Source organism: Streptomyces sp. NPDC051940 (assembly GCF_040680895.1).
Taxonomy (GTDB): domain Bacteria; phylum Actinomycetota; class Actinomycetes; order Streptomycetales; family Streptomycetaceae; genus Streptomyces.
Map to the genome: position 1 here is coordinate 1 of NZ_JBFAXR010000034.1, position 57,017 is coordinate 57,017.

Consider the following 57,017-nt stretch of genomic DNA (forward strand, 5'->3'; position numbering starts at 1 on the left):
CCTCAAACGCCGGACGGGCTGCGAGGCGTGCGCTCACGCCGCAATGCTCCGGCCCCGCCGGCGCCTGCGGCGCGGTTCGGCGCTGCGCGCCTCAGTCCTCAAACGCCGGACGGGCTGAAGGTCGCCTCGCGCCGGCTGACGCGGTCGGCGCTGCGCGCCTCGTCCTCAGACGCCGGACGGGCTGGGATTGGTGCCAGTCACGCTGCATGCGTCCGGTCCCGCTGGCGCCTGCGGCGCGTTTCGGCGCTTCGCGCCTCAGTCCTCAGACGCCGGACGGGCTGGGATTGCGTTCCGCACCGCCCACACAGCCCGCCGAAGGCGACCAGGCGCAGTCCGGGAAGGCGGCGTCCCCTCGGGCAGGTCCCCTGTGATGCGGTGGTGGGCATTTCAGCCCGGCCGGCGTTTGAGGCCGGATGGCGCGTAGCGCCGACATGGGGGTTCGGGGGCGGAGCCCCCGCAGCGGAACCGGACCACGATCCGAGCCCGTCCGGCGTTTGAGGACGAGCGCCGCAGGCGCGATGCGGCCGCAGGCCGCGGTGGGGGTTCGGGGGCGAAGCCCCCGCAGCGGTACTGGACCACCATCGAGCCCCGCCAGGCGCGGCGGGGCCAGGCCACTGAGCGCGCCGTTTCGGGCAGGTGCACCTCGTGCACCTGTGCGGCGCATTACCGTTAGGGCGATGCCTCCCAAGGAACGCTTCTCCACCACCACCCGACTCCGCCTGCTCGGCGAGCAGGCAGTCGTACGGGTGTCCGAGCGCGTCTACCGGGCCCGCCCGGTGAGGCGGAGCAAGCTCACCGGCAGAGCCGCCCTGCTCGCCCTCGTCGTCTGCTCGCTGATCGTCGCCCTGGCGTACCCGATGCGCCAGTACGTGTCGCAGCGCGCCGAGATCGCCGAGCAGCGCGCGGAGAAGGAGCGGGCCGCGGAGCGCGTGGAGAAGCTGAAGGACGAGAAGGTCCGCTGGCAGGACGAGGCGTATCTGCGGCGGCAGGCCCGCGAGCGCCTGCACTACGTGCTGCCGGGCGAGACCGGCTACACCGTCCGCGACGGCTCCCCGGACGCCGAACCGGACCGCGACGGCGACGGCGCCGCGGACCGCCCCTGGTACGACAACCTCATGGACGGCGTGGACACGGCCGACCGCGGCCGGTGACCGGAGCGCGGACCCGCCCGCGAGCCGGCGCAGCACGGCGTACCGGCACAGCCGCGGCCGCACCCCCGCCCGCCCTCTGAGAGGATCGGACGCATGGAAACACCCCCGCCCGCCACCCCGCACACCCCGCCCACCGAGGCGGACCTCGCCGCCGTACGCGAGCAGCTCGGCCGTACCCCGCGCGGCACCCAGGCCGTCGCGCACCGGTGCCCGTGCGGCAACCCGGACGTGGTGGAGACCGCCCCCCGGCTGCCGGACGGCACCCCGTTCCCGACGCTGTACTACCTGACCTGCCCCCGGGCGAACTCCGCCATCGGCACGCTGGAGGCGAACGGGGTCATGCGGGAGATGACCGCCCGGCTCGCCGAGGACGAGGAGCTGGCGGCGGCCTACCGCAAGGCCCACGAGGACTACATCGCCCGCCGTGACGAGCTGGGGGTGCTGCAGGGCTTCCCGAGCGCCGGCGGCATGCCGGACCGGGTGAAGTGCCTGCACGTGCTGGTGGCGCACTCCCTGGCCGCCGGCCCGGGCGTGAACCCGCTGGGCGACGAGGCCATCGCGATGCTGCCGGAGTGGTGGCGCAAGGGCCCGTGCGTGACCCCGGGGGAGGACGCGAAGTGACCCGTGTCGCCGCCATCGACTGCGGTACGAACTCCATCCGCCTGCTGGTCGCGGACGTGGACCCGGCGACGGGCGGGCTGAAGGACCTCGACCGCCGGATGCGGATCGTCCGTCTGGGCCAGGGCGTGGACCGTACGGGCCGGCTCGCGCCCGAGGCCCTGGAGCGGACCTTCGAGGCGTGCCGCGAGTACGCCGGGGTGATCCGGGACCTGGGCGCCGAGCGCGTCCGCTTCGTGGCGACCTCCGCCTCCCGCGACGCGGAGAACCGCGACGACTTCGTACGCGGGGTCGTGGACATCCTGGGCGTGGAGCCGGAAGTGATCACCGGCGACCAGGAGGCGGAGTTCTCCTTCACCGGCGCCACCAAAGAGCTCACCGGTCAGTTCGAACGCCCCTACCTGGTCGTCGACATCGGCGGCGGATCGACGGAGTTCGTGGTTGGCGACGACCACGTCCGCGCCGCCCGCTCGGTGGACGTCGGCTGTGTCCGCCTCACCGAGCGCCACCACTTCTCGGACCCGCCGACCGACGCCCAGGTCGCCGCCGCGAAGGCCGACATCGAGGCGGCGCTCGACCAGGCCGCCGCGGCCGTCCCGCTGCAGGAGGCGAAGACCCTCGTCGGCCTGGCCGGCTCCGTCACGACCGTCGCCGGCATCGCCCTGGACCTGCCGGAGTACGACTCCGCGGCCATCCACCACAGCCGCGTCTCCCTGGACGAGGTGCGGGCGATCGCGGACCGTCTGCTGGCCTCCACCCACGACGAGCGCGCGGCGATCCCCGTGATGCACCCGGGGCGGGTCGACGTGATCGCGGCCGGCACCCTCGTCCTGCTGGGCATCATGGAGCGCACCGGCGCCCGGGAGGTCGTGGTCAGCGAGCACGACATCCTCGACGGCATCGCCTACGCGGCGGCCGAAGAGGCGTAGCGCGTGCCCCGGTCCCGCGGAGCACCGCGGGACCGGGGACATCCGCGCGGGGACTCAGCCCGCGCGGCCGGCCAGCGCGTGCACCGTGCCGTCGTCCGTGAGGGCGAAGATCCGGTCCCCGCTCACCGCCGGCGCCGACGCGACGCCCGCGCCCAGGTCGTACGACGCCCGCTCGCGGCCGGTCGTACGGTCCAGGACGAGCAGCCGGCCGTCCCAGGTCCCCACGTACAGCAGGGACCGGGTGGCCAGCGGGTGCATCGTCGGCGAGCCCGCGCCCGCCGTACAGCCCGCCGCGACCCGCCACTTGTCGTCCAGCGGGGACTCGCCCGGCAGATGACCCACCCGCGTCTCCCACACCGGCTTCGACGGATCCGCCGCCGCGGTGTCGTACGCGCGGACGACGCCGTCGCGCCCCGCCACGTAGGCGACGGTGCCCCAGCCCGCCGGGCTGGTCAGCGGCGCCCTGCCGGGCTCGCAGGTGCTGCCGCCGCCCACCTTGGACTCCCAGGTCACCGCGCCCGTGCGGGCGTCGTGTCCGCGGACGCCGCTCGCGGTGAAGGTCACGAGGCCGTTCGGGGTGAGCAGCGGCGAGGAGTGGCTGTCGATGTCGCCGCCGGTGTCCTTCACCCAGAGCTGGGCGCAGGTCGCCAGGTCCATCGCGATCACCGTGTTGCCGGACCCCGAGTGCAGGTACGCCGTGTCCGACCCGGGCTCACGCACCGCCACGCTGTGGAACTGGCCCCAGGCCGCCGCCGCCCCGAAGCCGCCGGGCAGCGCCTCGCCGGTCTTCGCGTCCCGGCAGCGCACCCGGCTCCAGTCCTGGTAGACGGCGACGGTACGGTCCGCCCCGGCCACGTCGAAGACGCTGACCGGGCCGCCGGCCCGGCCGTAGCGCCGCACCGTGTCGCCGTGCTGCTCCTCGCGGTCGATCCGCTCCCAGACGACGTGCCCGTCGGCGGGGTCCAGGGCGTACACGCGGCCGACGCCGGTGGTCAGGTACACCCGCCCGCCGTGCAGCGTGGGCGCCGACTCGGCGTCGCCGTCCAGATAGGTCCGCCACAGCTCGCGGCCGGACTTCACGTCGTACGCGAGCATCATGCTGTACGGCGAGTCGAAGGCGCGGGACGAGACGATCAGCCGGCCGTCCGCGATCACCGAGCCGTTGAGGTTGAACTGCTCACCGGTGTTGCGCGCCCACGTCAGCCCCAGCCGCGCGCCCGGCTCGTCACCGCTCGCCGAGCGCCCGCTCTCGTCGCCGCCCTGCCGCAGCCAGTCCTGGCCGGTGCGCGGCGCCGGCAGCTCGGCCACGACGGTGAAGGTGTGCCCGGTCACCGCCCAGGAGCGGCCCCTGGTGTCGTACGTCCTGGTCTCGGCGGTGTACTCGCCGGGCCGCAGCCCGTGCAGCCGGCTGCTCGCCCGGGTCCAGGAGGTGCGGGCCGCGGGGCACGGCTCGGGTGTGCCGCCGGGCGGGGTGTAGCAGTTCTCGACGCCGGGCAGGGTGTCGCTCTCGCCCTCCGAGCCGGGCCGGGCACCGCTCTCCCCGAACCGCAGGGTCTCCCGCCGCACGGTACGGCCGCGGTCCTCCCGTACCGTCAGCTCGGCCCTCGCCGGTGTACGGCCGTCGTCCTCCGCGTACACCTCGACGGGCACGCCGGCGCGTGCGCCGTGCAGGCTGCCCTGGGCGGGGCTGACGAGCGCCGCGTCGTCGTCGACGTCGAACTGGCGGTGGACGCCGGTCACATGGCCGGTGTCCTCGTCGCGGTCCGTGGCCGGGTCGTCGGTGATGGCGGTGAAGTCCAAAACCTTGTAGTCGGGGCGGGCGCCGTCGATGCCGTAGGTGCCCTGGTTGTTGATCTCAACGGAGCGCCGGAAGGCGCCGCGGCGGAACTCCGCCTGCTGGTTGTGCCCGGCGGCGACCATCCGCACGTCGTACTTCGCCAGCTCGTCGACGATCGGCTGCATGCCCGCGCCGGGGCCCCACTGGGTGAACAGCGAGCGGTGCACGAACACGAACACCTGCCTGCCCGCCGCGTGCCGGGCGAGATCGCGCCGCAGCCACTCCAGCTGCGGCGCCAGGCCGCTCGCGTCGTAGTTGTTCTCCAGTACGACGATGTGGCGTCCGCCCCGGTCGAAGCTGTACCACTCGGGTCCGAGGTTGCGGCGCCAGTACTCCAGGCTGCCCGCGTAGCCCTTGGACGTCGCCGTGCCGCCGAAGTCGTGGTTGCCCATCACCGGGTAGAAGGGGTGGCCGAGGCGGCCCTCGCGCAGACCCTTGCGGAAGAGGTCGTAGCCGCCCTGCCGACGCGGCTCACCGGCGTAGTCGGTCACCGTCAGATCGCCCGTGGCGATCTGCATGGTCGCGCCGTCGACCTCGGACATCGCCTCGACCTGGCCGGTCCAGGCGGGCAGCGCCCGCCGGGCCTCGTCGTCGGTGCGGTTGCCGACCTCGGTGTCGGAGTTCATCACCCACGTCTCCGTGGGGTCCGCGGCGTGCTCGTCGGGTACGAGGGCGAAGTCGACGCCCGCGGCGCCGGTCTCGGGCACCGGGTGGAAGTACTCGGGGATGTAGTCGTCGCGCAGGACGGGCGTGTAGCCGTCCGGGGAGACGACGCTGACGAGGTCCGTCTCGCGCCGCTGCGGGTCGACGGCCAGCGTGTACGAACCGTCCGGGCCGGTGGTGGCCCACACCGCGCCGTCCGTGACGTCGACGCCCGGCAGCGGCGCCTCACCGGCGTCCCGCTTCCCGTCGCCGTCCGCGTCCGCGAACACGGTGCCCGCGACGGTGACGGCGGCGGCCGCCTCCGGGGTGTCGGCGAGGGCCGGCTGGGGGGCGAGGCAGGCGAGTGCCACCACACCCGCGGTGGCCAGCTTCGGCCGCCGGCCGCGCAGGGTACGCGTCACGCGGGCGAGGCGGGAGCGGTGCCCGCGCAGCAGCCAGCCGGCGTGGCCGAGGACCGCGGCGAGGACGAGCGCGGCGATCGCACGGTCCCAGGGGAACGACGGCGCGGCGTGCGCCCCCGCGGCGTCGACCAGGGGACGGGCCGCGTCGGCGTCGGCGGTGGCGCCGTCGAACTCGACGACGACCCGGTCCAGCCCGCCCTGCTCCAGCAGCGCCCCCAGATCGAGCGCCTCGACCCGGCAGCTCCAGGTCAGCTCCACCACGACGCCGCCGGGGATGCCGCCGTCGTCGCCGGGGACGCCGGAGCCCGTGGCCGGGCAGCCGCCGCCCAGCAGTCCGGCGGCCCAGTCACCCGCTTGGCCGGGGGCGACCACGTCGCGGTGGACGACGAGGAGTCCGCTGGTGGCCGAGTCGCCGGTGGCGACGACCAGTTCCGCGTGCGGAGCGCCTCCGGCGCGGTTCGGTGCTGAGCCGCACCCGTCCCTCCGACGCAACCACACTGCTCCCACGGGGTCTGGGGCGAAGCCCCAGAATCTCTTCGGTCGCGGAACCCGCCGGTGGCGTTCAGCGCATGTCCCGGCGGAGTCCCGCGTACGCCCGGAATGCCCGGATCGCACCCCCGGGCGGCGTCGCGCGGGCGGGGCGCGCCAGAAAGTTTGTGAAGTCTTTCACATGAGAAACCCTGCAGTTGGCGGCCCTGCGGGCCGACAGCTGAGCCCGTGAGGTCACAGGGGTGCAACATGGCGTTCGTGTCGCCGACACACCCCGTCGCACCCCTGGGGAAATCCCTGGTCAACGAGGCAGGGCGGGCGACCGCCCAGGTACCGAGGTCGGCCGCCGAAAACGCGGCCGCGAAGTGTAGCACCACCCCGGGGCAACCTTGTGAACCCCCTCACGAGCGAGGCCCGGGAGGGTGCTGGATACTCGATTGCATGAGCACCACGGAGCGTCCCAGGATCCTCGTAGTAGGCGGCGGTTACGTCGGCCTGTACGCGGCCCGCCGCATCCTCAAGAAGATGCGCTACGGCGAGGCGACCGTGACGGTCGTCGACCCCCGCTCGTACATGACGTACCAGCCCTTCCTCCCCGAAGCTGCCGCCGGCAGCATCTCCCCCCGCCACGTCGTGGTGCCGCTGCGCCGGGTGCTGCCCGGCGCCGAGGTGCTCACCGGACGGGTCACCTCCATCGACCAGGACCGCAAGGTCGCCCGCGTCGAGCCGCTGGTCGGCGAGGCGTACGAGGTGCCCTTCGACTACCTCGTCGTCGCGCTCGGCGCCGTCTCCCGTACTTTCCCCGTCCCCGGCCTGGCCGAGGTGGGCATCGGTATGAAGGGCGTCGAGGAGGCCATCGGCCTGCGCAACCACGTCCTCGAGCAGCTGGACAAGGCCGAGTCGACCACCGACCCGGACATCCGGCGCAAGGCCCTCACCTTCGTCTTCGTCGGCGGCGGCTTCGCCGGCGCGGAGACCATAGGCGAGGTCGAGGACCTGGCCCGCGACGCGGCCAAGTACTACCCCTCGATCAGCCGCGACGACATGCGCTTCGTCCTCGTCGACGCCGCCGACAAGATCCTCCCCGAGGTCGGCCCGGAGCTCGGCAAGTGGGGCCTGCGCCACCTCCAGCAGCGCGGTATCGAGGTCTACCTCGGCACCTCCCTGGAGTCCTGCGTCGACGGCCACGTCGTGCTGAAGAACGGCCTCGAGGTCGACTCCAACACCCTGGTGTGGACCGCCGGCGTCAAGCCGAACCCGGTCCTGAAGGAGTACGGCCTGCCGCTCGGCCCGCGCGGCCACGTGGACACCACCCCCACCCTGCAGGTGCAGGGCATGGACGGCGTCTGGGCCGCCGGCGACAACGCCCAGGTGCCGGACCTCGCCGTCGGCGAGGGCGCCTGGTGCCCGCCGAACGCCCAGCACGCGCTGCGCCAGGCCAAGGTCCTCGGCGACAACGTGGTGTCCGAGATGCGCGGCTTCCCGCAGCGGGAGTACAAGCACAAGAACAAGGGCGCCGTCGCGGGTCTCGGCCTGCACAAGGGCGTGGCCATGATCAACCTCGGCAAGATGAAGCTGAAGCTGAAGGGCCGCCTCGCCTGGTACATGCACCGCGGCTACCACGGCATGGCGGTGCCGACCTTCAACCGGAAGATCCGGGTGCTGGCCGACTGGACCCTCGCCATGTTCCTCAAGCGCGAGGTCGTCTCGCTGGGCGCCATCGAGTCCCCGCGCGACGAGTTCTACGAGGCCGCGGCGCCGGTGACGGCCGCCGCCCAGGCCAAGTCGGCGGAGCCCGCCCCCGCCGCGCAGGCCAAGGAGCCGGCGAAGGCCTCCTGACCCGCAACGGTCGTACGCCGACGGGCGCCCTCTCATCCGTGGGAGAGGGCGCCCGTCGGCGTTCGCGGTGTTCCCTCACCGCGCCAGGAACTCCCGGACCGCCGCCGCGACCCCGGCCGGCTCCGCCGCGTACACGAAGTGGTCGGTGTCGAACTCGACCAGCCGCGCCCCCGGGCGCCGCGCGATCATCTCCGCGGCCTGCGCCTGCGGTACGACGCCCTTCGTGCCGCGGATCAGCAGCGCCGGGCAGTCCGAGCCCGTCCAGTCCGCCCAGTGGTCACCGTGGACCAGGCCCTCGGAGTCGACCATGTCCCGCGGGTGGAAGGGCAGCCGCCAGGTCCCGTCGGCGTTCTCCCGCAGCACCCCGGCCAGCACCGGCGCGGCCGGCCCGAGACCGGCCAGCAGCTCCTCCCGCGTCGGCGCGGTGACCGGGAAGCCGAGCACGAAGGCCAGCGGCGTCGGTCCGTCGGGTATCTCCGCGCACCCGTCGATGTCGACCAGGGCGCTCACCCGCTCCGGGTGCCGGGCGGCGAACTGGTAGGCGTTGATGCCGCCGAGCGAGTGCCCGAGGAGCACGACCCGCTCCAGGCCCAGGTGGTCGAGCAGCGCGAGGACGTCCGACAGATACCCCTCGCGGCCGTACTCGGCCGCCCGGTCGGAGTCGCCGTGCCCCCGCTGGTCCGGGGCGATGACCCGGTAGCCGTCCCCGAGGGCCCCGGCGACCTGCGCGAAGGACGCGCCCTCCGACATATGGCCGTGGAGGGCGACGAGCGGCGTCCCGTCGCCCCCGAAGTCGACGTAGGAGAGCGCGCGTCCGTCGATACGGAGTTCGTGGCGGGTGTGTGCCATGGTCTTTCCCCTTTGCGGTCCGCTGGGTTTCGGCTGCGTCGGCCGTGTTCCGACGAGACGGACCATACCCCCGATCTATACGCACGTACAAGACGTTTGTCTAAGACGATTGTCTGGATCGGTCGGCGGCCGCGACGCCAGCCCGGTGAACCGCCGCCCGACACCCCCCGCAGGGACTGCGCGAACACCTCCGCGGTGTTAGGGATGGGGGGAACACCCCATCCCTTCCGCGTATCGGAGGTGTGCCATGGCCGACGCCGCGCTGCGGCTGTCCGAGATCGCCGAGCAACTGACCGGGGCCCCGCCGCCCCTGCGAATCAGGGCCTGGGACGGCAGCGAGAGCGGTCCTTCCGGGGGGCCGGTCCTCGTCGTACGGACGCCGCGCGCTCTGCGCCGCTTCCTGTGGCGGCCCGGAGAACTGGGCCTGGCCCGGGCCTGGGTGGCGGGGGAGATCGACGTCGAGGGGGATCTGTACGAGGCGCTCGGACTGATGTCCGGGATGATCTGGGACCAGGGTGAGGACGCCGAGCGGCGCCGGCTCTGGGACCCGGCCATAAGGAGCGCCGCGCGCAGACTCGCCACCCTCGCCGGCCCCTGGCCGCCGCCCCGGCCGCCCCGCGAGGAGGTGCGCAGGCGCCGCGGCGCGCTGCACACCCTGCGCCGGGACCGGGCGGCGATCAGCCACCACTACGACGTGGGCAACGACTTCTACGAGCAGGTCCTGGGCCCGAGCATGGTCTACTCCTGCGCCTACTGGGAGCCGGGCGGCACCCTGGAGGGGGCCCAGCGGGACAAGATCGACCTGATCTGCCGCAAGCTCGGACTCGCGGAGGGTGACCGGCTGCTGGACGTCGGCTGCGGCTGGGGCTCGATGGTGCTCCACGCCGCCCGTGAGTACGGCGTGCAGGCCGTCGGCATCACGCTCTCCGCGGAGCAGGCCGGTTACGCCCGCAAGCGCATCGCCGAGGCCGGGCTCACCGACCGGATCGAGATCCGGGTGCAGGACTACCGGAGCGTGGAGGACGGTCCGTACGACGCGATCTCGTCCATCGGCATGGCCGAGCACGTCGGCTCCGCCGCGTACGCGCGCTATGCCGCGCAGCTGTACGGGCTGCTGCGCCCCGGCGGCCGGCTGCTCAACCACCAGATCTCCCGGCGTCCGCTGCGGCAGGAGGACGCGTACCACGTCGACGAGTTCATCGACGCGTACGTCTTCCCCGACGGCGAGCTGGCGCCGCTCGGCGAGACCCTCGCCGCCCTGGAGCGGGCCGGGTTCGAGGCCCGCGACGTGGAGGTGCTGCGCGAGCACTACGCGCTGACCCTGCGCGCCTGGGTGCGCAATCTGGAGGCGGACTGGGAGGCGGCGGTGGCCGCTTCGTCCCCCGGGCGGGCCCGGGTCTGGCGGCTGTACATGGCCGCCTCGGCGCTGTCGTTCGAACGCAACCGCATCGGCGTGAACCAGATCCTCGCGGTGCGGACCCCGGGCTCCGGTGTCTCCGGGGTGAAGCTCCGGCCGAGAACGTGGGGATAACGCATGAAGCGTTGATGTGTTCGAGGTGACGGAGGTACGTTCGAGACCTTCGGGCTCAACGGGCGGGGTGTCGCGGCGAGTTCGCGGCACCCCGTCTCTTTGTGGCACGGAGTGTCATGAATATGCCAACCCAAGGGGGAGTTTCCCATGCGCAGCCGCAGCAGATGGCTTCTCGGCCTCGCGGCAGCAACGGGCCTCATCGTCTCCGGCACGGGCACGCCCGCCCTCGCCGACGATGCCCAGATCCAGGCGGTCACCACGACGGCCGTGTTCAACGACCCGGGCGGGAGCACCGCCGACCAGGACCGCATCCGCGACCACATCGTCGGACTGGTGAACGGGGCCGCCGCGGGCAGCTCGATCAAGGTGTCGATGTTCTCCTGGACGGACAACGTGATGACCGACGCACTGGTGGCCGCCAAGGGCCGCGGCGTCAGCGTCAAGGTCATCGTCGACTACCAGAGCTCCGTCGGCACCGGCGCCGAGTACACCCGGCTGGTGTCCGGCCTGGGCACCGACCGCGCCCAGTCCTCCTGGGTGCTGCGCTGCCCGTCGTCGCGGGCCTGCATCGGCGCCCGCTATCTGCCGAGCGACAGCGACGGGCCGATCAACCACAACAAGTTCTTCACGTTCTCCAGCACGAACGGGACGAGCAACGTGGTGGTGCAGTCCTCCGCCAACCAGACGGGCATCCAGCGCACGGACCTGTTCAACAACGCGGTCACGATCGTCGACTCCGGGCTGTACGCCATCTACAACACGTACTGGAACGACCAGCTCAAGTACGGCACCGCGGCGTCCGGGCTGAACACGTACTACCAGACGCCCGAGTCCGCGACCGGCCCGTACAAGACGTACTTCTTCCCGCGCCAGGAGCAGTCGGGAACGGAGTACAACAACAACGCTGCGACGGACACGGTCAAGCTGATCCTCGACAACGTCAGCTGCGCCTCGGGCACCGAGATCCGCATGGCCGCCAACCTCTTCACCCGCGACGAGGTGGCGTCCAAGCTCGTGTCGATGGTGAACGCCGGGTGCAAGGTGTACCTCGCCCATGACGCCTCCGACCCGGCCTCGATGAGCGACTCGGTCGAGTCGATCATCTCGGGCAAGCTCACCACCCGGGTGCAGTGCAACGAGGTGCGCACCGGTCAGGCCAACGCCGGCCTGCACTCGAAGTACTTCCTCGTCGACGGCACCTACAACGGAACCGCGAACCGGCAGCTGGTCTTCACCGGCAGCCACAACTACAGCTATCCGGCGCTGCGGGCCAACGACGAGACGCTGCTGAAGATCGAGAACTCGACCCTGTACGCGCAGTACAAGGCGAACCACGACCGGCTGATGAGCTACTGCGCGGGCTCGTGAGCCGTTGAGGGCCGGACCCCTTCGCGGGGGTCCGGCCCTCTGTGCCGATCGGTCTCCTCTACTCGCTCTTGATCGGTCTGCCTACTCGCTCGTGATCGGTCTCTCTACTCGCTCTTGATCGCGCTCAGCATGTTCAGCCGCGCCGCCCGGCGGGCCGGCCACAGTGCGGCGATCACGCCGACCAGTCCGGCCAGGGTCAGGAAGAGCGCCAGCCGGCCCCACGGCAGGACGTGGGAGTACGTCGACAGGCCGGAGTTGATGATCAGCTCGCCCACGGCCCAGCCGAGGAAGACGCCCAGGCCGATGCCCAGCACGCCGCCGAAGAGCGAGATGGTCAGCGACTCCAGCCGGACCATCCGCTTCACACCCCGGCGGTCCAGGCCCACCGCCCGCAGCATCCCGATCTCCTGCGAGCGCTCGAAGACGGACATGGCCAGCGTGTTGATGACGCCGAGCACGGCGACGACGACCGCCATGCCGAGCAGGCCGTAGAGGATGTTCAGCATCATGTTGAAGAAGCCGGCGATGCTGTCGGAGACGTCCTGCTTGTCCATCACCTGGATCGCCGGGTTGCTGCCGAGGGCCTTCTCCAGCGAGTCCTTCGTCGCGTCGCTCACGCCGTCCGCCGTCTTGACGAAGATCGCCATATCGGTCGGCCGGTCCAGGTGCGAATCGACGGCGGCGGTGTCCACCATGATCCCGCGGACCATCTCGTTGCCCTGGTAGATGCCCGAGATCCTCAGGTCGCCCTGCTGGCCGTCCTGCCACGTCACCGGGATGCTGTCGCCCAGCTTCCAGCCCTTGTCGGCGGCGGTGTCCTTGTCGACGATCGCGTTGCCGCCGGTCAGTCCGGCGAACGAGCCCGCCGTGAACTCGAAGTCGATCAGCTCGGGCGCGTCCTTGCCGCTCAGACCCGTGAGGTACTCGTCGTCGCCGTCGATCCGCACCGGCACGTTGCGCAGCGGGCTGCTCGCGGTCACGCCGTCCAGCGTGCGGACCTGCTGCTCGACCTCGGGGGAGAGGGTGCCGGAGCCGCCTGTCATACGGATCTGGTAGTCGGCCTTCATGGCGTCGGTGGCCATCTTGTCGATCGCGTTCGCCATGCTGCCGCCGATCACCGTCAGCCCGGTGACCAGGGTCAGGCCGATCATCAGCGCCGAGGCCGTCGCCGAGGTACGGCGCGGGTTGCGCACCGCGTTCTGCCGGGCGAGCGTGCCCGACACCCCGAAGACCCGCAGTACGGGGGCGGCCAGCGCGATCACCGGACGGGACAGCAGCGGGGTGAGCACGAAGACGCCGATCAGCAGCAGCGCGGCGCCGAGCCCCATCGGGGCCTTGCCGTCGTCCATGCCGGTCGCGGCGATGACCAGGGCGCCGCCCGAACCGGCCAGCAGCGAGCCGATGGTGTTGCGCACGACCAGGCTCTTGGTGGTGGCCGCCGCGTGCACGCTGCTCATCGCCGCCACCGGCGGGATCTTCGCCGCGCGGCGGGCCGGCAGCCAGGCGGCCAGCACGGTGACCACGGTGCCGACGACCAGCGAGATCAGCACGGTCGACGGCGAGATGACCAGGGGCCCGTCCGGCACGGTGGTGCCGAGCCCGGACATCGCGGACCGCAGCGCCGCCCCGATGCCCACGCCGCCGCCCAGGCCCACCAGGGAGGCGAGGGCACCGACGGCGAACGCCTCGATCAGCACCGACCGCGTGACCTGACGCCGGCTCGCACCGACCGCGCGCAGCAGGGCGAGCTCCTTGGTGCGCTGGGCGACGAGCATCGTGAAGGTGTTGGCGATCAGGAAGATGCCGACGAAGAGGGAGATGGCGGCGAAGACCAGCATCGCCGTACGGAGGTTGCTGGTGCCGTTCTTGATCGCCTCGGCCTGGTCGTCCGCGAGCTTCTGCCCGGTCTGGGCCTCCGCCTCGGCCGGCAGGATCCGCTGGGCCTGCGCCTTGAGCTGCGCCTGGGACGTGCCCTCCTTGGCGGAGAGCTCGATGGAGCTGTACTCGCCGGGCGCGGCGAAGAGCTTCTGCGCGGTCTTCGTGTCGAACAGGACCAGCGTGCCGCCCGCGGCGACGTTGCCGTCGTCGGTGGTGAAGATGCCGGTGATCCGCTCCTCCCGCACGGGCCCGTCCACGGACATCCGCGCGGTGTCGCCGACCTCGTAGCCGGCGCGGTCGGCGGTCTTGGCGTCGATGGCGATCTCACCCGCGGTGTCGGGCGCCTCGCCCTCCTTCATCGGGTAGCGGGCGTCGTCGGTGCCGTAGTAGTTGGCGCCGGTGGTCGACCACCCCTGCCCGATGAGCTTGCCCTTCTTGTCGGCCAGCGCCGCGAACCCCGAGACCACACCGGTCGCGTGCTCGGCACCGGGCAGCGCGGCCGCCTCGTCCAGCAACCCCTGCGTGAGCGCGGGCGCCCGCCCCGGCCGCCCCTCGTCGGCGTCGTCGTCCGGCCGCAGCTGGACGTCGACGTGGTCGTAGCCCTTCTCGGCGCTCTTGGTGTACGCGTCGGAGACGGTCGAGGTGAACACCAGCGTGCCGGCGACGAAGGCGACGCCGAGGAGGACGGCGAGGACCGTCATCAGGAGGCGGGCCTTGTGCGCTAGTACGTTGCGCAGCGCGGTACGGAGCATCTTTCTTCCCGGGTTTGGTGGGTGGGTGGGGTGGTCGGTGTGCGTTGGGTGGCCGGCGCCGCCCGCGCCTTCGGCGCGGGATTGCCCCCACCCACACGCCACCCGTTACGGGCTGCCTTGCCTGACGCCGGCGCCTGGGGGTGCGGGCTCGCCCGGCGATGCGGGCGGGCGGTTGTCGGGTGGTGACCGGGGTGGTTTGGGCGGCGGGCTGTCGGTCGGTGACCGTGGTGGTTCGGGTGGCGGGTTGTCGGTCGGTTGCCCTGTGGTGAGGGGGTGGTGGACGGTTGTCGTTCTGATTCGAAGTGCTTCTGCGGCCCCAAGGGGCCTTGCCGGGCGGAGCGCGGGGGGACGGCGCCAAGGCGCCGCCCAGCGAACGGCTCCGCTGGCGCTCCGCCGGATACGGAGTTGTGCGGCTCCGCTGCGCTCCGCCGGCTGATGCGTAGCGAACGGCTCCGCTGCGCTCCGCCGAGGGACACCGATGCTGACCCGGCGGGGCCGCACCGGCTCCGCTGCGCTCCGCCGGCAAAGCGCCCCTTCGCGGCGTGACCGCAGCGCCACTCCAGCCCGTCCGGCGTTTGAGGACTGAGGCGCGCAGCGCCGAACCGCGCCGCAGGCGCCAGCGGCACCGGACGTTTGCAGCGGGACCGCAGCACCCCCTCAGCCCGTCCGGCGTTTGAGGACTGAGGCGCGCAGCGCCGAATCGCGCCGCAGGCGCCAGCGGCACGGCACGTTTGCAGCGGGACCGCAGCACCCCCTCAGCCCGTCCGGCGTTTGAGGACTGAGGCGCGAAGCGCCGAATCGCGCCGCAGGCGCCAGCGGCACCGCACGCTTGCAGCGCGACCGCAGCACCACCCCGGGGCCCGGGGGCGCAGCCCCACCACGGCGGGAGCCGACCACGGGGTCACCCGAAGAACGGCCGCGTCAGACGACGCGGCCCTTCGCGTCGAAGCGCTTCATCCGATCCAGCACCGCGTCCGCCGTAGGCGACCGCAGCTCATCCACGATCCGCCCGTCCGCGAGGAACACCACCCGGTCCGCGTACGACGCGGCGACGGGATCGTGCGTGACCATGACGACCGTCTGCCCCAGCCCCCGCACGGAGTTGCGGAGGAAGCCGAGGACCTCCGCCCCCGACCGGGAGTCGAGGTTGCCCGTCGGCTCGTCCGCGAAGATGATCTCCGGCCGGGCCGCGAGCGCCCGGGCGACCGCGACGCGTTGCTGCTGGCCGCCCGACAGCTGGCTCGGGCGGTGCTTGAGGCGGTCCGCGAGGCCGACCGTGTCCACGACCTTCCCGAGCCAGTCCTGGTCCGCCTTGCGGCCCGCGATGTCCATGGGCAGCGTGATGTTCTCGATCGCGTTGAGCGTCGGCAGCAGGTTGAACGCCTGGAAGATGAAGCCGATCTTGTCGCGGCGCAGCCGCGTGAGGTGCTTGTCCTTCAGCCCCGTCAACTCCGTCTCCCCGATCCGGGCGGAGCCGGCGGACACCGTGTCGAGCCCGGCCATGCAGTGCATGAGCGTCGACTTGCCGGAGCCGGACGGCCCCATGATCGCGGTGAACTCACCGCGGGCGAACGCCACGGACACCGAGTCGAGCGCGACCACCTGGGTCTCGCCGGCGCCGTAGACCTTCGTCAGGTCCGTGGCGACGGCGGCCGGGGCGGGCCGGCCTGCGGAAGGGGCGGCGGCGGGAACGCCGGGGGTCATCGTGGTCACGGCGGCGGGCTCCTGTCGGGGCGGCGGGGTTTCTTTTCGGTCCCGTCCATGCTCCCGTTCCGCCCGCCTCCTGGGATCAGACCAGGTTCCCGTATCCGGGGCAGCCTTAGGAGGTACGCAGGGTGCGCGAGGTCATCCCAGGGTATGACCGGGCCCCCGGCATCACCCGGTTTCCCGTATGGCTCCGATACAGCCTGACAAGCCGTGAAAACAAGCCAACATCAGTCCGACGGTGCCCAGTTCGAACCCTGTTCGCGGATAGTCTGGTTACGCGCCAGGGGTGAACCGTACGCGCAGCGTACGGATCGTCTTGCCGCGACCGAGGGTATGCCCGGATGGTGGAAAGCAGACACGGCGACCTTAAAAGTCGCTGGCCTTCGGGCCGTGCCGGTTCAAGTCCGGCTCCGGGCACCCCTCGCCGCACCCCCCGGGGGCTGGGGGATGGCCGGGTCCTAGTGAGATCTTCCGGGTGTCCGGGAGCGCCGTGAGCACCTTCTCCTAGGATCCGGCCTGTCGCGCCCCCCGGCTTCGCGTACGTCCGGCACCGGCGCCCGGCATGCCACGGGGCGGGCCGCCGGCGCTCGGGAATGCCGGCGGCCCGCCCCGTACAGGCGGGTCCTCAGAAGACGCCGCGGGCCGAGTCGCCCAGCGAGCGGACCGTGCCGCCGGCGCCCTGGGCGACCTCGCGGACGGTCTTGCCCGCGCTCTGCGCCGTGCGGCGGACCAGGTCGGCCGCGCCGCCGGACTTGCTCTTGGCGTCGTCCAGCTGGGCCGTCGGCAGGCCGCCGGCGATGCCGGGCAGGGCCGCACCGTGGTGGTCCATCACCGGGAGGGACGCCTCGTCCATTCCCGAGACCGGAGCCATCGGGGCCTCGGGCACCGGGGTCGCGCCGGCGGCGGTGGCGGTCATGCCCACGACGAGGGCGGCCAGTGCCGATGCTGCCGCAGCCTTCTTCGCATTCATCCTTTTGTCCTCTCACTGCACGTCAGGCGGGTGCCGCCCGGTCCAATCTCGCAACGAACCCCATAGACGTTGGTATCGGGGGTAATCGGCCTATCACCCGGAGTGCGCAGTGTGGTCGGATTGCCCGAGTATCTCGGTTTGGCCGCATATCAGGGAGAACCCTTAGGTAAAGATCCGCCTTGGGGCTGGCGCTTTACCTTTGCCTAACCATTACTCTTGTCGTCAGTACTCGGATTCGGGCCGCACAGCGGCCATGGAGGAGTGAGATGAGGAGCAGCAACCCGGTCTTCTCGCGACGTGGGTTCAGCCGCGACGGCGGCGCAGCGGGCTTCGGCACGCAGCCGCAGGCCGGGGGCCCCGGGGTCACCACAGCCGGCAACCCGTACGCGCAGCAGCCGTCCGCCAACCCGTACGCCAGCAACCCCTACGCCCCGGCCCCCGCCGGCCAGCAGCAGGGTGACTGGGCGCCGTACGCCGCCCCCGCCGGCACCCGGATGACGATGGACGACGTCGTCAGCCGCACCGGCATGACGCTCGGCCTGGTGATCGTCGGCGCCGCCGCCGCGTGGATCATGGAGCTGCCGCTGGGCATCGCCATCGTCGCCGGTCTGGTCGCGATGGTCCTGGCGCTCGTGCAGTCCTTCAAGCGCAAGCCCGTGCCGGCGCTGATCCTGACCTACGCCGCGCTCGAGGGCCTCTTCCTCGGCGCGATCAGCAGCCTCTACAACGAGGCGGCCGAAGGCGCCCCGATGCAGGCCGTGCTGGGCACCATCGCGGTGTTCGTCGGCGTGCTGGTGGCCTACAAGACGCGGATCATCCGCGTCAACGCCCGCTTCCAGCGCTTCGTGCTGGCCGCGGCGATCGGCTTCATCCTGCTGACCGCCGTGAACCTGCTGTTCGCCGTCATCGGCGGCGGCGACGGCCTCGGCTTCCGCAGCGGCGGCCTGGGCATCGTGTTCGGCATCATCGGTGTGCTGATCGGCGCGCTGTTCCTGGCCCTGGACTTCAAGCAGGTCGAGGACGGCATCGCCTACGGCGCCCCGCGTGAGGAGTCCTGGCTGGCGGCCTTCGGTCTGACCCTGACCCTGGTCTGGATCTACACCGAGCTGCTGCGCCTGGTCTATCTGCTGCAGAGCAGCGACTGACGTGAAGATGCCGCCGCGTCCGCGGCGGCAATAGCGAGGACCCGGTCCCGAGGCCTTACGGCCCCGGAGCCGGGTCCTTCGTCGTATCCCGTCCTTCCGGGGGGCGCTTCCCAGCCTGCTCTAGAGCAGCCGGCGCGCGGCCCGCCTCATGTCGTACTCGTGGATGATCGCTTTGGCGTGGCCGTACGCGAGGTCGTGTTCGTGGCGAAGCCAGCTCACCTTCTCCTCGAAGCGGAGGAAGCAGGGGCCTTCTTCGACGGTGCGCATCCAGTCGGCCACTTCGCGGCCGGTGCAGTGGGGGATGCGGGAGAGCAGGTTCTTGTGGGTTTCCTCGGAGAAGGAAAGTTGGGACATCGGCGCCTCCGGGCCGTTTGATAAGCAGTCCTTCTACGCACCGTGCCTGAGCATTCAGCCGTTGGCAACCATCAGGGGCGTACGGTCTTGCGGAGTGCGCCCCCGGCTTCGGGCTACGCTCGCCGTGTGCTCGATGTGAACCCGCTGATGACCGCCGTTGACCGGCTCGCCGACCGGTTGCGCTCACTTCCCGAGAGCAGGCTCCGGCAGGGCGCGGCCGCCGAGGGCCTGGCGCTCGCGCGCGAACTCACGGCACGCGCCCAGCGGATGGAGTCCCCGGCCCGCCCGCCGCACGTCATGCCCGACGCGGGCCTGTTCGCCGTGGGCGACCAGGTGGCCGTCGCCGGCCACGACCTCGCGGAAGCACTGCGCGCCGCCCCCGGCGATGCGGGGACGGCGCGGGAGGCCGAGGAGGCCGTCGGGCTGGTACGGCGGTGCGCGGAGCGGATCGGGTGAGGTCCGGGGGAGCGTGTTGGCTTCGCCCTCAGAGAGACGCGATGACCCGGTCCGCGAGGACGTACACGCTCTCCTCGCCGCAGGCGAAGGTCAGCGCGAAGGCGCCCGATACCGCCGAGCCGCCCAGCAGTACCGGCACCGTGCCCTCGTGCAGGGCGCCGGCGAGGCGCTCCGCGGTGTCGCGGTGGCCGGGGGAGAGGCACAGGGTCGTGCCGTCGGCGAAGACGTACACGTCGAGCGTGCCCATCGGGCCGGGGCGGACGTCGACCAGCGGGGTGCGCAGGTCGGAGAGGTCCTCCAGCCGGGCCACCGTGCGCTCGTGGTCGGCGATCGCCGGGGCGCCGTGCGGCTTGAAGTCCGGGTGCGAGGGGTGGCGGCGGCGGGCCGCCGCCAGCTCCGCGGACTCGGCGGTGCTCTCCGCGTCGGTCGCCTCGGGGACCTCGGCGTACGGGGCGTCCGCCAGCTCCGCGTCGATCAGCGGCTCGATGCCGGCCAGGGCGGCCAGATCGGTCTGGCTCGGTATGAAGACGGGGCTGTCGAAGCCGCCCACGCCGGCCAGTCCGCCGAAGAGCGGGCCGTCGACGTCGCCGCGGGCCTCCTGCTCGGCCCAGAACGCGCGGGCCTCGGCGAGCTCGCGCTCCCGCTCGTCGGCCAGGGCCTCGGCGACGGCGGTCCGTATCTCGTCCGCGGGGATGGAACGGGGGGTGGGGACCTCGCCGCCGCGCGGGCGGGTGGCCGAGGGCTCGCGCTGGACCTCGGCGCGCAGCTCGGCGACCTCGCGCCGCAGGCCGCGCAGCGTGCGCAGGGCGGCGCCGCCGAATGCGGCACCCGTCGCCGCGATCAGCAGGAGGGCGGCGATACCGAGGTTTGTGGCGCTCACTGGCTGTACTCCTGTAGCTGTCGGGTCCCCCATGTTCTACCTCAGCCTGCCAAAGGCGGGTAGTCCGTCCCCAGAGCGAAAAGGCACGAATCGGACAGGACTTTTGTCCTGTCCGATTCTGGTGGGGATGGTGTGCCCAGGTCGGGGGTTTGGGCTTATCGGTGGTCCCGGACCGGGATTCGTGTTCTGTTCGTAATCCCGGTCCGGGACGGGTCGGGCGGGTCGGGCGGGTCGGGCCTGTGGGTCGGGTGGGCCCTGTGGGCCGGGTCCGGTGGGTGGGGTCCGGGGCGGGCCGTCCGGTCCCGGGCGCTCAGGTCGTCAGCTGAGGCGCTCGATGACCATCGCCATGCCCTGGCCGCCGCCCACGCACATCGTCTCCAGGCCGAACTGCTTGTCGTGCCACTGGAGGCTGTTGATCAGCGTGGTCGTGATGCGGGCGCCCGTCATGCCGAAGGGGTGGCCCACGGCGATCGCGCCGCCGTTGACGTTCAGCTTGTCCAGGTCGATGCCCAGGTCCCGGTAGGAGGGGATGACCTGCGCGGCGAAGGCCTCGTTGATCTCGACCAGGTCGATGTCGGAGATCGACAGGCCGGCGCGCTTCAGCGCCTGCTTGCTGGCCTCCACGGGGCCGAGGCCCATGATCTCCGGGGACAGGCCGGAGACGCCGGTCGAGACGATCCGGGCCAGCGGCGTCAGGCCCAGCTCGCGGGCCTTGGTGTCGGACATGATGACGAGCGCCGCGGCGCCGTCGTTCAGCGGGCAGCAGTTGCCGGCCGTGACCCGGCCGTCGGGGCGGAAGACGGGCTTCAGGCCCTGCACGCCCTCCAGCGTGACGCCCGCGCGCGGGCCGTCGTCGGCGGTGACGACCGTGCCGTCCGGGAGGGTCACCGGGGTGATCTCGCGGGCCCAGAAGCCGTCGGCGATGGCCTTCTCGGCGAGGTTCTGCGACCGTACGCCGAACTCGTCCATGTCCTGGCGGGTGACGCCCTTCAGCCGCGCGAGGTTCTCGGCGGTCTGGCCCATCGCGATGTAGACGTCCGGCACCTTGCCGTCCTCGCGCGGGTCGTGCCACGCGTCGGCGCCCTGCTCGGCCGTCGTCTTCGTACGGGCCTCGGCCTCGGCGAAGAGCGGGTTGTGGGTGTCGGGCAGGCCGTCCGAGGAGCCCTTGAAGAAGCGGGAGACGGTCTCGACGCCGGCGGAGATGAAGACGTCGCCCTCGCCGGCCTTGATGGCGTGCAGCGCCATGCGGGTGGTCTGCAGGGAGGACGAGCAGTAGCGGGTGATCGTGCAGCCCGGCAGGTGGTCCATGCCCAGCTGTACGGCGACCACGCGGCCCAGGTTGTGGCCCTGCTCGCCGCCGGGGAGGCCGCAGCCGAGCATCAGGTCGTCGATGTCGTGCGGGTCCAGCCCCGGCACCTTGGCCAGGGCGGCCTGCACGATCTGCGTCGTCAGGTCGTCCGGACGGATGTCCTTCAGTGAACCCTTACCGGCGCGGCCGATGGGGGAGCGGGCGGCGGAGACAATCACGGCTTCGGGCATCACGGCTCCAGGAGGCGGGAGGGTCGGGTCATCCTCCCCGGAAGCTACCCGGGCGTATGTACGGGGTCACGTGTCGGGGGCTGTGACGCGGGTCGCACTTTCTGAGCGCTTGCTTAGTTGTTGTTGTTGTTGTTGTGGGGTGGTGTGGTCCGGTTGCTCTGTGGCTGGGGGGTGGTGGGCGGTTGTCTGTGCGGATCGAAGTGATTCTGCGGCCCCAAGGGGCCTTGCCGGGCGGAGCGCGGGGGGACGGCGCCATGGCGCCGCCCAGTGAACGGCTCCGCTGCGCTGCGCCGGGGTATGCCTGCGGTGACCCGGCGTGGCTGCGCCGACTCCGCTGCGCTGCGCCGTCCGGATGCGAAGCGATCGGCTCCGCTGGCGCTCCGCCGAGGGATGCCGGTGGTGGCCCGGTGGGGCTGTGTCGGCTCCGCTGCGCTGCGCCGACGTGCGCCTGCGCCCTCCCAGCCCGTCCGGCGTTTGAGGACTGAGGCGCGGAGCGCCGAATCGCGCCGCAGGCGCCGGCGCAGACCGCACCGGAAGCCGTACTGGCGGGGACCGCCGCACCCCGGCGCAGCCGCGCCAGGGGCGGGACGACGGCGGTCCCCGCGGGACGCGGGCCCGGGGTCAGGGCCCCTGGCCTCCGCGTCCTGGCGACCAGGGAGGTCCGGGAGCCGCTCCGGAGGTCCTTGGCGCCGTATCGGGTGTCGGTGTCGTCCTTCCGACAAACCCCAATGTGCCGGAGCCGTGTTAACCGCGTGCTGCGCCCGCGTGACGGGTGCGTACCAGTTCCGGCGCACAAAGCGCACCCGGTGCGCGCGGCGCACCCGACGCGCCCCCGCGAAGCCCTCAGTCCCAGTCCGACTCCGACTTCTTCCGGTCCGCGCGCCGCGGCCAGCGCCAGCCCACGTGCAGGGCGTTGACGCCGACGATGCCCGCCCACGCCACCAGCAGGCCGCTGAGGCCCTCCGTACCCGCTCCGATCGCCGAGAGCGGAACGGCCAGCACCATCGTCACCGTGGCGAAGCCGTAGCGTTCGGCGTACGTGCTGTCCCCGCTCCGCGCGGGCGTCCCCGTGCCGCGTGCGACGACCATCTGCTGTTCCGCGGCCTGGCGCCGCATCCGCTGGTCGATGCTGCCGTCGATCCGGTCCTGCACCTTCTCGAGGAAGCCGTCCACCAGCTCGTCCTCGTACTCCGGCCCGAGTTCCCTGCGCGCGTGCAGGGTGGCGTTGAGTTCCTTCTTGATCTCCGGGTCCCGCGTCATGCCACCAAGGTAAGGATCCGGCGGGGCCCCGCACAGTGGGGGTAGCCCCCCTTTCGCTGGGCCGGGCGGGTGCCTCTTGCCGGACTGCATAGATTCATGCAGAGTCTGAGCATGGTGAATACGTGGAGCGTGTGGTGACCGACGCCGGGGCGCGGCTGCAGAAGCTGTTCGAGGGGCACCGGCTGACCCCGACACAGCGGCGGATCGCGCACTGCATGGTGAGGCGGGCCGCCGACGCCCCCTTCCTGTCCAGCGTCGAGCTGGCCGAGCTGGCGGGCGTGAGCCAGCCCTCGGTCACCCGCTTCGCGGTGGCACTCGGCTTCGACGGCTACCCCGCTCTGCGGCGGCATCTGCGGGAGGCCCTTCCCGGGGAGCCGGCCGACGCCGCCGGTGCCGGGCTCAACGAGTACCAGCAGGCCGTACACGCCGAGATCGAGAACCTGCGGCGGCTCTCCGCCTCGCTGGCGGACGTCTCCCAGGTGCAGCGCGCCGGGCGGCTGCTCGGCGCCTCGCGCCCGCTGCCGGTGCTGGGGCTGCGCGCCGCGGCCGCGCAGGCGCGGGGCTTCGCCTACTTCGCCGGGAAGGTGCACCCCGACGTACGGCTGCTCGACGAGGGCGGCTCGATGCTCACCGACCGGATCGAGTCCGCCGCCCGGGCGGGGGCCAGTGCACTGCTGTGCTTCTCGCTGCCCCGGCATCCGCGCGAGGTCGTCTCCGCGCTGGAGTGCGCGCGCGGGGCGGGGCTGGAGATCATCGGGGTCGCCGACAGCACGTTCGCGCCGGTCGCCCAGCACTGCGACGTGCTGCTGCCCGCGGCCGTCGGCACGGGGCTCGCGTTCGACACGGCGTGCGCGCCGATGCTGCTGGGGCGGGTGCTGCTGGAGGCGATGTGCGACGCGCTGCCCGACGCCCAGGCCCGGCTCGAGGCGTTCGACGCGCGGGCCGCCTCGCGGGGGCTGTTCCTCGACTGACGCCCGCCGGGCCCGGGTTCACGGGCGCGGAGTTTGTCAGGGCTAATGCGATTCTCATCAACCGTCGGTAGCCTCCGGCCGCAGAGGCGTTTGGGAGTCGTTCGCGCGGAGGTGGGGCGTGGCACGCGGCGGTGTGGAGGCACTGGCGAGGGTGGCGGTGCTGGTACGGGCGGGGGCTTCCCCGTTGTTCTTGCTGGGGCTGGTCGCCGGAGGGGTCGGCGGCTTCGTGCCGGGGATCACCGGGCGGTGGATCGGCGTGTACGCGGGCGCGGCGCTGTTCCTGGTGGTCGCGGTGGTCGTCTTCTTCGTACGACGTGGAAGGTACGTGCAGTTGGCCGCCGGCGCCGAGCGCGCGCAGCGGTCGGTCATCCTGCAGGACCGCGCGGTCACCGTGCGCGCCTGGCGCAGCCGGCACCGGTGGTGGCTGCTGGCGGCCTTCCTGGCCGCCGTCGGCGCGAACTTCGCCGTACCGGGCGCCCTCGGGCTCGCCCTCGCGGGCGCGGGCGCCGGGCTGTGGGCCAAGTCGCTGTGGCTCGGCGGGCGCGAGCGCGGCGCGGAGGAGCTGCTGTGGGTCAGCCCGGACGCGGGCAGCCGCCGCGGCGGCCCCGCCGGGAAGCACGTCGAGTCGTACCGTACGACGGGCATCGGCGCCGGCGACGCGAAGCCGGGCGGCACGCGGCGGCCCAAGGCGGGGGCGGGCGCGCGGCGTTGAGTCCGCACCCGCGCGGCGTTGAGTGCGCGCGGGCGGTGCGGCGCCGGGGTCCGGGTGTCCTCGCGTAGATTCGCCGGGTGCGCTACGACGACTTCCTGACGACCGCGGAACTGCTCGCCGACCCCGGCCTCGGGCCGGAGGTCCACCAGGGCCTGGCCCGGGCCGCCGGCCGCGAGCCCCGGCTCTGGCGCGGGGAGGTGCCCGCCGGCGCGTTCGTGTACGTCGGCCACGGGCTGCCCGCGGCCCTGCGCACGGACGGCCTGCGCTGGTTCCACAGCACGTTCGCCGGCAACGACGCCGTCCTGCGCGGCGGCGACTGGCCGCCCGGCGCCCTGCTCACCCGTACCGTCGGCCGGATGACCGAGCGGATCGCCCAGTACGTGCTGGGCTGGGTGCTCGCCGACGCCCAGTACGTGCCGGAGTACGTGGACCGCCAGGCCCGCGCCGAGTGGCGGTGCGTCCCCGGCGAGCTGGTGGCGGGCCGGCTCGCGGTGGTGCACGGCACGGGCCGCATCGGCTCGGCGGTCGGCGCGCTGCTGGGCCGCGTCGGCGTGCGGACCGTCGGCGTCGCCCGCAGGCCGCGGCCCGTCGAGGGCTTCGCCGAGGTGGTCGACGCGGAGCGGGCCGACTCCCTGCTCGGCGAGGCGTCGTGGATCGTCAACGTCCTCCCGCTGACCCCGCAGACCGAGGGCTACTTCGACGCCCGCCGCTTCGGCGCGATGCGCGGGGCGATGTACGTCAACGTCGGGCGGGGTGCGACGACGGACCTGGCCGCCCTGGAGGCGGCCCTGGAGGCGGGAAGGGTCCGCCGGGCGGTGCTCGACGTCGTACCGGACGAGCCGGCGGACCCGGACGCCCTGTGCTGGCGCCTGCCGCACACGGTGGTGACCTCGCACTCGGCGGGCATCACGGCGGACGAGGACGTCGTCGCCGACTTCGCCGCGTGCCTCGCGGCCCTGCGCGAGGGCCGCCGGCCGGAGCTGACGGTGGACGTGGGGGCGGGTTACTAGCCTCGTCCGTCCGCCCGGGCCGCGGCGATCCGCAGCGCGCCCTCGTGCAGGGCCATCGCCTGCGCCGCGCGTGCGCGGCCCGCGATCCGCAGTGCGCCCGCGCCGTCGAACGCCTGCGTGTGCAGCCGGAAGCGCTCCGGCCGCGGGACCTCCACCGTGCGCAGCCGCCAGGGCGCCTCGGGCGAGGCGCCGGGGAGCGGCACGGCCAGGAGGGCGAGGGCGGTGGCAGCACGCCGTACACCGAACTTCGCGTGCTCGGCCCGGTATTCGGCCAGCACGAGTCCGGCCTCCGACGGGCGGGTGCCGCTCGGCGGTGTGGGGGGCGCGGGCGGCGCGGCCTGCCCCTCGCGTGCCGCAGCGCGTGTCTCCCCGGGCTCCATCTCCCTCATCCGGGCGGCGAACCACGGTGCCAGCTCCGTACCGCCCCGGGTGATCCAGCCCTCGACCAGCTCCCGGAACGCGGCCTCACGACCTCTCCGGGACGCGTCGAGCACGCCCGATCCGCTGCCGGCGAAGGCGCGGCACAGTCCCTCGACCGGTGTGGTCGCGGCCTCGGAAGGGACGCGGACCATGCGGATCTCGATCACCGCCCGGTGCAGCAGCCGCGCCGCGGCGGTGGCCGCCGGAGTCAGCCGGCCGCGCGGTGGCGAAGGTTCGCGCCGGCGGCGGTACCCGCGCGCCGGCACGAGGGCGTCCGCCCGGCGGCCGGCCGCCGACTGATGCCAGTACGGATCGTCGAGGCACCCGTGTCCCCGTGCGGCCCTCAGCAGCCCTGCACGCCCCAGGCCCAGCACCACGTGGTCTGCCGTGCAGGCGAGATCCGCCCCGGTGGCGTCCGTGCTGTCGAGGGACACCTCCTCCACCCCCTCCAGCCACAGCGCCAGCACCGCCGGGTCGTCCGCCCGGGTGTCGAAGGCGCGCGGTACGGACAGAGTCACCGCGGCTGTCAGCCTGTCGCCCCGCCGCTCCACCGTCGCGGAGCGCAGCACCGCCCCGGACAGCTCGTATCCGGAGGCCAGTTCCGCGGCCCACGACTGCGTCAGCGGCTCCGGCGACGGAACGACGACCCCGCGGTAGTCGCGGAATGCGGGCCCCGGCATGGGGACGGGCAGCAGCAGCCCCTCCGCCGGGTGTCTGGCGCGGGCCGACTGCTCCGCCACCCACCGCCACCGCTCCGGCCCGAGGTCCGCCATCCAGCGCAGAGCCCTGGTGGCGCGGCGCTCCCCGACCCAGGGGGTGCGTGCCGTGGCCGCGCGGAAGAAGGGGAAGGTGTTGTTGTCCCAGACGTCGGCGACGGCCCGGACGGTCTCCCGGTCGAAGCGCCGCGCGTCGGCGGCGGCCTCCCCCATGAGCGTCCATGAACGGTCCAGCAGCGCTGCCATACCGGTCAGCGCTGAGCCCTCCGCGACGGCCACGACGCCCTCCCCCTCCGTAGAGGTGTCAAGGATGCCCGGTCGCCCGGGGCCTTCACAGCCCCGTGAGCGCGTCCCCGTACGCGCCGCCCGACTCCGCGACGATCTCGGTCAGCGACTGCGGGCGGCGCAGGCGGGCGAAGCGGACCGTGTCCGTGGCCGGGTCGGCGGTGAAGCCGTAGACGCCGGGGCGGGCGAGGCTGTTGTAGGAGAACGGGGTGGAGAAGTAGTACGCCCCCGTGTCCAGCAGTGCCACGTGGTCGCCCGCCGCCAGGCGCGGCAGCGCGCGGTCGCGGGCGACGAGGTCCCCCGCGAAGCAGGCCGGGCCGGCGACGTCCTGGGCGACCGGGGCGCCGGTCTTCGGCACGCCCTTCGCGTCGTACGCCGTGACGCGCAGCGGCCACGCCTCGGGGGCGAAGACCGTGCGCACCGCCACCTGGACGCCCGCGTGCGTCACCGCGATGGGCCGGCCGCCGGCCGACTTGGCGTACTCCACCCGGGCCAGGACCGTGCCGGCCTTGGCGAGCAGTGCCCGGCCGAACTCCGTGACCAGGCCGTACGCGCCGGAGAACAGGCCGGGGACCTCGCGCCGCAGGAGCTGGGCGTAGTCGGTGAACGACGGCGTCACCTCGTCGGAGGTGAAGTTGACCGGGAGGCCGCCGCCGATGTCGAGGGTCGTGATCTGGCGGCGGCCCGCCGCCTCGTTGATCTCCTCGGCGAGGGCGTACAGCTCCCGCACGCCCGCCGCCATCAGCTCCAGCGGGATGCCCTGGGAGCCGGTGTGGTTGTGCAGGGTGGTGAGCCAGGGGCGGTCGAGGTAGGCGCGTACGACCCAGTCGCGGGCGCCCGGATCGCGCAGCGCGACGCCGAACTTCGAGGTGGCGGTGGCCGTCGACATCGCGTCGATGGCGCCCGCGCCCAGCTGCGGGTTGACCCGGATGCCGATCGGGGAGCTGGTCATGGCGTCCGCCATCAGCGCGTCCAGGCGTGTCAGCTCCTCGGGGTTGTCCGCGTTCACGGCGATGCCCAGCGCCAGCGCCTGGCGCAGCTCGGCGTGCGTCTTGGCCGGGGAGTCGAAGACGGTACGGGACGAGGCGACGCCCGCCGCCCGCGCCAGGGCCAGCTCGCCGGGGCTGGCGACCTCGGCTCCGACGCCCTCCGCGTCGAGCAGCCGCAGGACGGGTACGAGGGAGGCGGCCTTCACCGCGAAGGCGTGCAGGATCCGCTGGCCGGGCGCGGCGACCTCGGCGAAGGCCCCGTGCAGCGCACGGGCCGACTCGCGCACCGCGTCGGCGTCCAGCAGCGCGGCGACCGGCTCGTCGTCGGAGACCAGGCCCTCGGCTACGGCGGCCCGTACGGCCGTCTCGCGACGGGCTGCGAGGAGGTCATGGGGCGCCGGGAGGGTGTGTTCGAGAGCCATGCCGGAAGTCAATCACCCGGTGGTGGATCGCGCGGAAGGACGTCCAAAGTATGGACAGAACCGGCCAATTCTGTCAGAGGTCTAGACCACTAGTGATCGTGCGGCCCGCCGTGACGGCCGCGACCCGGACCCCGGGTGTGTTGACTGAAAGTATTCAGCGAGGAAGGATGTGCAGCGGATCATTCAGTCGGACGACGTCAGGGAGGACGGCGCCATGTCAGGACCCAGGCCCGTGCGGGCTCCGCGCGGTACGGAGCTGAGCGCCCAGGGATGGCAGCAGGAAGCCGCCCTGCGCATGCTGCAGAACAATCTCGACCCGGAGGTCGCGGAGCACCCGGACAAGCTCGTCGTCTACGGCGGCACCGGCAAGGCGGCCCGCGACTGGCGGTCCTTCGACGCCATGGTGCGCACCCTCCAGGGGCTCAGGCAGGACGAGACCATGCTGGTCCAGTCCGGCCGCCCGGTCGGCGTGATGCAGACCCACGAGTGGGCCCCGCGCGTGCTGATCGCCAACTCCAACCTGGTCGGCGACTGGGCCAACTGGGAGGAGTTCCGCCGGCTGGAGGCCCTGGGCCTGACCATGTACGGCCAGATGACCGCGGGCTCGTGGATCTACATCGGCACGCAGGGCATCCTGCAGGGCACGTACGAGACCTTCGCCGCGGTCGCCGCCAAGCGCTTCGGCGGCACGCTCGCCGGGACGATCACCCTGACCGCCGGCCTCGGCGGCATGGGCGGCGCCCAGCCGCTGGCCGTCACGATGAACGACGGCGTCGCCATCTGCATCGACTGCGACCCGCGCGCCATCGACCGCCGGATCGAGCACCGCTACCTGGACGTGAAGGCCGACAGCCTCAGCCACGCCCTGCAGCTCGCCGAGGAGGCCAAGGCGCAGCGCAAGCCGCTCTCCATCGGCGTGCTGGGCAACGCCGCCGAGCTGCTGCCGCAGCTGCTCGCGATGGGCGCGCCCATCGACATCGTCACCGACCAGACCTCCGCCCACGACCCGCTGGCGTACCTGCCGCTCGGGATCGACTTCGACGATATGGCGGACGCCGCCGCCAAGGACCCGGCCGGCTTCACCACGAAGGCCCGCGAGTCCATGGCCCGGCACGTCGAGGCCATGGTCGGCTTCATGGACGCGGGCGCCGAGGTCTTCGACTACGGCAACTCCATCCGCGGCGAGGCCCAGCTGGCCGGCTACGACCGGGCGTTCGCGTTCCCCGGCTTCGTCCCGGCGTACATCCGGCCGCTGTTCTGCGAGGGCAAGGGCCCCTTCCGCTGGGCGGCGCTGTCCGGTGAGGCCTCCGACATCCACAAGACGGACAAGGCGATCCTCGAGCTCTTCCCCGAGAACGAGTCCCTCGCCCGGTGGATCAAGATGGCCGGCGAGCGCGTCCACTTCCAGGGCCTGCCCGCCCGGATCTGCTGGCTCGGCTACGGCGAGCGCGACAAGGCCGGTGAGCGCTTCAACGAGATGGTCGCCGACGGCACGCTGAAGGCCCCCGTCGTCATCGGCCGCGACCACCTCGACTGCGGCTCGGTGGCCTCCCCGTACCGCGAGACCGAGGCCATGCTCGACGGCTCCGACGCCATCGCCGACTGGCCGCTGCTCAACGCCATGGTCAACGTGGCCTCCGGCGCCTCCTGGGTGTCCCTGCACCACGGCGGCGGCGTCGGCATGGGCCGCTCCATCCACGCCGGCCAGGTCACCGTCGCCGACGGTACGGCGCTGGCGGGCGAGAAGATCCGCCGAGTGCTGACGAACGACCCCGGCATGGGCGTCATCCGGCACGTCGACGCCGGCTACGAGCGGGCCGACGAGGTCGCCGCCGAGCGGGACGTGCGGGTGCCGATGCGTGAGGGCGACGATCGGTGAGTTCCACGTTCCACAGCATGTGGGCGGGGCTGCTGCCGATCGGCCGCAGCTCCGCCTCCGGCGGCTACCGCCGCTTCGCCTGGACCCCGGCCGACGCGGACTGCCGGCTGTGGTTCCAGGCCCAGGCGGAGGCCCGCGGACTGTTCTACGAGGTGGACCGCAACGGCAACCAGTGGGCCTGGCTCGGTGACCCCTCCCGCGGGGACGCCGTGGTCACCGGTTCGCACCTGGACTCCGTGCCGGACGGCGGCGCCTTCGACGGTCCGCTGGGCGTCGTCTCCGCCTTCGCCGCGCTGGACGAGCTGCGGCGGCGCGGCGTCGTCTTCGCCAAGCCCTTCGGCATCGTCAACTTCGGTGACGAGGAGGGCGCCCGCTTCGGGCTGGCCTGCGTCGGCTCGCGGCTCACCGCCGGGCAGCTGAGCGTCGAGCAGGCGCACGAGCTGCGCGACGCGGACGGCATCACGCTGCCCCAGGCGATGGAGAAGGCGGGTTACGACGCCTCCGCCATCGGCGCGGACCCGGAACGGCTCGCCCGTATCGGCGCGTTCGTCGAGCTGCACGTCGAGCAGGGCGTGGCCCTGGCGGCTCTGTCCGACAGCGGCTCCGCCGCGGGGCCGCACGCGGTGGGCGTCGCCTCCGCGATCTGGCCGCACGGGCGCTGGCGCTTCGACTTCCGCGGCGAGGCGAACCACGCGGGGACGACCCGGATGGAGGACCGCCGGGACCCCATGCTCACGTACGCGTTCACCGTGCTGGCGGCCCGCAAGAAGGCCGCCCTGGCCGGGGCGCGGGCCACGTTCGGCAAGGTCAGCGTGGAGCCCAACGGTGTCAACGCGATCCCGTCGCTGGTGCGCGGCTGGCTCGACTCACGGGCCGCAGACGACGCGACGCTCACCGAGCTGGTGGCCGCCGTCGAGGAGGCCGCCGCGGAGCGTGCGGGCCGTGACGGTACGGCCGTGTCGGTGACGCGGGAGTCGTACACGCCGGTCATCGACTTCGAGCACGGCCTGCGCGACCGCCTCGCGGCGCGGCTCGGCGGCGTGCCGCTGCTCCCCACGGGGGCGGGACACGATGCGGGAATCCTGTCGGGGGTGATCCCGACCGCCATGCTGTACGTCAGGAACCCGACCGGGATCTCGCACTCCCCGGCCGAGTCGGCGACGGAGGACGACTGCGTGGCGGGCGTGCTGGCACTGGCGGACGTACTGGAGGACCTCGCGTGCGGGTGAGTGGTCGCGTCGCGCTGCCGGGGCTCCGCCCCGGACCCCGTCGCGCCTGGCGGCGCTCGTCCTCAGACGCCGGACGGGCTGATACCGGCGCTTCGCGCCGCCTGAGCCGTTGCCGGAGGAACGCATGACGTCCTCCTCCTACTGGGCCGAGCACGCCTGGCTCGGCGACCGGGTCGCGGACTCCGTGCTCATCGACGTCGCCGACGGCCGGATCACCGCCCTGACCGAGGGCGCCGAGCCCGGGGGCGCCGCCCGTCTGCGAGGGCTCACCGTTCCCGGGCTCGCGAACGCCCACAGCCACGCCTTCCACCGCGCGCTGCGCGGCCACGTGCAGCGGGACAAGGGCACCTTCTGGACGTGGCGCGAGCTGATGTACCGGGCCGCGGACCGGCTCACGCCCGAGTCGTACCACGAACTCGCGCGCGCCGTGTACGCCGAGATGGCGCTCGCCGGCGTCACCGCCGTCGGCGAGTTCCACTACCTCCACCACGCCCCCGGCGGCATCCCCTACGGCGACGCCAACGCCATGGGCCACGCCCTCGTCCAGGCCGCCGCCGACGCCGGGATCCGGATCACGCTCCTCGACACGGCGTACCTGTCGTCGGGCTTCGGCGAGCCGCCCAACGATCACCAGCTGCGCTTCAGCGACGGCACGGCGGACGCGTGGGCCGAGCGGGCCTCGGCCCTGAAGGGCGACGCCAACACCGTTATCGGCGCCGCCATCCACTCCGTACGGGCCGTGCCCGCCGACGCGCTGCACACGGTGGCCACCGCGCTCGACGGCCCGCTGCACGTCCACCTCTCCGAGCAGACCGCCGAGAACGAGGCGTGCCTGCGGGCCCACGGCCGCACTCCGACCCGCCTCCTCGCGGACCACGGCGCGCTCGGGCCCCGCACCACCGCCGTGCACGCCACCCATCTCACCGAGGAGGACATCGCGCTCCTCGGCGGCACCGGCACCGGCGTGTGCATGTGCCCCACCACCGAGCGCGACCTCGCCGACGGCATCGGGCCCGCCGTCGACGTACAGCGGGCCGGCTCGCCGCTGTCGCTGGGCAGCGACAGCCACGCCGTCATCGACCTGCTGGAGGAGGCGCGGGCGATGGAGCTCGACGAGCGCCTCCGTACGCACCGGCGCGGCCACTGGACCGCGGCCCAGCTGCTCGGGGCCGCCACCGCGCACACCGCGCTCGGCTGGGACGACGCGGGCCGTATCGCGGTGGGCGCGCACGCCGACTTCGCGACCGTCGCACTGGACTCGGTGCGTACGGCGGGCGCGGGCGCCACCGCGGAGGCGGCCGTGTACGCCGCCTCGGCCGCCGACATACGGCACACCGTCGTCGGCGGGCGGCATATCGTCCGCGACGGCGTCCACACCCTCATCGACGACGTACCCGCGGCGCTGACCGCGGCCATCCGGCAGGTGATCGAGGCATGACCCAGTCCACCGTCATCACCAACATCGGCACCCTGGTCACCAACGACCCGTCGCTCGGGGACGGGCCGCTGGGGCTGGTGCGGGACGCCGCCCTCGTCATGGACGGCGAGCGGATCGTCTACGCGGGCAGCGCGGCGGGCGCCCCGCCCGCCGACAACGGGGTGGACGCGGGCGGCCGCGCCGTGATCCCCGGCTTCGTCGACTCGCACTCGCACCTGGTCTTCGCGGGCGACCGCACCGAGGAGTTCAACGCCCGGATGTCGGGCCGCCCCTACACCGCCGGCGGCATCCGTACGACGGTCCGGGCCACCCGCACCGCCTCGAACAACGTCCTGGACGCCAACCTGCGCCACCACCTCGCCGAGATGCGCCGGCAGGGCACGACGACGGTGGAGACGAAGTCCGGCTACGGGCTGACCGTGGAGGACGAGGCCCGCTCGCTGGCGGTCGCGGCGGCGCACCTGGAGGAGGTCACCTACCTCGGCGCCCACGTCGTCGCCCCCGAGTTCGCCGACGACCCCGCCGGGTACGTCGCCCTGGTCACCGGCCCGATGCTCGACGCCTGTGCGCCGTACGCCCGCTGGGTCGACGTGTTCTGCGAGAAGGGCGCCTTCGACGGCGACCAGGCGCGCGCGATCCTCACGGCCGGCATCGAGCGCGGGCTGATCCCGCGGGTGCACGCCAACCAGCTGTCGTACGGGCCGGGCGTGCAGCTCGCCGTGGAGCTGGGGGCGGCGTCCGCCGACCATCTCACACACCTCACGGACACGGACGTCGACGCCCTCGCGTCCGGTACGACGGTGGCGACCCTCCTGCCCGGCTGCGAGTTCTCCACCCGCGCGGTCTACCCCGACGCGCGGCGGCTGCTGGACGCCGGGGTGACCGTGGCGCTGTCCACGGACTGCAACCCCGGGTCGTCCTTCACGAGTTCGATGCCGTTCTGCGTCGCCGTCGCCGTACGGGAGATGGGGATGACGCCTGACGAGGCCCTGTGGTCCGCGACCGCGGGCGGCGCGGCGGCCCTGCGCCGCGACGACGTGGGCCGGCTGTCGCCCGGCGCCCGGGCGGACGTGGCGCTGCTGGACGCGCCGAGCCATGTGCACCTGGCGTACCGGCCGGGCGTGCCGCTGGTGGCGGCGGTGTGGGCGAAGGGCGAACTGGTCCCGGCGGCGGTGGCGTTCGGGGACTGAGCACGGACGGCGGCGCCGGTCCGTCGGACCGGCGCCGCCCTCCTCGTCGGTGACCCACCCCGCCGGAGGCGCTCAGTCCTCGGCCATCAGGCCGCTGCGCAGCCGGCCGAGGGTCCGCGACAGCAGCCGGGAGACGTGCATCTGGGAGATGCCGAGCTCCTCGCCGATCTCGGACTGGGTCATGTTGGCGACGAAGCGCAGCGAGAGGATCCTGCGGTCGCGCGGCGGGAGTTGCGCGATCAGCGGCTTCAGGGACTCGACGTACTCGATGCCCTCGAGGCCCTGGTCCTCGTAGCCGATGCGGTCCGCCAGCGCGCCCTCCGACTCGTCCTCCTCGGGCTGGGCGTCCAGGGAGCTGGCGGTGTAGGCGTTGCTCGCCGCCATGCCCTCGACGACCTCGTCCCGGGACAGGTCGAGTTTCTCGGCCAGTTCGCCCACGGTGGGCGCCCGGTCCAGCTGCTGGGCCAGCTCGTCGCCGGCCTTCGCCAGGTCCAGGCGGAGCTCCTGCAGCCGCCGCGGCACCCGGACGGACCAGGACGTGTCACGGAAGAAGCGCTTGATCTCGCCGACGATCGTCGGCATCGCGAAGGTGGGGAACTCCACCCCGCGGGTCAGTTCGAACCGGTCGATGGCCTTGATCAGGCCGATGGTGCCGACCTGGATGATGTCCTCCATCGGCTCGCTGCGGGAGCGGAACCGGGAGGCCGCGAACTTGACCAGGGCGAGATTGAGTTCGACCAGCGTGTTGCGTACGTACGCGTACTCGTGGGTGCCCTCTTCCAGCGTCCGGAGCCGGGCGAAGAGGGTCCGGGACAGGGCCCGCGCGTCCTGGGGCGCCACCTCGTCGTACGGCGGCAGCTCCGCGAGCTCCGCGACGAGGTCCGCGATGAGGGGGTCGCTGTCCGGTTGTTGGGCTGACTGTCCCGGGGGGTTGCTGCCTTCGGCGGTCCTCGGGCCCGGGAGGGCGGGTGCCGACGACGCGGTTCGCTCGTCGAGCCGGGGTGACATCGTGTCCTCCATCGTTTCTCGGCATACGGCTGCCGAAGCCATCTCGTCACGCTGTGTTCTGCGGCGTCCTCCAAGCCGTCGATCGGGATACAGCACTTCTAGCCCTACCCGCTCCGCACCCCGGATGGCAAGTAAGTGATGTCCGTATTTGACCGTAAATGAGCGGTTGTTCCGGCGGAGAACGTGAGGACCCCTACACCGCGCCGGCAGCGGATAATGGCCCGGTACGGTCGAGAGCCGAACGTGATCAGGAGGTCGCGCATGGACCGCGGGATGGTCGGCAACGTGAGTCAGGGCCGGCTCCGCGTCGAGGTGCGGCGCGAGGGAGGCTCCGCCGTCTTCACCCCCAAGGGGGAACTCGACTTTCATACGGCGGACCTGCTGCGGGTGCCGCTCGAGCGGAGTCTGGAAGAAGGGGTCAGCCGGCTGGTCGTCGACTGCTCCGAACTGGCCTTCTGTGATTCGACGGGGCTCAACGTGCTGCTCGGCGCGCGGCTGAGGGCGCAGGCCGCCGGCGGCGGCGTGCATCTCGCCGCGATGCTGCCGGCCGTTGCCCGGGTGTTCGAGATCACAGGCGCGGGAGCGGTGTTCACCGTGCACGACACCCTGCAGGACGCGCTCCGGGAGTGACGTGAGTCCGCCGGGGGGACCGCCGCCGGGACCCCGGCGGGACGGGCGGCGAAAAGTTGTGGGTGTTCTCGCGGGCCCGCCGGGCAGAAGCCCTGGCGAAACTCATGACGGGCAGGGATGACGTGAACGGGCCGAGGCGGCGATTTCCGGTGTGCCGGAAGAATGGTGAGGTGAGGCGATGAGCACCACTGAGCCGTATTCGCCGGACGCCGACGAGCCGCCGATCGGGCAGGTCAGACGGCTGCGGCTGGCGGGCGCCAGCGGCGCGGTGCCGCGCGCCCGCGACTTCGCCCGTACCGCGCTCGGCGACTGGGGGTGGCTGCCGGCGGTCACGGCGGACCAGCGGGCGGCCGTCGAGGACGTGCTGCTCGTGGTCTCGGAGCTGGTCACCAACGCCTGTCTGCACGCCGGGGGCCCGGACGAGCTGCGGCTGCGGCTCGCCGCGAAGCTCATCCGGGTCGAGGTCGCGGACCTCGGGCCCGGTACGCCGGCGCCGCGGACCCCGCACCGGGCGGCGCGTCCGGGCGGGCACGGGATGTTCATCGTGCAGCGGCTGTGTCTCCAGTGGGGCGTGGAGCGGTCGGTGGACTCACTGGGCAAGACGGTGTGGGCGGAGCTGGCGGCGCCCCTGTGATGCCGCGGGACTCCCTGTAAACCATTCGCCTCTTGGCTCTTCCCTCGTGGAGATCACCGGCGTACCTTGAGCGCCCACTATCTGATGTACCGTCAGAAAACGGGAACCCGAGGTGAGCCGCGTGAGGTTAGTGCAGAGCAAACGCAGGATGGCCGCCACGGCGGCGGCCGGCGCAGTGGTGGCGCTGCTGACCGCACCAGCCGCCCACGCCGAGGTCGTACAGGTCAACTACAACTGCAAGTCGCCGCTCGGTGAGCAGAGCGGCGTCTCGCCCATCGACATCAAGGCCGTCAAGAGCGGCAGCAGTTACAAGATCACCATGACGTTCGAGAGCGGCGTCTCCAAGGCCCCCGTGGACCTTCCGAAGGGGATCATGACGCCCAGCGCGCTCATCAAGCTGGGCGGCGCGGAGACCGGCACCGTCTCGGTGCAGGGGACCCCCAACTCGGAGGCCATCCCCAAGGACCAGCCGATCAAGATCGAGCCGATGACCGGGACGTACAAGCCGGGCGCCACCGGCAAGGTCACGCTGACGCCGAGCACGCTGACGATCTCGGCGGCCGGCACCAAGACGGTCTGCGACCCGACCAACAATCCCAAGCCCTCCCTCACCCTCGACGTCGTCGACGCGGGCGGCTCCGGCGGCGGCTCCGCCAGCGGCGGCGGCTCGTCGAGCAGCGGCGGCGGCAGCAGCAGTGGCGGGAGCGGCAGCCTGCCGAAGACCGGCGCCACCGACTCCGCGGCAGCCCTCGGCACCCTCGGCGGCACCGTGCTGCTGGTGGGCGCGGGCGGCGTGCTGTGGGTGACGCGGCGCCGGGCCGCCGGCTGAGGCAGCCCCTCCGCGCAGCGACGCCACGTCCGTCACGAGGAGAGGGCAGTGCCAGCGATGCAGTACCGCACCCGGCGGGCGCGGTGGCCGGCCGCCGCCGCGCTCGCCGTACTGGCATGCCTGGGCACCGCCCCCGCCGCCGGCGCCGACGAGGCGCGCGACGGCTGGAGCGCCGGGCCCCTGGGCGGGCGGCCGTTCTTCTATCTGGAGGGCGCGCCCGGCACCGTACTGAAGGACACCGTCGCCGTGACCAACCCCGGCGCCACCGACCGCCGCGTGACGCTGCGCGGCGCCGACGCGTACAACCGGGGCGACGGCTCCTTCGCGCTGCGCGCCGGCGGACGGACCGGCGCGTGGCTCGGCTTCGCCGAACGGGAGCTCAAGATCCCCGCGCGGACGAGGGCGGAGATCCCGTTCACCGTGGCCGTGCCCGAGGGCGCCGTGCCCGGGGACCATCCGGCGGCGATCGTGGTGCGCTCGGGCGGCCGCGACCTCGGCATCCGGGTCCATCTGCGGGTCACGGGGCCGTCGTTGGCCGCGGTGGGCATCGAGGACGTCCGGGTACGGGACGGCAGGCTGAGCTACGCGCTCGTCAACCGGGGCTCCACCGTCCTCGCCCCCCGGCTCGCCGTCCGCGCGGCCGGCTACTACGGGGACGTGCTCCGCCACGGCCCGCGCGACCTGGGCGTGGAGCTGCTGCCCGGGCAGCGGGTGACACTGAGCGAACCCTGGCCGGGGACGTCGGCCCTCGACTCGGTCGACATCCGGCTGACGGTCACGGCGCCCGGCGGCGCGCGGGCGACGGCGCGGGCCGGGTACGCGTCCGTCCCCTGGGGCCGGGCCGCGGCCGGGGCGGCCCTCGCGGCCGGGGCGGCCGCGGCCGTCCGGTGGCTACGGCGCCGCCGCCGGACAGCTCATCCCTCCGCCCCACCCGACGTGGCCGGCCCCCCGGCCCCCGCCCGGTCCGACGACTGCCAGCTGACGGAGGTCGCCACATGACCCGCATGAGCCGCCCGCCGAGACGTCCCACCCGCTGCCTGGGCGCGCTCCTGGCCGCCCTGCTGCTGACCGCGCTCGTGCCCGCGCACGCCGCCGCGGCCGAGGACAGGCCCACGGTCACGCTCTCCGCGAAGGAGGCGGGATCCGGCGGGAAGATCACCGTGCGCGGCGAGGGGTGGCCCGGGAAGACGCTGCTGCTGATCCTCATCTGCGGGCAGAACATGATCGGCGGCACCAACTCCTGCGCCAACACGGACAGCCGCGTCGCCACCACCGACGGTTCGGGGAGGTTCACCCGCGAGCTGCCGGTGGCCGAGCCGCCCGAACCGTGCCCGTGCGTGGTGCACGTCGCCCCGGTCACCGGCGGATCCGTGTTCGCGCGTACGCCGATCAAGATCGCCGGACACGAGACGGCTCCGCTGCCCGAGGACAAGGGCGGCGAGGCGCTGGCCGTGCTCACCCAGCCGCGCCTCGAGGGCACGAGCGGCGTCCTCAACTGGTTCGGCGCCCCGGCCGAGCGCACGCTCGTGGTGACCCTCGGCAACCTCGGCGCGCGCCCGGCGAAGAACCCGGTGGTCGAGGTCGGGCTCTCCTCCGGGGTGCTCGCGCCCCAGTGGGAGCGCAGGCAGTGGCGCGGCACGATCGAGGCGGGCGGCAAGGCGGAGATCAAACTGCCGGTGGAGCTGGGCGCCGGTGACCACGGCGCGTACAAGATCTCCCTGCGGTACGGGGACCATCTGCTCGTCGAGCAGCCGTGGACGGTGGGCCGTCCCTGGGGCCAGCTCCTGTTCTGGGCGCTGCTGTTCGTCGTGGTCCCGACGCTCCTGCTCCGCATCGGCCTGACGGTCATCGACCGCGTCCGCCCGGACGGCCGCCACCGCGCGTCCCGCCGCCCCGCCTGGGACGAGGACGGCCTGCTGCCGCCGCTGGAGACGTCGAACGGGTGATCCCGGGGGCCGAACCCCGGGATCGGCCCCCGCCGCGGGAGCACACCGCTCGCCTCCGGCGGGGTCGGGTGCCGGCCGGCAGCCGTGCGTCCGCGGGCTGCCGCGCCGCTCCGGCGGGGGTGTGGGGTGAAGCCCCGGCATCCGGTCGGTCTGCCACCAGGGGGCGATGCCCAGGGCACCCCGCTCAGGTGGCCGATCGGTTCCCGGGGGTCCGGGGGCGGAGCCCCCAGGAGCGGTTCAGTCCCGCACCCCGCCGGAGGCCCTCAGTGCGGCGCCCCGTGCGCGAGGTACGCGAGGAGGTCCTGGCGGGACACCACCCCGGTGGGCTTGCCCTCCACCAGCACGATCGCCGCGTCCGCCGTCTCCAGCACGGGCATCAGGTCCGACACCGCCTCGCCCGAGCCGACCTGCGGCAGCGGCGAGCTCATGTGCTTGTCCAGCGGGTCCGCCAGATCCGCCCGGCGGGCGAACAGCGCGTCCAGCAGGTCGCGTTCGACCACGGAACCCACGACCTCCGCGGCCATCACGTCGGGGTGCCCGGCGCCGGGCTTGACGACGGGCATCTGCGAGACGCCGTACTCCCGCAGCACCTCGATCGCCTGGCCGACCGTCTCCTCCGGGTGCATGTGCACCAGCGAGGGCAGGCCGCCCTCCTTGTACGCCAGGACGTCGGAGACCCGGCCGGAGGAGCTCTCCTCGTCGAGGAAGCCGTAGTCCGCCATCCAGTCGTCGTTGAAGATCTTGCTGAGGTACCCGCGCCCGCTGTCCGGCAGCAGGACCACGACCACGTCGTCCTCCGTGAGCCCCTCCGCCGCGCGCAGCGCCGCGACGACCGCCATCCCGCAGGAGCCGCCGACCAGGAGGCCCTCCTCGCGGGCGAGGCGGCGGGTCATCTGGAAGGAGTCCTTGTCGGATACGGCGATGATCTCGTCCGGGACGGCCGCGTCGTACGCCGTGGGCCAGAAGTCCTCGCCGACGCCCTCGACGAGGTACGGGCGGCCGCTGCCGCCCGAGTAGACCGAGCCCTCCGGGTCGGCGCCGATCACCTTGACCCGGCCGTCGGAGACCTCCTTCAGATACCGGCCCGTACCGGAGATCGTGCCGCCCGTGCCGACGCCCGCGACGAAGTGGGTGATGCGGCCGTCGGTCTGCTCCCACAGCTCGGGGCCGGTCGACTCGTAGTGGGAGAGCGGGTTGTTGGGGTTGCTGTACTGGTCGGGCTTCCAGGCGCCGGGCGTCTCACGGACCAGGCGGTCGGAGACGTTGTAGTACGAGTCCGGGTGCTCGGGGTCCACCGCCGTCGGGCAGACGACGACCTCGGCGCCGTACGCCCGCAGCACGTTGATCTTGTCCGTCGAGACCTTGTCCGGGCAGACGAAGATGCACTTGTAGCCCTTCTGCTGGGCCACGATCGCCAGTCCCACCCCCGTGTTGCCGGACGTCGGCTCGACGATCGTGCCGCCCGGCTTGAGCTCCCCGCTGCGCTCCGCGGCCTCGATCATCCGCACCGCGATGCGGTCCTTGACGCTGCCGCCGGGGTTGAAGTACTCGACCTTCGCCAGCACCGTGGCCCGGAGCCCTTCGGTGACCCGGCCCAGCTTCAGCAGCGGGGTGTTGCCGACGAGGTCGATCATCGACTCGTGATAGTGCACGAATGCTCCTGTACACGTACGGGATGGGTTGGGGCCGCGGGTCGCGCGCACCCGGCCCCAGCGTATGCCCGCCGCCACCGTGGGTACCGCCACGTGGCCCCCGCGTAACGAACTATTCGCCGACGACCCCACGCCCGGCGGGATTGCCGCGGCGCGCCGCGTGGGAAACAAGCTGTAACAAGCACGCTCGTGGAAAGGCCCGGCCTATGACGATGTCGACGGCGAGAGTCGCCCGCCGGATCGCGGCGGCCGCGGCGTACGGAGGCGGCGGCATCGGCCTGCTCGGCGGTGCCGCCGTCGGCCTTATCGTGGCCGAGGTGCAGCTCGCGCGGCGCAACGTGGGCGGGCTGGACGAGGAGCCGCCGATCGCCGACGGCCGGTACGGGCTGGCCTTCAGCCGCGGCACCCGGCAGCCGCCGCTGCGTCTCGCGTTCCTCGGCGACTCCACGGCGGCGGGACAGGGCGTGCACCGGGCCCAGCACACGCCGGGGGCCCTGCTGGCCTCGGGGCTCGCGGCGGTCGCGGAGCGGACGGTGGAGCTGCGCAACGTGGCCCTGCCGGGCGCGCAGTCCGACGATCTGGACCGCCAGGTCAGCCAGCTGCTGTCGGAGCAGGGTTACGAACCCGACGCCGCGGTGATCCTCATCGGGGCCAACGACGTGACCCACCGGATGCCGCCGGCGCAGTCCGTGCGCTATCTGAACGCGGCGGTGGCCGCGCTGCGGGCGGCGGGCTCGGAGGTCGTCGTCGGCACCTGCCCGGACATGGGCACGGTCGAGCACGTGTACCAGCCGCTGCGGTGGCTGGCCCGTCGGCTCAGCCGCCAGCTCGCGGCGGCGCAGACGATCGGCGTGCTGGAGAACGGCGGGCGGACGGTGTCGCTGGGCGACCTCCTCGGCCCGGAGTTCGCGGCGAACCCCCGGGCGATGTTCGGCCCCGACAACTACCACCCCTCGGCGGAGGGGTACGCCACGGCCGCGATGGCCCTGCTGCCCACGGTGTGCGCCTCGCTGGGCCACTGGCCGGCCTCCGACGAGCGCCCGGACCGCACGCGGGACGAGGGCGTCCTCCCGGTCGCGGAGGCCGCCGCGGTGGCGGCCTCGGAGCCGGGCACGGAGGTCTCCCCGGTCCCGTCCCCGCCGGGCCGCGGCCCGTGGGCGCTACTCAAACACCGCCGCCGCCGCCGGCTCTCCTCGGCGGAGGGCCCCCACACCCGCACCTCCTCAGCGGCATAGCACCCGCCGCTGCGCGCCTCGCCCTCAAACGCCGGACGGGCTTCATGTTGCGTTTGCGCCGGCTGTCGCGCATCCGGCCTTCGGCCGGAGTCCTCAAGCGCCGGACGGGCTGACTCTCGCCTAACGCTGGCTGTCGCGGTCGGCGCTGCGCGCCTCGTCCTCAAACGCCGGACGGGCTTCATGTTGCGTTTGCGCCGGCTGTCGCGCATCCGGCCTTCGGCCGGAGTCCTCAAGCGCCGGACGGGCTGGAAGGTGGCTCACGCCGGAGTGCGCCGGGGCGGGCTGGGGTGTCGACGGCTGACGGCATCCGGGCGAAGGCTCGACCCGCAGCGGACCCTCCAGCGTGACCGGCGACCTCCCAGCCCGTCCGGCGTTTGAGGACTGAGGCGCGGAGCGCCGAAGTGCGCCGCAGGCGCGGGCGGGACGGGGCTGTTGCAGCGTGACCGGCACCGATCTCAGCCCGTCCGGCGTTTGAGGACTGAGGCGCGGAGCGCCGAAGTGCGCCGCAGGCGCCGGTGGGACGGGGCTGTTGCAGCGTGACCGGCACCGATCTCAGCCCGTCCGGCGTTTGAGGACTGAGGCGCGCAGCGCCGAAGCGCGCCGCAGGCGCCGGCGGGGCCGCAGCCGATCGGCGGCAGCGTGACCGGCACGGATCGAGCCCGTCCGGCGTCTGAGGACGAGGCGCGCAGCGCCGACCGCGTCAGCCGGCGTGAGGCGGGCTACGACGCGGGCCCGGCCGGCCACCCCGACGGAGTCGAGGCGACCGGCCGGGCCGGCGAAACGAGCGGCAAGCGTCAGTGCACGGAGCCCATCAGCGCCTGCACCCGCTTACGCCCCATGTACACCCCGACACCCGCGAGCGCCGCGGCCGCGGCCTGGAGGGCGATGATGCCCTGCCCGTTGAGGTCGACACCGGCCAGCGAGAGCAGACCCGTGGTGCAGTCACCGGCGGTGACGGCGAGGAACCAGACGCCCAGCATCTGCGAGGCGTACTTCTCCGGCGCCATCTTCGTGGTGACGGAGAGACCCACCGGGGACAGGCACAGCTCGGCGATGGTCTGGATCATGTAGATGGAGACCAGCCACATCGGCGTGACCGTGGAGCCGTCGGACGCCATCGCCATCGGCACGATGAAGACGAAGAACGACGCACCGACGAGCACCAGCGCCATCGAGAACTTCACGATCGTGTTGGGCTCGCGGTTGCGGCGGGCCAGGGCCAGCCACATCCAGGCGAAGACCGGCGCGAGAGCCATCACGAACAGCGGGTTCAGCGACTGGAACCAGGTGGCCGGGAAGGAGAAGCCCAGCAGCGAGTCCGAGGTCTTGGAGTCACCGAACAGCGACAGCGTGGAGCCACCCTGGTCGTAGATCATCCAGAACGCGGCGGCCGCGATGAAGAACCAGATGTACGCGGACATCTTGGACTGCTCGGCCTTGTTCAGGTCCTTGTCGCGCTTGATGCGCGTCAGCACGGCGACCGGGATGATCAGACCGGCCAGGGTGATCGGGACCAGGGCCCAGTTCAGCGTGTAGAGGCCGGAGGCCACGACGATGCCGTAGAAGACCGCGGCGACGACGACGGCGAGCAGCGCCTTGGTGATGACGTTCTTGCGCTCGGCGGCGGTCAGCGGGTTCGGGACCACGTTCGACTTCGGGCTCAGGTGGCGCGTACCGAGCAGGAACTGCACCAGGCCGAGGCCCATGCCGATCGCGGCCAGGGCGAAGCCCCAGTGCCAGTTGTGCTTCTCACCGACGGTGCCGATGACCAGCGGCGCGGCGAAGGCGCCGATGTTGATGCCGATGTAGAACAGCGTGAAGCCGCCGTCCCGGCGCGGGTCGTCCGGCCCGTCGTACAGGTGGCCGACCATCGTGGAGATGTTGGCCTTGAGCAGACCGGAGCCGACCGCCACGAGGACGAGGCCGACGAAGAACATCGCCTGGCCGGGCACGGCCAGCGACAGGTGGCCGGCCATGATCACGAAGGCCGCGACGGCGACCGTCTTGCGGGCACCCCAGACGCGGTCGCCGAACCAGCCGCCGGGCATGGCCATCAGGTAGACCATCGAGACGTACACGGAGTAGATCGCGGTGGCCGTGGCGGCCGTCATGGCCAGGCCGCCGCCCTGGGAGCCCGTGGCGGCGTCCGCGCCGCCGGAGACCAGGTAGAGCACCAGCAGGGCCCGCATGCCGTAGTAGGAGAAGCGCTCCCACATCTCGGTCATGAAGAGGGTGGCCAGACCGCGAGGGTGGCCGAAGAAGGTCTTGCCGCCCGTGGGGGACTGTGCGGCAGCTGCCTTCGTCGTCAGGCTCGACGCCATGGGGGGTTCCTTGCTCATTCGGGGGCGGGCGCGTGGGGGCGACACCGCCGCCAGCTGGACACAGGGCTCCAGAGGCCCGTGAGCCGACACGAGATCGGCCCGTCCAGTCTGCGATGTACAGCGGATTACGTGACAGAGACTTCCGACCCCGTACGAGGCGGGGCATAAGTCCTTCAGTCAACGTGACGTTCGGCCACCGTATGCGAGGAGTTGGCCCTTTGGGCCGTTTTGTTAGACACCTCACACAGGGTGACCGGAACCGGGTCCTCGTCCCTCCGCGCCCACCCGCGTACGGGAGCGGACTACCATCGGCGCATGACCCGTGTACTGCTCGCCGAGGACGACGCGGCCATCTCGGAACCTCTCGCCCGCGCCCTGCGCCGCGAGGGTTACGACGTGGAGGTACGGCAGGACGGCCCCTCCGCGCTCGACACCGGCCTGCAGGGCGGTATCGACCTGCTCGTCCTGGACCTGGGGCTGCCCGGAATGGACGGCCTGGAGGTCTGCCGCCGGCTGCGCACCGAGGGGCACGGCTTCCCCGTGCTCGTGCTCACCGCCCGTGCCGACGAGGTGGACACCGTGGTGGGCCTGGACGCGGGCGCCGACGACTACGTCACCAAGCCCTTCCGGCTGGCCGAGCTGCTCGCCCGGGTACGGGCCCTGCTGCGCCGCGGCGTGGGCGAGCCCCGCCCCGGCGAGGGGACGGCCACCCACGGCGTACGCATCGACACCGAATCGCACCGGGCGTGGATCGGCGACGAGGAGCTGCAGCTCACGGCGAAGGAGTTCGACCTGCTGCGGGTGCTGGTGCGCGACGCCGGCCGGGTCGTCACCCGGGACCAGCTGATGCGGGAGGTCTGGGACACCACCTGGTGGTCGTCCACCAAGACGCTCGACATGCACATCTCCTGGCTGCGCAAGAAGCTCGGCGACGACGCGGCGAACCCCCGCTACATCGCCACCGTGCGCGGGGTGGGCTTCCGCTTCGAGAAGAGTTAGTACCTCTCCGTGCGCCGCAGGCTGATCAACTCCACCCTCGCCGTCGTCCTCGTCGTCATCGCCGTCTTCGGGGTCGCCCTGGTGATCGTGGAGACCCGCACCATCGAGAACGCCGCCCACGACCGGGTGCAGGCCGAGGCCGTCCGGGTGTTCTCCGCCGTGGAGAGCAAGATCGCCGCGGGTGAGCCGATCGACGCCACCTCCCTCGCCCAGCAGGTCGGGGAGGGCCGCTCCGCGGTCGTACGGACCGGGGAGGACGCCCAGCCCATCGCCGTGGGCGAGCAGCCCGACGGCGGCCTGATGAGCGCCACCCAGAGCGGGCAGAACGGCGTCAGCGTCACCGTCTACGAGTCCCGCGACCATGTGAACCAGGAGATCGGCCGCAACCTGCTGGTCATCCTCGCCGTGGCGCTGCTGGCCATCGGGGCCGCCGTACTGCTGGCCATCCGCCAGGCCAACCGGCTCACCGCCCCGCTCACCGACCTGGCGGAGACCGCCGAGCGCCTCGGCTCCGGCGACCACCGCGGCCGCCATCGCCGCTACGGCGTCACGGAGCTCGACCGGGTCGCCGACGTCCTCGACATCAGCGCCGAGCGGATCACCAAGATGCTCACCGCGGAGCGCCGCCTCGCCGCGGACGCCTCCCACCAGCTGCGTACGCCGCTGACGGCGCTGTCCATGCGGCTGGAGGAGATCGCCGACACGGCGGGCACCGGCGATCCGGCGGTGGTCAAGGAGGAGGCGCAGATCGCCCTCAGCCAGGTCGAACGGCTCACGGACGTGGTGCAGCGGCTCCTGACGAACTCCCGCGACCCGCGCACCGGGCTCGCGGTCGGGGTGGACGTCGACGAGATCGTCAAGCAGCAGCTGGAGGAGTGGCGCCCCGCGTACCGCCAGGCGGGCCGGGCCATCGTCCGCTCCGGCAAGCGCGGCCTGCGGGCCGTGGCCACCCCCGGCGCGGTGGCGCAGGTGCTGGCCACGCTGATCGAGAACGCCCTGATGCACGGCGCGGGCCGGGTGGCCGTCCGCACCCGGGTGACCGGCAACCAGGTGGTGGTGGAGGTCACCGACGAGGGCCCCGGCGTCGCCCCGGACCTGGGCTCCCGCGTCTTCGAGCGCACGGTGAGCGGACACAACTCCACGGGCCTGGGCCTGGCGGTCGCCCGCGACCTCGCCGAGGCGGACGGGGGGCGGCTGGAACTGGTGCAGCAGAAACCGCCGGTTTTCGCGCTGTTCCTGAGTCGCGAATCGGAGCAGTAGTCCCCTGCCGGACTCGAGTCGCCTACTGGAGTCGAGTCGCCTACCTGACCCGAATCCCCTACCGGACCGCCGCGCGCTCCTGTGCCACGCCCGCAGGCTCGGACTCCGGGAGCGCCAGGAACACCCACGTCCGGTAGGACCAGAAACGGAACAGCGACGCGACGGCGATCCCGAGGAACTTGAAGACGTTCACCTCGACCGGGCTGTCCCAGTGGAACCAGTACGTCGTGGCGTACACCGTCCCCGTCTCGATGACGAGTCCGACCAGGCTGAACAGCATGAACAGCGTCATCTCGCGGCGCCGCCCGCGGCTGTCGCGGCCGCGGTAGGCGAAATGCCGGAAACCGAGGTAGTTGAATCCGATGGCCACACTCGTGCTGACCACGTTGGCCCGGCCTACCGGTACGTCCATATGCAGATGCACCAGATTGAAGACCAGGAAGTTCACGACTATCCCGGCCCCGCCGACCATGGCGAATTTCACCAGCTCCCGGGCGAGGGCGGTCAGCCGTGCAGATATCGCGGGCTGTGCCCTCATGAGTTCCCCTGTTGGTGACGGTCGTGTCCAGTGGTGACAAACCACATGCTAACCGGCGGGCCCCCGGTAGAGCGGGGCCGTGCGAAGGGTCACCCCGTGGCGGGCATTACCCTGGAGTCCGTGACATTCCCGGTAGTCGGCATGGTCGGCGGCGGCCAGCTCGCCCGTATGACCCACGAGGCGGGCATCCCCCTCGGCATCAGGTTCAAGCTGCTCAGCGATACTCCGAAGGACTCCGCGGCGCTGGTCGCGGGCGAGGTGGTGGTAGGCGACTACCGCGATCTGGACACGCTGCGTGACTTCGCGCGCGGCTGTGACGTGATCACCTTCGACCACGAGCACGTCCCCGTGGAGCACCTGCGGGCGCTCGAGGCGGACGGCGTGGCGGTGCGTCCGGGGCCGGACGCGCTCGTGCACGCGCAGGACAAGGGCGTGATGCGGGAGAAGCTGACCTCCCTCGGCATCCCCTGCCCCCGCCACCGTCTGGTGACCGACCCCGCGGACGTGACGCGGTTCGCGGAGGAGGGGGACGGCTACCCCGTCATCCTGAAGACCGTCCGCGGCGGCTACGACGGCAAGGGCGTCTGGTTCGTCCGCGGCGAGCAGGACGCCGCCGAGCCGTTCCGGGCCGGCGTGCCGGTGCTCGCCGAGGAGAAGGTCGACTTCCGCCGCGAGCTGGCCGCCAACGTGGTGCGCTCGCCCAGCGGCCAGGCCGTGGCGTACCCCGTGGTGGAGTCCGTCCAGGTCGACGGCGTCTGCGACACGGTGATCGCACCGGCCCCGGACCTCGCGCCGGAGCTGGCCGGGCAGGCGCAGGAGCTGGCGCTGACCGTGGCCAAGGAGCTGGGCGTGGTCGGCCACCTGGCGGTCGAGCTGTTCGAGGCCACCGACGGCCGGATCCTCGTCAACGAGCTGGCCATGCGCCCGCACAACTCCGGCCACTGGACCCAGGACGGCGCGGTCACCTCGCAGTTCACCAACCACGTCCGCGCGGTCCTCGACCTCCCGCTGGGCGACCCGCGCCCGCGCGCGAAGTGGACGGTCATGGCGAACGTCCTCGGCGGCGACTACCCCGACATGTACCAGGGCTATCTGCACTGCATGGCCCGGGACCCGGGGCTGAAGATCCACATGTACGGCAAGGACGTGAAGCCCGGCCGCAAGGTCGGCCACGTCAACACCTACGGCGACGAACTCGCGGACGTCCGTGAACGCGCCCGGCACGCGGCCGACTACCTCCGAGGGACGATCACCGAATGACAGACACGCAGCCCCTGGTCGGCATCGCGATGGGCTCGGACTCCGACTGGTCGGTGATGGAGGCCGCGGCCTCCGTGCTGGACGAGTTCGAGATCCCGTACGAGGTGAACGTCCTGTCCGCGCACCGCATGGTGAAGGAGATGGTCGCGTACGGCGAGGAGGCCGCCGGGCGCGGTCTGCAGGTGATCATCGCCGGCGCGGGCGGCGCCGCGGCCCTGCCCGGCATGCTGGCGTCGCTGACGCCGCTCCCGGTCGTCGGTGTGCCGGTGCCGCTGAAGTACCTCGACGGCATGGACTCGCTGATGTCGATCGTCCAGATGCCGGCCGGCATCCCGGTGGCGACGGTGTCGATCGCGGGCGCCCGCAACGCGGGGCTGCTCGCGGCGCGGATCATCGGCGCGTCCGACGAGGAGGTCCGTACCCGGATGGAGACCTTCCTGGCGGACCTCAACGCCCAGGTCACGGAGAAGGGCCGCCGCCTCAAGGCGAAGCTCGCGGGCTGACGCCTTGTCGGGACCGCGCGGGGGGCATCCCAGCCCGTCCGGCGTTTGAGGACTTCGGGCGAAGCCCGAAGCGCGCCGAAGGCGCCAGCGCGACTCAACCCGACTTGCGCGCCTCGCGATAAGCCCGCATCTTGGCGCGGCTGCCGCAGACGGACATGTCGCACCAGCGCCGCCGCCCCGCCGGGCTGCGGTCGTAGTACGCCCACCGGCAGGTGCGGGCCTCGCACGCCTTGACGCGCTGCCAGGTCCCCTCCGCCGCCGCGGCGGCGACGATCGCGGCCAGCCGCGCCGTGAACGCGGCGAGCCCGGTGAGCCCGGGCGCGGGCTCCAGCACCGCCGCGCCCGCCGCGTCGATCCGTACGACGAGAGGCGCCGCCTCCAGCACCCCGTCCAGCGCGGCGAGTTCGGCCGCCGGCACCTCCACCCCCGAGTGCGCCAGGCACACCGCCCGCAGCGACTCGCGCAGTTCGACCGCAGGACCGGGTTCGGTCAGCCCGTACCGGGACACCCGTGCGTCGGTGAGGAACTCCGGCAGCGCGTCCGCGCACGACTCCACGTCCAGCGTGTTGACGAAGTCGAGCAGGAGCTCCAGGTCCGGCGGTGTGTCCACCCTTGCGAGGTTACCGGTGGAGGGGCATGATGCGGTAACGCACCCAGTTACCGGTAGAAAGGCTTAAGGAGTAACGCATGGCCATCGCCACCCTGGGGCCGGTCGCCCTCGACTGCCCCGACCCGCGGTCCCTCGCCGACTTCTACGCCCGCGTCCTCGGCGGAAAGGTGGAGGGCGCCGCCGACGCCGACTGGATCGACCTCACGCTGGACGACGGCGCCCGGCTGGCGTTCCAGCTCGCCCCCGGCCACGTACCGCCACAGTGGCCGCGCCCCGACCGCTCGCAGCAGTTCCACCTCGACCTGGAGGTGCCGGCCGGCGAGATGGACGCGGCCCAGGAGCAGGTCATCGCCTGGGGCGCGAAGCTGCTGGACGACGGCGGCGGCACGCGCAGCTGGCGGGTCTTCGCGGACCCGGCCGGTCACCCGTTCTGCCTCTGCGCCTGCTGAGCGCCCGGGCCGGAGAACGGCCAAGCCCCTCGGTCCGCCGGAACCGAGGGGCTTCGCGCTGTCAGGTGTGCTGACGGATCCCGTTGGATCAGATGCTGACGCCGTGCGACCGGAGGTACGCGAGCGGGTCGATGTCCGAGCCGTAGTCCGGGGTCGTACGGATCTCGAAGTGCAGGTGCGGGCCGGTCACGTTGCCGGTGGCGCCGGACAGGCCGATCTGCTGGCCGGCCGTCACGCTCTGGCCCTCCTGCACGGCCACCGAGGACAGGTGGGCGTACTGGCTGTAGCGGCCGTCGGCGTGGCGGATGACGACCGCGTTGCCGTACGCGCCGCCGTCGGCGCCGTAGCCGGCCTTGACGACGGTGCCCGCGCCCACGGCCTTCACCGGGGTGCCGCTGGAGGCGGTGAAGTCCACACCGGTGTGGTAGCCGGAGGACCACATGCCGCCGCTGGCGCGGTACGGGGTGCTGACGGAGCTGCCGACCGGGGCGACGTAACCGGAGGTGGTGGTCTGCGACTGGGTGCCGGCCGAGGACTGCTCGGTGGTCGAGCCGCCGGACTTGCTCGCGGTGGTCGTCGAGGACTGGGTGGCGGAGGACTTCGCGGCCTTGGGGGCCTCGAAGGTCACCTCGGACTTCTTGTCCAGCTCGTACCGCTGACCCGGGAAGATCAGGTCCGGGTCGCCGCCGATGACCTTCTTGTTGCCGGCGTAGATGGTCTGCCAGCCGCCCTTGACGTCGTGCCGCTGGGCGATGTCCCAGAGGGTGTCGCCCTTGACGACCCGGTAGGTGCCGGGCTTGGTGGTGGCCTTGGGCGTCGTGGACTTGGACGTCTCGGACTTCTTGACCGTCTCGGACTTCTTGGTCTCGGTCCTGACCGAGTCCTGGGTGGCCGTGGCCGGCTTCTCGCTCTCCGTCTGGGAGGAGAACTCGGGGGCCGGGCCGCCCTGGGTCAGACCCGCCTGGACGGAGCACACGGGCCAGGCGCCGGGGCCCTGGCTGGCGAGGACCTTCTCGGCTATGAGGATCTGCTCGGACTTGGTCGCGAGGTCGGCGCGCGGCGCGTACTGCGTGCCGCCGTAGCCCTCCCAGGTGCTCTGGACGAACTGCAGGCCGCCGTAGAACCCGTTGCCGGTGTTGATGGCCCAGTTGCCGGTCGCCTCGCACTGGGCGACCTTGTCCCAGGTGTCGACGGACGCGGCCTGGGCGGCGCCGCCGCCCGCGACGAGCGGCAGGGCGACACCCGCGCCGGAGGCGGCGAGGATGAGAGTGGTGCGGGTCCGGGTTATCCGGCCCGGGCGGCGATGACGTGCGCGTGCGGACATGACGGTGCTCCTCTCCGACGCCTGCGAGGTGAGCTGTCGGGTTCGGGCGGAGATTGCCCGGTCCTGCCGTCGAAACGGAATGGGATCTTCCGTTACGAGGCATGACTTCACCCCAAGCCCTCCGCGTGCTGCGCACGGGAGGGCACCTACCTTGGGTCCCCCGCTTCTGCCTGGTGACATAAGTCGCTTGCACGCTGCCGGCGGCAGAATTCGGCGTACCGGCAGCGAGGCGTTCCGACTTACTCGCGGAACACGGCGTGCACCGTAGGCACACAGGTCGTCCGCTTACAAGCTCCTGTGGGAGGTCGAATGATCCTTTGGCCGTCGAAAACCGGACCAAAGTCACTGTCCGCGCTGGATCTCTCTCGATATGCGATAGCGGTGATCTTCCGACGGAACGTCAAAACCGCCCCTGTGCAGGGCGGATGACGGAAATTCCGACTAATCGGACAGTGGTTGTACGGCGCCCGGGGCCCTTATCGGTGACTTACGCCACTGTTGATCGGAACACGGCAACGGAAGGTCCGCGACGCCCGGAGATGTCCGTTCCGACCGATTCGGCGTCCCCAAGTACCCGTACGGCATTGCGCCATGTGAGTCGCCGAATGTCCGAATCAGACCAATTACGGCGCAAAAGTTCGGCGATGAGATGCGGATAGCCGGACACGTCCTCCAGTCCGGCGGGGGTGAAGGCGGTCCCGTCGTAGTCGCCGCCGATACCGATATGGTCGATTCCTGCCACTTCGCGCATATGGTCCAGATGGTCCGCCACCACGGAAACGGTGGCGACCGGGCGCGGGTTGGCCTCCTCGAAGGCGCGCTGGACGGCCTTGCCCTCCTCGGTGAGGTCGAGCGCGTGGAGACCGTGGGCGCGCATGTTCGCGTCCGCGGCCAGGGTCCACTCGATCGCGGCGGGCAGGATGAACTTCGGCACGAAGGTGGCCATCGCGACGCCGCCGTTGGCGGGCAGCTGCTCCAGCACGTCGTCGGGGATGTTGCGCGGGTGGTCGCAGACGGCGCGGGCGGAGGAGTGCGAGAAGATGACCGGCGCCTCGGTGACCCGCAGCGCGTCGCGCATCGTGGCGGGGGAGACGTGGGAGAGGTCCACGAGCATCCCGATGCGGTTCATCTCGCGGACGACCTCCTCCCCGAACCCGCTGAGCCCGTCGTGGCGGGGCTCGTCGGTGGCGGAGTCGGCCCAGTCGTTGTTGTCGTTGTGCGTGAGGGTCATGTAGCGCACGCCGAGCTCGTACAGGCCGCGCAGGGCGCCCAGGGAGTTGTTGATGGAGTGCCCGCCCTCCGCGCCCATCAGGGACGCGATACGGCCTTCCTTGCGGGCGGCCTCCATGTCGGCCGCGCTGCCCGCGAGCCGCAGGTCGCCGCTGTAGCGCGCGGCGAGCATCCGCACGGCGTCGATCTGCTCCATCGTGGCCGTGAGCGCCTCGCCGCCGCTGAGGCTCGACGGCACGTACACGGACCAGAACTGGGCGCCCACGCCGCCCTCGCGCAGCCGCGGGATGTCGGTGTGCAGGTGCGCCTTCTGGTCCCCGGCGATATCCCGCCGGTCGATGTCGTACGCGACCTGCTCACGCAGGGCCCAGGGCAGGTCGTTGTGTCCGTCCACGATCGGGTGGTCGGCGAGCAGCGCGCGTGCGCGATTCAGCAGGTCGGTCATGGGGCCCGACCCTAGCGGGTGGGCCTCCTGGCGGCCGTCGGCCGGGGGCGGTCCTCGAACGCCGGACGGGCTGTTGAAGGTGCGTCCCCTGCCTTTGCCTTGGAAGGCGCCGCCCCTACGCCCGCGGCCGTCCCATCGCCCGGAGCGTCCACCCCGCCGCGCGCCAGGCGGCGGCGTCGAGTGCGTTGCGGCCGTCGATGACCACCCGTCGGGCCGCGACCGAGCCGAGGTCCGCCGGGTCGAGCTCGCGGAACTCACGCCACTCCGTGAGGTGCAGGACGATGTCCGCCCCCCGCACCGCGTCCAGCGCGGACGGCGCGTACGAGAGCGTCGGGAAGACCCGCCGCGCGTTGTCCATGGCCTTCGGGTCGTACACCGTGACCTGACCGCCCTGCAGATGGATCTGCCCCGCGACATTGAGCGCGGGCGAGTCCCGTACGTCGTCGGAGTCCGGCTTGAACGCCGCCCCGAGCACCGCCACCCGCTTGCCGAGGAAGTCGCCGCCGCACGCCTGCCGCGCCAGCTCCACCGCCTGCGCCCGCTGGCGCATGTTGATGGAGTCGACCTCGCGCAGGAACGTGAGCGCCTGGTCCACGCCCAGCTCGCCGGCCCGGGCCATGAAGGCCCGGATGTCCTTCGGCAGGCAGCCGCCGCCGAAGCCGACGCCGGCCCGCAGGAACTTCGACCCGATCCGGTCGTCGTAACCGATGGCCTCCGCCAGCTTCACCACGTCGCCGCCCGCGGCCTCGCAGATCTCGGCCATGGCGTTCACGAAGGAGATCTTCGTGGCGAGGAAGGAGTTCGCCGCCGTCTTCACCAGCTCCGCGGTCGGGAAGTCCGTCACCACGAACGGCGCGCCCTCCGCCACCGGCGTGGCGTACACCTCGCGCAGCAGCGCCTCGGCGCGCTCGCTGCGCACGCCCACCACGATCCGGTCCGGGTGGAGCGTGTCCTGGACGGCGAAGCCCTCGCGCAGGAACTCCGGGTTCCACGCCAGCTCCACCTCGCCGCCCGCCGGCGCCAGCTCGACGAGCCGCGCCGCGAGCCGCTCCGCGCTGCCCACCGGCACGGTCGACTTGCCGACGACCAGCGCGGGCCTGCCCAGATGCTTGGCCAGGGATTCCATGGCGGAGTCGACGTACGACATGTCGCAGCCGTACTCGCCGTGCTTCTGCGGAGTGTTCACGCACACGAAGTGGATGTCGCCGAACTCGGCGACCTCCGCCCAGTCCATGGTGAAGCGCAGCCGCCCGGTCGAGCCCTCGACCCCGGCGACGTGCTTGGCGAGGAGGTCCTCCAGCCCCGGCTCGTACATCGGGACCCGGCCCGCCGAGAGGAGTTCGACCTTCTCCTTGACCACGTCCAGCCCCAGCACCTCGAAGCCGAGCTCGGCCATCGCCGCCGCGTGGGTCGCACCGAGGTAGCCGGTGCCGATCACCGTGATCTTGGGTGCCATCGACCGGGGTCCCTTCCGAGATCGCTTGCAGGGGTACCCGAGCATAACCGCGAAGGACAACCATCCCCCCGGCTGCCTTGTCTCACCATCGAGGCCCGTGCGCCCCGCACCCCGCAGCACAATGGAGCGCGGGGCCTGCGGGGAGCAGGGCGTACCAGGGGGTGGGGGAGACGTGCGGAACGAACAGCGGACCGACGGCAGAGCCGACGAGACCACGACGGGCATCTGGCCGGACGACGAGGAGACGGCCCGCGGTGCGGCGGATCCGGTGACGGAGGAAGAGGAAGAGGGCGGGACCGGCACCGGGACCGAGCCGGCCGAACCCCCGGCCCGCCGCAGCCGCCTCAAGCTGGTCCTGATCACCGCCCTGGCCCTGCTCGGCCTCGGTGTCGTCCTGGTCGCGGGCTCCCTGTGGTGGATGTACGACCACTACACCGGCCGCGTGGACCGGATCCCCGGCGTGTTCCCGACGAACGTGCCGAAGAGCGCGCAGCCCGCGGAGAGCGCGGGCGGCGAGACGTATCTGCTGGTCGGCATCGACCGCCGCTCCGACCTGCCGACCACCGGCAGCGACGCCGAGACCGCCCAGTGGAAGCCGGGCGCCCAGCGCAGCGACACGATGATGCTGGTGCACATCCCCGAGGACCGCGACAACGCGTACGTCGTGTCCCTGCCCCGCGACTCCTGGGTCGACATCCCCGGCCGCGGCAAGGCCAAGCTGAACGCGGCCTTCTCCTGGGGAGGCCCGCCGCTGCTGATCGACACCGTGCAGCGGCTGACCAAGGTGAAGGTCGACCACCTCGCCGTCATCGACTGGAGCGGCTTCAAGAAGCTGACGGACGCGGTCGGCGGCGTGGACATCACCATCCCCGAGACCACCTCCCGCCGCAACGGCGGCGCCGAGTGGACCGCCGGGACCCACCACATGGACGGCGCCGAGGCCCTGGACTACGTCCGCGAGCGGTACGGCCTGCCGCGCGGCGACCTGGACCGCACCCAGCGCCAGCAGGAGTTCCTCAAGCAGGTCCTGAACAAGACGCTGAGCGCCGGCAACCTCACCAACCCGCTGAAGGCGAAGAAGCTCCTCGACAACATCACCGCCACCGTCAGCGTCGACGACCGGCTCAGCGACTCCGACCTGCGCGACCTGATGTGGGACATGCGCGGCGTACGGACGAACGACATGGTCTTCATGAACGCGCCCGTCGCCGGCTTCGACATGATCCAGAAGCAGTCGGTGGTGGTGCTGGACCGCAAGGCGATGACGCCGCTGTGGAAGGCGATGCGCGACGACAAGATGGACGTCTACGTCGCCAAGTACCCCGTCGACCGCCTCGGTGACACCGCCCGCTGACGGCCGCCGGGTGGGCGGCGGCCGGACCTGCGCTCCCGTAAGGAACGTCACGTGGTGCCCGGCGGCGGGCATCTCTACCATTGACATTACTTAACGGTAGTTAGCAGTGACGCTGGGAGTGGAGAGCCTTGGCAGGAGCGCCCGAATTCGACCTGTACCGCCCGGCCGAGGAGCACGACATGCTCCGCGACGCCGTGCGCTCCCTGGCCGAGGCGAAGATCGCCCCGTTCGCCGCCGAGGTGGACGAGGAGGCCCGCTTCCCCCAGGAGGCGCTCGACGCGCTGACCGCGAACGACCTGCACGCCGTGCACGTCCCCGAGGAGTACGGCGGGGCCGGCGCGGACGCCCTCGCCACGGTCATCGTGATCGAGGAGGTGGCGCGCGTGTGCTGCTCGTCCTCCCTCATCCCGGCCGTGAACAAGCTCGGCTCGCTGCCCGTCATCCTCTCCGGCTCCGAGGAGCTGAAGAAGAAGTACCTGGGCCCGCTGGCCAAGGGCGACGGGATGTTCTCGTACTGCCTGTCCGAGCCCGACGCCGGCTCGGACGCCGCCGGTATGAAGACCCGCGCCGTCCGCGACGGCGACTTCTGGGTCCTCAACGGGGTGAAGCGCTGGATCACCAACGCCGGTGTCTCCGAGTACTACACGGTGATGGCCGTCACCGACCCGGAGAAGCGCTCGAAGGGCATCTCCGCGTTCGTGGTCGAGAAGTCCGACGAGGGCGTCTCCTTCGGCGCCCCGGAGAAGAAACTCGGCATCAAGGGCTCCCCGACCCGCGAGGTCTACCTCGACAACGTCCGCATCCCCGCCGACCGCATGATCGGCGCGGAGGGCACGGGCTTCGCCACCGCGATGAAGACCCTGGACCACACCCGGATCACCATCGCCGCGCAGGCTCTCGGCGTCGCCCAGGGCGCGCTGGACTACGCCAAGGGCTACGTCCAGGAGCGCAAGCAGTTCGGCAAGCCGATCGCCGACTTCCAGGGCGTCCAGTTCATGCTCGCGGACATGGCGATGAAGGTCTCCGCCGCCCGCGCCCTGACGTACCAGGCGGCCGCCGCCTCCGAGCGGGGCGACGCGGACCTGACGTACCTGGGCGCGGCCGCGAAGTGCTTCGCCTCGGACGTCGCCATGGAGGTCACCACGGACGCGGTCCAGCTCCTCGGCGGCTACGGCTACACGCGGGACTACCCGGTGGAGCGGATGATGCGGGACGCCAAGATCACTCAGATCTACGAGGGCACGAACCAGGTCCAGCGCATCGTGATGGCGCGCAACCTGCCGTAGCACGGCCCTCCGTAACGCGACAGCAGCCTCCGGCCCGCGCCGGAGGCTGCTGCCGTTCACTCGCGCGGGAGCGTCATCCGCCGGTCAGGCGCGGGTTGTCGGTACGGCGCATCAGCCGGGAGCGGCCCACCTGGGCGGTGAACCCCCAGCGCTCGTAGAAGCCGACCAGCT

The 57,017-nt window shown here is 72.4% G+C and carries 48 protein-coding genes, 1 tRNA gene and 1 riboswitch (1 of these 50 running past the window's edge); of the genes, 29 read left to right on the plus strand and 20 right to left on the minus strand.

Features of this window, described 5'->3' with window-relative positions:
• Positions 1-677 precede the first annotated feature (677 nt).
• From AB0M28_RS15865 to AB0M28_RS15875, 3 genes are all read left to right on the plus strand, one after another.
• Positions 678-1,151, plus strand: a complete 474-nt coding sequence (locus AB0M28_RS15865) for a septum formation initiator family protein (protein WP_365404011.1) — start codon at positions 678-680, stop codon at positions 1,149-1,151.
• A 93-nt stretch (positions 1,152-1,244) separates the two neighbouring features.
• Complete coding sequence (locus AB0M28_RS15870; protein WP_365404013.1) at positions 1,245-1,772, plus strand: DUF501 domain-containing protein; 528 nt, start codon at positions 1,245-1,247, stop codon at positions 1,770-1,772.
• On the plus strand, positions 1,769-2,698 hold the full coding sequence (locus AB0M28_RS15875) for a Ppx/GppA phosphatase family protein (protein WP_365404016.1): 930 nt from the start codon (positions 1,769-1,771) through the stop codon (positions 2,696-2,698). The genes AB0M28_RS15870 and AB0M28_RS15875 overlap by 4 nt, the downstream gene beginning before the upstream one ends.
• Before the next feature lie 54 nt (positions 2,699-2,752).
• Here AB0M28_RS15875 and AB0M28_RS15880 read toward each other — a convergent pair whose 3' ends face one another.
• A complete protein-coding gene (locus AB0M28_RS15880; protein WP_365404018.1) occupies positions 2,753-6,091 on the minus strand; it encodes a PQQ-binding-like beta-propeller repeat protein in 3,339 nt (1,112 codons plus the stop codon).
• Between the two features lie 438 nt (positions 6,092-6,529).
• Here AB0M28_RS15880 and AB0M28_RS15885 point away from each other — a divergent pair, with 438 nt between their 5' ends.
• Positions 6,530-7,927, plus strand: coding sequence for an NAD(P)/FAD-dependent oxidoreductase (locus AB0M28_RS15885; RefSeq protein WP_365404021.1), 1,398 nt, complete (start codon positions 6,530-6,532; stop codon positions 7,925-7,927).
• Between the two features lie 75 nt (positions 7,928-8,002).
• Here the strand turns inward: AB0M28_RS15885 and AB0M28_RS15890 are convergent, their stop codons facing one another.
• Complete coding sequence (locus tag AB0M28_RS15890; RefSeq protein WP_365404024.1) at positions 8,003-8,776, minus strand: alpha/beta hydrolase; 774 nt, start codon at positions 8,774-8,776, stop codon at positions 8,003-8,005.
• A gap of 247 nt (positions 8,777-9,023) precedes the next feature.
• On the opposite strand from AB0M28_RS15890, the gene AB0M28_RS15895 reads away from it, so the two are divergent.
• Both AB0M28_RS15895 and AB0M28_RS15900 read left to right on the plus strand, forming a co-directional pair.
• Positions 9,024-10,307, plus strand: a complete 1,284-nt coding sequence (locus AB0M28_RS15895) for a cyclopropane-fatty-acyl-phospholipid synthase family protein (RefSeq protein ID WP_365404027.1) — start codon at positions 9,024-9,026, stop codon at positions 10,305-10,307.
• 147 nt (positions 10,308-10,454) lie between these two features.
• The gene (locus AB0M28_RS15900) at positions 10,455-11,675 is read left to right on the plus strand and encodes a phospholipase D-like domain-containing protein (protein ID WP_365404030.1); all 1,221 of its coding nucleotides are present in this window, start codon (positions 10,455-10,457) and stop codon (positions 11,673-11,675) included.
• A gap of 104 nt (positions 11,676-11,779) precedes the next feature.
• Here AB0M28_RS15900 and AB0M28_RS15905 read toward each other — a convergent pair whose 3' ends face one another.
• Together AB0M28_RS15905 and AB0M28_RS15910 are read right to left on the minus strand one after the other, a co-directional pair.
• Positions 11,780-14,305 (minus strand): FtsX-like permease family protein, encoded by a 2,526-nt coding sequence (locus tag AB0M28_RS15905; RefSeq protein ID WP_365404033.1) that lies wholly within the window; start codon positions 14,303-14,305, stop codon positions 11,780-11,782.
• Between the two features lie 921 nt (positions 14,306-15,226).
• Positions 15,227-16,009, minus strand: coding sequence for an ABC transporter ATP-binding protein (locus AB0M28_RS15910; RefSeq protein ID WP_365404153.1), 783 nt, complete (start codon positions 16,007-16,009; stop codon positions 15,227-15,229).
• A gap of 338 nt (positions 16,010-16,347) precedes the next feature.
• Here AB0M28_RS15910 and AB0M28_RS15915 point away from each other — a divergent pair.
• Positions 16,348-16,429, plus strand: a tRNA-Leu gene (locus AB0M28_RS15915).
• Positions 16,430-16,637: 208 nt separating this feature from the next.
• On the opposite strand, the gene AB0M28_RS15920 is transcribed toward AB0M28_RS15915, so the two are convergent.
• A complete protein-coding gene (locus AB0M28_RS15920; RefSeq protein ID WP_365404036.1) occupies positions 16,638-16,982 on the minus strand; it encodes a hypothetical protein in 345 nt (114 codons plus the stop codon).
• 266 nt (positions 16,983-17,248) lie between these two features.
• Between AB0M28_RS15920 and AB0M28_RS15925 the strand changes: the two genes are divergently transcribed.
• Complete coding sequence (locus AB0M28_RS15925) at positions 17,249-18,127, plus strand: Bax inhibitor-1/YccA family protein (protein ID WP_365404037.1); 879 nt, start codon at positions 17,249-17,251, stop codon at positions 18,125-18,127.
• Positions 18,128-18,247: 120 nt separating this feature from the next.
• On the opposite strand, the gene AB0M28_RS15930 is transcribed toward AB0M28_RS15925, so the two are convergent.
• Positions 18,248-18,481, minus strand: coding sequence for a DUF4287 domain-containing protein (locus AB0M28_RS15930; protein WP_365404040.1), 234 nt, complete (start codon positions 18,479-18,481; stop codon positions 18,248-18,250).
• 126 nt (positions 18,482-18,607) lie between these two features.
• On the opposite strand from AB0M28_RS15930, the gene AB0M28_RS15935 reads away from it, so the two are divergent.
• Positions 18,608-18,937, plus strand: coding sequence for a hypothetical protein (locus tag AB0M28_RS15935; protein ID WP_365404042.1), 330 nt, complete (start codon positions 18,608-18,610; stop codon positions 18,935-18,937).
• Positions 18,938-18,965: 28 nt separating this feature from the next.
• Here the strand turns inward: AB0M28_RS15935 and AB0M28_RS15940 are convergent, their stop codons facing one another.
• The 3 genes from AB0M28_RS15940 to AB0M28_RS15950 form a co-directional block, all read right to left on the minus strand.
• The gene (locus AB0M28_RS15940; protein WP_365404045.1) at positions 18,966-19,817 is read right to left on the minus strand and encodes a hypothetical protein; all 852 of its coding nucleotides are present in this window, start codon (positions 19,815-19,817) and stop codon (positions 18,966-18,968) included.
• A 318-nt stretch (positions 19,818-20,135) separates the two neighbouring features.
• Entirely contained in the window at positions 20,136-21,356 is a 1,221-nt protein-coding gene (locus AB0M28_RS15945) for an acetyl-CoA C-acetyltransferase (RefSeq protein ID WP_365404048.1), read from the minus strand.
• A gap of 843 nt (positions 21,357-22,199) precedes the next feature.
• Positions 22,200-22,616 carry a hypothetical protein gene (locus AB0M28_RS15950; RefSeq protein WP_365404049.1) on the minus strand — a complete coding sequence of 139 codons (417 nt, stop codon included), beginning with the start codon at positions 22,614-22,616 and terminating at the stop codon, positions 22,200-22,202.
• Positions 22,617-22,750: 134 nt separating this feature from the next.
• On the opposite strand from AB0M28_RS15950, the gene AB0M28_RS15955 reads away from it, so the two are divergent.
• The 3 genes from AB0M28_RS15955 to AB0M28_RS15965 all read left to right on the plus strand — a co-directional run bounded on the left by AB0M28_RS15955 (position 22,751) and on the right by AB0M28_RS15965 (position 25,309).
• Complete coding sequence (locus AB0M28_RS15955) at positions 22,751-23,587, plus strand: MurR/RpiR family transcriptional regulator (RefSeq protein WP_365404156.1); 837 nt, start codon at positions 22,751-22,753, stop codon at positions 23,585-23,587.
• A 118-nt stretch (positions 23,588-23,705) separates the two neighbouring features.
• On the plus strand, positions 23,706-24,299 hold the full coding sequence (locus AB0M28_RS15960) for a hypothetical protein (RefSeq protein WP_365404052.1): 594 nt from the start codon (positions 23,706-23,708) through the stop codon (positions 24,297-24,299).
• Between the two features lie 77 nt (positions 24,300-24,376).
• Positions 24,377-25,309: an NAD(P)-dependent oxidoreductase gene (locus AB0M28_RS15965; protein ID WP_365404055.1), complete on the plus strand. Its 933-nt coding sequence runs from the start codon at positions 24,377-24,379 to the stop codon at positions 25,307-25,309.
• Here the strand turns inward: AB0M28_RS15965 and AB0M28_RS15970 are convergent.
• Both AB0M28_RS15970 and AB0M28_RS15975 read right to left on the minus strand, forming a co-directional pair.
• A complete protein-coding gene (locus AB0M28_RS15970) occupies positions 25,306-26,724 on the minus strand; it encodes a hypothetical protein (RefSeq protein WP_365404058.1) in 1,419 nt (472 codons plus the stop codon). The two genes, AB0M28_RS15965 and AB0M28_RS15970, sit on opposite strands and share 4 nt — an antisense overlap.
• Before the next feature lie 52 nt (positions 26,725-26,776).
• A complete protein-coding gene (locus tag AB0M28_RS15975; protein WP_365404061.1) occupies positions 26,777-28,141 on the minus strand; it encodes a diaminopimelate decarboxylase in 1,365 nt (454 codons plus the stop codon).
• 214 nt (positions 28,142-28,355) lie between these two features.
• On the opposite strand from AB0M28_RS15975, the gene hutU reads away from it, so the two are divergent.
• The 4 genes from hutU (at position 28,356) to hutI (ending at position 33,877) form a co-directional block, all read left to right on the plus strand.
• Positions 28,356-30,020, plus strand: coding sequence for a urocanate hydratase (hutU, locus tag AB0M28_RS15980; RefSeq protein ID WP_365404063.1), 1,665 nt, complete (start codon positions 28,356-28,358; stop codon positions 30,018-30,020).
• A complete protein-coding gene (locus tag AB0M28_RS15985) occupies positions 30,017-31,249 on the plus strand; it encodes an allantoate amidohydrolase (RefSeq protein ID WP_365404066.1) in 1,233 nt (410 codons plus the stop codon). Before hutU ends, AB0M28_RS15985 begins: the two co-directional genes overlap by 4 nt.
• A 124-nt stretch (positions 31,250-31,373) precedes the next feature.
• Positions 31,374-32,687, plus strand: a complete 1,314-nt coding sequence (locus tag AB0M28_RS15990) for a formimidoylglutamate deiminase (protein ID WP_365404069.1) — start codon at positions 31,374-31,376, stop codon at positions 32,685-32,687.
• Entirely contained in the window at positions 32,684-33,877 is a 1,194-nt protein-coding gene (gene hutI, locus AB0M28_RS15995; RefSeq protein ID WP_365404072.1) for an imidazolonepropionase, read from the plus strand. Before AB0M28_RS15990 ends, hutI begins: the two co-directional genes overlap by 4 nt.
• Before the next feature lie 72 nt (positions 33,878-33,949).
• Here hutI and AB0M28_RS16000 read toward each other — a convergent pair whose 3' ends face one another.
• Positions 33,950-34,885, minus strand: coding sequence for an RNA polymerase sigma factor SigF (locus AB0M28_RS16000; RefSeq protein WP_365404074.1), 936 nt, complete (start codon positions 34,883-34,885; stop codon positions 33,950-33,952).
• A gap of 261 nt (positions 34,886-35,146) precedes the next feature.
• On the opposite strand from AB0M28_RS16000, the gene AB0M28_RS16005 reads away from it, so the two are divergent.
• The 5 genes from AB0M28_RS16005 (at position 35,147) to AB0M28_RS16025 (ending at position 38,924) form a co-directional block, all read left to right on the plus strand.
• Entirely contained in the window at positions 35,147-35,515 is a 369-nt protein-coding gene (locus AB0M28_RS16005) for an STAS domain-containing protein (RefSeq protein WP_365404077.1), read from the plus strand.
• Positions 35,516-35,693: 178 nt separating this feature from the next.
• Positions 35,694-36,149: an ATP-binding protein gene (locus AB0M28_RS16010; RefSeq protein WP_365404080.1), complete on the plus strand. Its 456-nt coding sequence runs from the start codon at positions 35,694-35,696 to the stop codon at positions 36,147-36,149.
• A 148-nt stretch (positions 36,150-36,297) separates the two neighbouring features.
• Positions 36,298-36,978: an LPXTG cell wall anchor domain-containing protein gene (locus tag AB0M28_RS16015; protein ID WP_365404159.1), complete on the plus strand. Its 681-nt coding sequence runs from the start codon at positions 36,298-36,300 to the stop codon at positions 36,976-36,978.
• A 57-nt stretch (positions 36,979-37,035) separates the two neighbouring features.
• Positions 37,036-37,977, plus strand: a complete 942-nt coding sequence (locus AB0M28_RS16020) for a hypothetical protein (protein WP_365404162.1) — start codon at positions 37,036-37,038, stop codon at positions 37,975-37,977.
• Positions 37,974-38,924, plus strand: coding sequence for a hypothetical protein (locus AB0M28_RS16025; protein ID WP_365404083.1), 951 nt, complete (start codon positions 37,974-37,976; stop codon positions 38,922-38,924). The genes AB0M28_RS16020 and AB0M28_RS16025 overlap by 4 nt, the downstream gene beginning before the upstream one ends.
• 263 nt (positions 38,925-39,187) lie before the next feature.
• Here AB0M28_RS16025 and AB0M28_RS16030 read toward each other — a convergent pair whose 3' ends face one another.
• Complete coding sequence (locus AB0M28_RS16030) at positions 39,188-40,576, minus strand: cystathionine beta-synthase (protein WP_365404085.1); 1,389 nt, start codon at positions 40,574-40,576, stop codon at positions 39,188-39,190.
• A 206-nt stretch (positions 40,577-40,782) separates the two neighbouring features.
• Between AB0M28_RS16030 and AB0M28_RS16035 the strand changes: the two genes are divergently transcribed.
• Entirely contained in the window at positions 40,783-41,811 is a 1,029-nt protein-coding gene (locus tag AB0M28_RS16035; protein WP_365404088.1) for an SGNH/GDSL hydrolase family protein, read from the plus strand.
• 794 nt (positions 41,812-42,605) lie between these two features.
• Here AB0M28_RS16035 and AB0M28_RS16040 read toward each other — a convergent pair.
• The gene (locus tag AB0M28_RS16040) at positions 42,606-44,132 is read right to left on the minus strand and encodes an oligopeptide:H+ symporter (RefSeq protein WP_365404091.1); all 1,527 of its coding nucleotides are present in this window, start codon (positions 44,130-44,132) and stop codon (positions 42,606-42,608) included.
• Positions 44,133-44,447: 315 nt separating this feature from the next.
• Here AB0M28_RS16040 and AB0M28_RS16045 point away from each other — a divergent pair, with 315 nt between their 5' ends.
• Positions 44,448-45,131 carry a response regulator transcription factor gene (locus AB0M28_RS16045; protein WP_365404094.1) on the plus strand — a complete coding sequence of 228 codons (684 nt, stop codon included), beginning with the start codon at positions 44,448-44,450 and terminating at the stop codon, positions 45,129-45,131.
• A gap of 9 nt (positions 45,132-45,140) precedes the next feature.
• A complete protein-coding gene (locus AB0M28_RS16050; RefSeq protein ID WP_365404097.1) occupies positions 45,141-46,391 on the plus strand; it encodes an ATP-binding protein in 1,251 nt (416 codons plus the stop codon).
• Positions 46,392-46,449: 58 nt separating this feature from the next.
• Here the strand turns inward: AB0M28_RS16050 and AB0M28_RS16055 are convergent, their stop codons facing one another.
• Positions 46,450-46,929, minus strand: a complete 480-nt coding sequence (locus AB0M28_RS16055) for a GtrA family protein (RefSeq protein WP_365404100.1) — start codon at positions 46,927-46,929, stop codon at positions 46,450-46,452.
• Positions 46,930-47,049: 120 nt separating this feature from the next.
• On the opposite strand from AB0M28_RS16055, the gene AB0M28_RS16060 reads away from it, so the two are divergent.
• Entirely contained in the window at positions 47,050-48,189 is a 1,140-nt protein-coding gene (locus tag AB0M28_RS16060; protein WP_365404103.1) for a 5-(carboxyamino)imidazole ribonucleotide synthase, read from the plus strand.
• Positions 48,186-48,692, plus strand: a complete 507-nt coding sequence (gene purE / locus AB0M28_RS16065) for a 5-(carboxyamino)imidazole ribonucleotide mutase (RefSeq protein WP_365404106.1) — start codon at positions 48,186-48,188, stop codon at positions 48,690-48,692. The genes AB0M28_RS16060 and purE overlap by 4 nt, the downstream gene beginning before the upstream one ends.
• 94 nt (positions 48,693-48,786) lie before the next feature.
• Here the strand turns inward: purE and AB0M28_RS16070 are convergent, their stop codons facing one another.
• Positions 48,787-49,302 (minus strand): CGNR zinc finger domain-containing protein, encoded by a 516-nt coding sequence (locus AB0M28_RS16070; RefSeq protein ID WP_365404109.1) that lies wholly within the window; start codon positions 49,300-49,302, stop codon positions 48,787-48,789.
• A 77-nt stretch (positions 49,303-49,379) separates the two neighbouring features.
• On the opposite strand from AB0M28_RS16070, the gene AB0M28_RS16075 reads away from it, so the two are divergent.
• Positions 49,380-49,751 (plus strand): VOC family protein, encoded by a 372-nt coding sequence (locus AB0M28_RS16075; RefSeq protein ID WP_365404112.1) that lies wholly within the window; start codon positions 49,380-49,382, stop codon positions 49,749-49,751.
• An 88-nt stretch (positions 49,752-49,839) separates the two neighbouring features.
• Here AB0M28_RS16075 and AB0M28_RS16080 read toward each other — a convergent pair whose 3' ends face one another.
• The 3 genes from AB0M28_RS16080 to AB0M28_RS16090 form a co-directional block, all read right to left on the minus strand.
• Positions 49,840-51,075, minus strand: coding sequence for a transglycosylase family protein (locus AB0M28_RS16080; protein ID WP_365404115.1), 1,236 nt, complete (start codon positions 51,073-51,075; stop codon positions 49,840-49,842).
• 5 nt (positions 51,076-51,080) lie between these two features.
• A riboswitch (cyclic di-AMP (ydaO/yuaA leader) is annotated at positions 51,081-51,301 on the minus strand.
• A gap of 261 nt (positions 51,302-51,562) precedes the next feature.
• The gene (locus AB0M28_RS16085) at positions 51,563-52,750 is read right to left on the minus strand and encodes a dipeptidase (protein WP_365404118.1); all 1,188 of its coding nucleotides are present in this window, start codon (positions 52,748-52,750) and stop codon (positions 51,563-51,565) included.
• A 115-nt stretch (positions 52,751-52,865) separates the two neighbouring features.
• Positions 52,866-54,206 (minus strand): UDP-glucose/GDP-mannose dehydrogenase family protein, encoded by a 1,341-nt coding sequence (locus AB0M28_RS16090; RefSeq protein ID WP_365404121.1) that lies wholly within the window; start codon positions 54,204-54,206, stop codon positions 52,866-52,868.
• Between the two features lie 172 nt (positions 54,207-54,378).
• Here AB0M28_RS16090 and AB0M28_RS16095 point away from each other — a divergent pair, with 172 nt between their 5' ends.
• A complete protein-coding gene (locus AB0M28_RS16095; protein WP_365404124.1) occupies positions 54,379-55,560 on the plus strand; it encodes an LCP family protein in 1,182 nt (393 codons plus the stop codon).
• Between the two features lie 128 nt (positions 55,561-55,688).
• Positions 55,689-56,846 carry an acyl-CoA dehydrogenase family protein gene (locus tag AB0M28_RS16100; protein ID WP_365404127.1) on the plus strand — a complete coding sequence of 386 codons (1,158 nt, stop codon included), beginning with the start codon at positions 55,689-55,691 and terminating at the stop codon, positions 56,844-56,846.
• 73 nt (positions 56,847-56,919) lie between these two features.
• On the opposite strand, the gene AB0M28_RS16105 is transcribed toward AB0M28_RS16100, so the two are convergent.
• Positions 56,920-57,017 carry the 3' portion of a GNAT family N-acetyltransferase gene (locus AB0M28_RS16105; RefSeq protein WP_365404130.1) on the minus strand. It continues 346 nt past the right edge of the window, so 98 of the gene's 444 nt are visible here — the last part of the coding sequence; the start codon falls outside the window, past its right edge — the gene reads right to left on this strand; it ends in the stop codon at positions 56,920-56,922.

Coding starts and splice junctions, on each gene's coding strand:
- AB0M28_RS15865 (WP_365404011.1), top strand. CDS start 678: ATGCCTCCCAAGGAACGCTTCTCCACCACCACCCGACTCCGCCTGCTC.
- AB0M28_RS15870 (WP_365404013.1), top strand. CDS start 1,245: ATGGAAACACCCCCGCCCGCCACCCCGCACACCCCGCCCACCGAGGCG.
- AB0M28_RS15885 (WP_365404021.1), top strand. CDS start 6,530: ATGAGCACCACGGAGCGTCCCAGGATCCTCGTAGTAGGCGGCGGTTAC.
- AB0M28_RS15890 (WP_365404024.1), bottom strand. CDS start 8,776: ATGGCACACACCCGCCACGAACTCCGTATCGACGGACGCGCGCTCTCC.
- AB0M28_RS15895 (WP_365404027.1), top strand. CDS start 9,024: ATGGCCGACGCCGCGCTGCGGCTGTCCGAGATCGCCGAGCAACTGACC.
- AB0M28_RS15900 (WP_365404030.1), top strand. CDS start 10,455: ATGCGCAGCCGCAGCAGATGGCTTCTCGGCCTCGCGGCAGCAACGGGC.
- AB0M28_RS15905 (WP_365404033.1), bottom strand. CDS start 14,305: ATGCTCCGTACCGCGCTGCGCAACGTACTAGCGCACAAGGCCCGCCTC.
- AB0M28_RS15910 (WP_365404153.1), bottom strand. CDS start 16,009: ATGACCCCCGGCGTTCCCGCCGCCGCCCCTTCCGCAGGCCGGCCCGCC.
- AB0M28_RS15920 (WP_365404036.1), bottom strand. CDS start 16,982: ATGAATGCGAAGAAGGCTGCGGCAGCATCGGCACTGGCCGCCCTCGTC.
- AB0M28_RS15925 (WP_365404037.1), top strand. CDS start 17,249: ATGAGGAGCAGCAACCCGGTCTTCTCGCGACGTGGGTTCAGCCGCGAC.
- AB0M28_RS15930 (WP_365404040.1), bottom strand. CDS start 18,481: ATGTCCCAACTTTCCTTCTCCGAGGAAACCCACAAGAACCTGCTCTCC.
- AB0M28_RS15945 (WP_365404048.1), bottom strand. CDS start 21,356: ATGCCCGAAGCCGTGATTGTCTCCGCCGCCCGCTCCCCCATCGGCCGC.
- AB0M28_RS15950 (WP_365404049.1), bottom strand. CDS start 22,616: ATGACGCGGGACCCGGAGATCAAGAAGGAACTCAACGCCACCCTGCAC.
- AB0M28_RS15975 (WP_365404061.1), bottom strand. CDS start 28,141: ATGGCTCTCGAACACACCCTCCCGGCGCCCCATGACCTCCTCGCAGCC.
- hutU (WP_365404063.1), top strand. CDS start 28,356: ATGTCAGGACCCAGGCCCGTGCGGGCTCCGCGCGGTACGGAGCTGAGC.
- AB0M28_RS15990 (WP_365404069.1), top strand. CDS start 31,374: ATGACGTCCTCCTCCTACTGGGCCGAGCACGCCTGGCTCGGCGACCGG.
- hutI (WP_365404072.1), top strand. CDS start 32,684: ATGACCCAGTCCACCGTCATCACCAACATCGGCACCCTGGTCACCAAC.
- AB0M28_RS16000 (WP_365404074.1), bottom strand. CDS start 34,885: ATGTCACCCCGGCTCGACGAGCGAACCGCGTCGTCGGCACCCGCCCTC.
- AB0M28_RS16005 (WP_365404077.1), top strand. CDS start 35,147: ATGGACCGCGGGATGGTCGGCAACGTGAGTCAGGGCCGGCTCCGCGTC.
- AB0M28_RS16010 (WP_365404080.1), top strand. CDS start 35,694: ATGAGCACCACTGAGCCGTATTCGCCGGACGCCGACGAGCCGCCGATC.
- AB0M28_RS16015 (WP_365404159.1), top strand. CDS start 36,298: ATGGCCGCCACGGCGGCGGCCGGCGCAGTGGTGGCGCTGCTGACCGCA.
- AB0M28_RS16020 (WP_365404162.1), top strand. CDS start 37,036: ATGCAGTACCGCACCCGGCGGGCGCGGTGGCCGGCCGCCGCCGCGCTC.
- AB0M28_RS16025 (WP_365404083.1), top strand. CDS start 37,974: ATGACCCGCATGAGCCGCCCGCCGAGACGTCCCACCCGCTGCCTGGGC.
- AB0M28_RS16035 (WP_365404088.1), top strand. CDS start 40,783: ATGACGATGTCGACGGCGAGAGTCGCCCGCCGGATCGCGGCGGCCGCG.
- AB0M28_RS16040 (WP_365404091.1), bottom strand. CDS start 44,132: ATGGCGTCGAGCCTGACGACGAAGGCAGCTGCCGCACAGTCCCCCACG.
- AB0M28_RS16045 (WP_365404094.1), top strand. CDS start 44,448: ATGACCCGTGTACTGCTCGCCGAGGACGACGCGGCCATCTCGGAACCT.
- AB0M28_RS16055 (WP_365404100.1), bottom strand. CDS start 46,929: ATGAGGGCACAGCCCGCGATATCTGCACGGCTGACCGCCCTCGCCCGG.
- purE (WP_365404106.1), top strand. CDS start 48,186: ATGACAGACACGCAGCCCCTGGTCGGCATCGCGATGGGCTCGGACTCC.
- AB0M28_RS16075 (WP_365404112.1), top strand. CDS start 49,380: ATGGCCATCGCCACCCTGGGGCCGGTCGCCCTCGACTGCCCCGACCCG.
- AB0M28_RS16080 (WP_365404115.1), bottom strand. CDS start 51,075: ATGTCCGCACGCGCACGTCATCGCCGCCCGGGCCGGATAACCCGGACC.
- AB0M28_RS16085 (WP_365404118.1), bottom strand. CDS start 52,750: ATGACCGACCTGCTGAATCGCGCACGCGCGCTGCTCGCCGACCACCCG.
- AB0M28_RS16090 (WP_365404121.1), bottom strand. CDS start 54,206: ATGGCACCCAAGATCACGGTGATCGGCACCGGCTACCTCGGTGCGACC.